Origin of the sequence: Sphingomonas trueperi, from assembly GCF_040545665.1 — a bacterium.
GTDB classification, from domain to species: Bacteria; Pseudomonadota; Alphaproteobacteria; order Sphingomonadales; family Sphingomonadaceae; genus Sphingomonas; species Sphingomonas trueperi_B.
On sequence record NZ_JBEPMH010000005.1, the window covers coordinates 338,657 to 394,618 of the forward strand.

The 55,962-nt window shown below is 67.5% G+C and carries 38 protein-coding genes and 1 pseudogene (1 of these 39 running past the window's edge); 23 read left to right on the forward strand and 16 right to left on the reverse strand.

Annotated elements, in window-relative coordinates; genetic code table 11:
- From ABIC65_RS17340 to ABIC65_RS17365, 6 genes are all read left to right on the forward strand, one after another.
- Nucleotides 1-93: the 3' end of an MFS transporter gene (locus ABIC65_RS17340; RefSeq protein ID WP_354310342.1), read on the forward strand. It extends 1,197 nt beyond the left edge of the window; only the last 93 of its 1,290 coding nucleotides appear in the window; its start codon lies off the left edge, out of view; the stop codon is at nt 91-93.
- Between the two features lie 28 nt (nt 94-121).
- Nucleotides 122-1,543, forward strand: a complete 1,422-nt coding sequence (gene uxaC / locus ABIC65_RS17345; protein ID WP_354310344.1) for a glucuronate isomerase — start codon at nt 122-124, stop codon at nt 1,541-1,543.
- A gap of 41 nt (nt 1,544-1,584) precedes the next feature.
- Nucleotides 1,585-2,427: a 5-dehydro-4-deoxy-D-glucuronate isomerase gene (gene kduI, locus ABIC65_RS17350; RefSeq protein ID WP_354310346.1), complete on the forward strand. Its 843-nt coding sequence runs from the start codon at nt 1,585-1,587 to the stop codon at nt 2,425-2,427.
- Between the two features lie 47 nt (nt 2,428-2,474).
- Complete coding sequence (kduD, locus tag ABIC65_RS17355; protein ID WP_354310348.1) at nt 2,475-3,245, forward strand: 2-dehydro-3-deoxy-D-gluconate 5-dehydrogenase KduD; 771 nt, start codon at nt 2,475-2,477, stop codon at nt 3,243-3,245.
- On the forward strand, nt 3,242-4,246 hold the full coding sequence (locus ABIC65_RS17360; RefSeq protein WP_354310350.1) for a sugar kinase: 1,005 nt from the start codon (nt 3,242-3,244) through the stop codon (nt 4,244-4,246). The genes kduD and ABIC65_RS17360 overlap by 4 nt, the downstream gene beginning before the upstream one ends.
- Before the next feature lie 162 nt (nt 4,247-4,408).
- Nucleotides 4,409-5,446: a LacI family DNA-binding transcriptional regulator gene (locus ABIC65_RS17365; RefSeq protein ID WP_354310351.1), complete on the forward strand. Its 1,038-nt coding sequence runs from the start codon at nt 4,409-4,411 to the stop codon at nt 5,444-5,446.
- Nucleotides 5,447-5,502: 56 nt separating this feature from the next.
- Here ABIC65_RS17365 and ABIC65_RS17370 read toward each other — a convergent pair whose 3' ends face one another.
- Nucleotides 5,503-8,637: a TonB-dependent receptor gene (locus ABIC65_RS17370; RefSeq protein WP_354310353.1), complete on the reverse strand. Its 3,135-nt coding sequence runs from the start codon at nt 8,635-8,637 to the stop codon at nt 5,503-5,505.
- Nucleotides 8,638-9,070: 433 nt separating this feature from the next.
- Here ABIC65_RS17370 and ABIC65_RS17375 point away from each other — a divergent pair, with 433 nt between their 5' ends.
- From ABIC65_RS17375 to ybaL, 3 genes are all read left to right on the forward strand, one after another.
- Nucleotides 9,071-11,110 (forward strand): amidohydrolase family protein, encoded by a 2,040-nt coding sequence (locus ABIC65_RS17375; protein ID WP_354310354.1) that lies wholly within the window; start codon nt 9,071-9,073, stop codon nt 11,108-11,110.
- 66 nt (nt 11,111-11,176) lie between these two features.
- The gene (locus ABIC65_RS17380; RefSeq protein WP_354310355.1) at nt 11,177-11,554 is read left to right on the forward strand and encodes a hypothetical protein; all 378 of its coding nucleotides are present in this window, start codon (nt 11,177-11,179) and stop codon (nt 11,552-11,554) included.
- A gap of 250 nt (nt 11,555-11,804) precedes the next feature.
- Complete coding sequence (gene ybaL, locus ABIC65_RS17385; protein WP_354310356.1) at nt 11,805-13,460, forward strand: YbaL family putative K(+) efflux transporter; 1,656 nt, start codon at nt 11,805-11,807, stop codon at nt 13,458-13,460.
- Here ybaL and ABIC65_RS17390 read toward each other — a convergent pair.
- The 4 genes from ABIC65_RS17390 to ABIC65_RS17405 form a co-directional block, all read right to left on the reverse strand.
- Nucleotides 13,436-15,043, reverse strand: coding sequence for an alpha-glucosidase (locus tag ABIC65_RS17390; RefSeq protein WP_354310419.1), 1,608 nt, complete (start codon nt 15,041-15,043; stop codon nt 13,436-13,438). The two genes, ybaL and ABIC65_RS17390, sit on opposite strands and share 25 nt — an antisense overlap.
- Nucleotides 15,044-15,048: 5 nt before the next feature.
- Nucleotides 15,049-16,842, reverse strand: coding sequence for an alpha-amylase family glycosyl hydrolase (locus tag ABIC65_RS17395; RefSeq protein ID WP_354310358.1), 1,794 nt, complete (start codon nt 16,840-16,842; stop codon nt 15,049-15,051).
- Nucleotides 16,839-18,350 carry a tryptophan halogenase family protein gene (locus ABIC65_RS17400; protein ID WP_354310360.1) on the reverse strand — a complete coding sequence of 504 codons (1,512 nt, stop codon included), beginning with the start codon at nt 18,348-18,350 and terminating at the stop codon, nt 16,839-16,841. The genes ABIC65_RS17395 and ABIC65_RS17400 overlap by 4 nt, the downstream gene beginning before the upstream one ends.
- Before the next feature lie 64 nt (nt 18,351-18,414).
- Nucleotides 18,415-21,231: a TonB-dependent receptor gene (locus tag ABIC65_RS17405; protein ID WP_354310362.1), complete on the reverse strand. Its 2,817-nt coding sequence runs from the start codon at nt 21,229-21,231 to the stop codon at nt 18,415-18,417.
- A 263-nt stretch (nt 21,232-21,494) separates the two neighbouring features.
- Here ABIC65_RS17405 and ABIC65_RS17410 point away from each other — a divergent pair, with 263 nt between their 5' ends.
- A complete protein-coding gene (locus ABIC65_RS17410; protein WP_354310363.1) occupies nt 21,495-22,523 on the forward strand; it encodes a LacI family DNA-binding transcriptional regulator in 1,029 nt (342 codons plus the stop codon).
- The gene (locus tag ABIC65_RS17415; protein WP_354310365.1) at nt 22,520-24,016 is read left to right on the forward strand and encodes an MFS transporter; all 1,497 of its coding nucleotides are present in this window, start codon (nt 22,520-22,522) and stop codon (nt 24,014-24,016) included. The genes ABIC65_RS17410 and ABIC65_RS17415 overlap by 4 nt, the downstream gene beginning before the upstream one ends.
- Before the next feature lie 88 nt (nt 24,017-24,104).
- Here ABIC65_RS17415 and ABIC65_RS17420 read toward each other — a convergent pair whose 3' ends face one another.
- Entirely contained in the window at nt 24,105-25,001 is an 897-nt protein-coding gene (locus ABIC65_RS17420) for a LysR family transcriptional regulator (RefSeq protein ID WP_354310366.1), read from the reverse strand.
- A 178-nt stretch (nt 25,002-25,179) separates the two neighbouring features.
- Here ABIC65_RS17420 and ABIC65_RS17425 point away from each other — a divergent pair, with 178 nt between their 5' ends.
- From ABIC65_RS17425 to ABIC65_RS17435, 3 genes are read left to right on the forward strand one after another with little or no spacing between them, the layout of a single operon-like run.
- Complete coding sequence (locus tag ABIC65_RS17425; RefSeq protein WP_354310368.1) at nt 25,180-28,377, forward strand: efflux RND transporter permease subunit; 3,198 nt, start codon at nt 25,180-25,182, stop codon at nt 28,375-28,377.
- Nucleotides 28,370-29,512 carry an efflux RND transporter periplasmic adaptor subunit gene (locus ABIC65_RS17430; protein ID WP_354310369.1) on the forward strand — a complete coding sequence of 381 codons (1,143 nt, stop codon included), beginning with the start codon at nt 28,370-28,372 and terminating at the stop codon, nt 29,510-29,512. Before ABIC65_RS17425 ends, ABIC65_RS17430 begins: the two co-directional genes overlap by 8 nt.
- The gene (locus tag ABIC65_RS17435; protein WP_354310370.1) at nt 29,499-30,893 is read left to right on the forward strand and encodes an efflux transporter outer membrane subunit; all 1,395 of its coding nucleotides are present in this window, start codon (nt 29,499-29,501) and stop codon (nt 30,891-30,893) included. Before ABIC65_RS17430 ends, ABIC65_RS17435 begins: the two co-directional genes overlap by 14 nt.
- A 179-nt stretch (nt 30,894-31,072) precedes the next feature.
- Here ABIC65_RS17435 and ABIC65_RS17440 read toward each other — a convergent pair whose 3' ends face one another.
- Entirely contained in the window at nt 31,073-31,684 is a 612-nt protein-coding gene (locus tag ABIC65_RS17440; RefSeq protein ID WP_354310372.1) for a hypothetical protein, read from the reverse strand.
- On the opposite strand from ABIC65_RS17440, the gene ABIC65_RS17445 reads away from it, so the two are divergent.
- The 4 genes from ABIC65_RS17445 to ABIC65_RS17460 are packed head-to-tail and all read left to right on the forward strand — an operon-like array spanning nt 31,674 to nt 36,295.
- On the forward strand, nt 31,674-32,180 hold the full coding sequence (locus tag ABIC65_RS17445) for a (2Fe-2S)-binding protein (RefSeq protein WP_354310374.1): 507 nt from the start codon (nt 31,674-31,676) through the stop codon (nt 32,178-32,180). The genes ABIC65_RS17440 and ABIC65_RS17445 overlap by 11 nt on opposite strands.
- Nucleotides 32,177-33,166, forward strand: a complete 990-nt coding sequence (locus ABIC65_RS17450) for an FAD binding domain-containing protein (protein ID WP_354310375.1) — start codon at nt 32,177-32,179, stop codon at nt 33,164-33,166. Before ABIC65_RS17445 ends, ABIC65_RS17450 begins: the two co-directional genes overlap by 4 nt.
- A complete protein-coding gene (locus tag ABIC65_RS17455) occupies nt 33,163-35,502 on the forward strand; it encodes a xanthine dehydrogenase family protein molybdopterin-binding subunit (RefSeq protein ID WP_354310376.1) in 2,340 nt (779 codons plus the stop codon). Before ABIC65_RS17450 ends, ABIC65_RS17455 begins: the two co-directional genes overlap by 4 nt.
- Before the next feature lie 28 nt (nt 35,503-35,530).
- A complete protein-coding gene (locus ABIC65_RS17460; RefSeq protein WP_354310377.1) occupies nt 35,531-36,295 on the forward strand; it encodes an HAD-IIB family hydrolase in 765 nt (254 codons plus the stop codon).
- A gap of 88 nt (nt 36,296-36,383) precedes the next feature.
- Here ABIC65_RS17460 and ABIC65_RS17465 read toward each other — a convergent pair whose 3' ends face one another.
- On the reverse strand, nt 36,384-37,571 hold the full coding sequence (locus ABIC65_RS17465) for an MFS transporter (RefSeq protein ID WP_354310378.1): 1,188 nt from the start codon (nt 37,569-37,571) through the stop codon (nt 36,384-36,386).
- A gap of 151 nt (nt 37,572-37,722) precedes the next feature.
- Here ABIC65_RS17465 and ABIC65_RS17470 point away from each other — a divergent pair.
- Together ABIC65_RS17470 and ABIC65_RS17475 are read left to right on the forward strand one after the other, a co-directional pair.
- A pseudogene (locus ABIC65_RS17470) lies at nt 37,723-37,800 on the forward strand (hypothetical protein); the annotation flags it as partial.
- Entirely contained in the window at nt 37,781-38,359 is a 579-nt protein-coding gene (locus tag ABIC65_RS17475) for a substrate binding domain-containing protein (RefSeq protein WP_354310379.1), read from the forward strand. The pseudogene ABIC65_RS17470 and the gene ABIC65_RS17475, both read left to right, overlap by 20 nt.
- A gap of 195 nt (nt 38,360-38,554) precedes the next feature.
- Here the strand turns inward: ABIC65_RS17475 and ABIC65_RS17480 are convergent, their stop codons facing one another.
- The 4 genes from ABIC65_RS17480 to ABIC65_RS17495 all read right to left on the reverse strand — a co-directional run bounded on the left by ABIC65_RS17480 (nt 38,555) and on the right by ABIC65_RS17495 (nt 42,592).
- Nucleotides 38,555-40,366, reverse strand: coding sequence for a glycoside hydrolase family 15 protein (locus ABIC65_RS17480; RefSeq protein ID WP_354310381.1), 1,812 nt, complete (start codon nt 40,364-40,366; stop codon nt 38,555-38,557).
- Nucleotides 40,359-41,171: a glucose 1-dehydrogenase gene (locus ABIC65_RS17485; RefSeq protein WP_354310383.1), complete on the reverse strand. Its 813-nt coding sequence runs from the start codon at nt 41,169-41,171 to the stop codon at nt 40,359-40,361. Before ABIC65_RS17485 ends, ABIC65_RS17480 begins: the two co-directional genes overlap by 8 nt.
- A 67-nt stretch (nt 41,172-41,238) precedes the next feature.
- Nucleotides 41,239-42,096: an SDR family oxidoreductase gene (locus tag ABIC65_RS17490; protein ID WP_354310384.1), complete on the reverse strand. Its 858-nt coding sequence runs from the start codon at nt 42,094-42,096 to the stop codon at nt 41,239-41,241.
- Nucleotides 42,097-42,109: 13 nt separating this feature from the next.
- The gene (locus tag ABIC65_RS17495; protein ID WP_354310386.1) at nt 42,110-42,592 is read right to left on the reverse strand and encodes a MarR family winged helix-turn-helix transcriptional regulator; all 483 of its coding nucleotides are present in this window, start codon (nt 42,590-42,592) and stop codon (nt 42,110-42,112) included.
- 396 nt (nt 42,593-42,988) lie between these two features.
- On the opposite strand from ABIC65_RS17495, the gene ABIC65_RS17500 reads away from it, so the two are divergent.
- Together ABIC65_RS17500 and ABIC65_RS17505 are read left to right on the forward strand one after the other, a co-directional pair.
- Entirely contained in the window at nt 42,989-46,045 is a 3,057-nt protein-coding gene (locus tag ABIC65_RS17500; protein ID WP_354310388.1) for a TonB-dependent receptor, read from the forward strand.
- A gap of 94 nt (nt 46,046-46,139) precedes the next feature.
- Nucleotides 46,140-47,663 (forward strand): tryptophan halogenase family protein, encoded by a 1,524-nt coding sequence (locus ABIC65_RS17505; RefSeq protein WP_354310390.1) that lies wholly within the window; start codon nt 46,140-46,142, stop codon nt 47,661-47,663.
- Between the two features lie 19 nt (nt 47,664-47,682).
- Here ABIC65_RS17505 and ABIC65_RS17510 read toward each other — a convergent pair whose 3' ends face one another.
- From ABIC65_RS17510 to ABIC65_RS17525, 4 genes are read right to left on the reverse strand one after another with little or no spacing between them, the layout of a single operon-like run.
- On the reverse strand, nt 47,683-48,864 hold the full coding sequence (locus ABIC65_RS17510; protein WP_354310392.1) for a DUF885 family protein: 1,182 nt from the start codon (nt 48,862-48,864) through the stop codon (nt 47,683-47,685).
- Entirely contained in the window at nt 48,861-52,658 is a 3,798-nt protein-coding gene (locus ABIC65_RS17515) for a LamG-like jellyroll fold domain-containing protein (protein WP_354310394.1), read from the reverse strand. The genes ABIC65_RS17510 and ABIC65_RS17515 overlap by 4 nt, the downstream gene beginning before the upstream one ends.
- A gap of 26 nt (nt 52,659-52,684) precedes the next feature.
- Entirely contained in the window at nt 52,685-53,971 is a 1,287-nt protein-coding gene (locus tag ABIC65_RS17520; RefSeq protein ID WP_354310396.1) for an MFS transporter, read from the reverse strand.
- Nucleotides 53,972-54,007: 36 nt separating this feature from the next.
- Nucleotides 54,008-54,787, reverse strand: coding sequence for a 2-keto-4-pentenoate hydratase (locus ABIC65_RS17525; protein ID WP_354310397.1), 780 nt, complete (start codon nt 54,785-54,787; stop codon nt 54,008-54,010).
- Between the two features lie 378 nt (nt 54,788-55,165).
- Between ABIC65_RS17525 and kduI (ABIC65_RS17530) the strand changes: the two genes are divergently transcribed.
- Nucleotides 55,166-55,962 (forward strand): 5-dehydro-4-deoxy-D-glucuronate isomerase (gene kduI, locus ABIC65_RS17530; protein WP_354310399.1); only part of this gene is annotated, 797 nt, incomplete at its 3' end.

Here is a 55,962-nt window from a genome sequence, read left to right on the forward strand (position 1 = left end):
CTCTTCGCGGTGGCCGGCAGCGCCTATTTCGTCGCGCTCGCCTGCGTGCATTTCCTGTCGCCGCGGCTGGCCCGTGTCGACATGGACGCCTGATTTTCCTCTGACCTGTCCGGAGTCTCCGATGGCCAAGCCGCTCAAGCTCGATCCCGACCGGCTGTTGCCGGCCGAGGGGCGCACCCGCGAAATCGCGCGCGAACTCTACCGCGAAGTGGCCGAGCTGCCGATCATCAGCCCGCACGGCCATACCGATGCGAGCTGGTTCTCGACCAATGCCAACTGGTCCAACGCGACCGAGCTGCTGCTCTCGCCGGACCATTATATCTACCGCATGCTCTATTCGCAGGGCGTGTCGCTCGACGCGCTGTGCGTGCCGAGCAAGGCCGGCATGCCCGCCACCGATCCGCGCGCGGCGTGGCGCACCTTTGCCGAGCATCTCTACCTGTTCCGCGGCACGCCCTCGGCGATGTGGCTGGGCCATGTGTTCGGCGAGGTGTTCGGCTTCGACGTGGCGCTCGACGGCGAGACGGCGGATTTCTACTACGACACGATCAACGCCAAGCTGGCCAGCGACGATTTCCGCCCGCGCGCGCTGTTCGATCGCTTCAACATCGAGTTCCTCGCCACCACCGAAGGCCCGCAGGACGATCTGTCGGCGCATCATGCCGTGCAGGCATCGGGCTGGCCGGGCCGCGTCGTCACCACCTATCGTCCCGATGCGGTGATCGACGTCGAGCATGAGCAGTTCCACGGCGCGCTCAAGGTCTTCGCCGAGAAGACCGGCGAGGACGTGTACAGCTGGGACGGCTATCTCGCCGCCCACGCCAAGCGCCGCGCCGACTTCCGCGCCGCCGGCGCCACCGCGACCGACCATGGCCACCCGACCGCGCGCACCGCCAACCTGAGCAAGGCGGAAGCGGCCGCGCTGTTCGGTAAGATCCTCGGCAGCGACTGGACCCCGGCCGATGCCGAGCTGTTCCGCGCCCAGATGCTCACCGAAATGGCGGCGATGAGCGTCGAGGACGGGATGGTGATGCAGATCCACCCGGGCAGCTTCCGCAACCATAATGGCGGCCTGTTCGCCAGCCATGGCCGCGACAAGGGCGCCGACATCCCGATGGCGACCGACTATGTCCACGGCCTCAAGCCGCTGCTCGATCGCTTCGGCACCTCGACCGATCTCTCGATCATCCTCTTCACGCTCGACGAGACGGTGTATTCGCGCGAGCTGGCGCCGCTTGCCGGCCATTATCCGTGCCTCAAGCTGGGCCCGGCCTGGTGGTTCCACGACAGCCCCGAGGGCATGCGCCGCTTCCGCGAGCAGGTGACCGAGACGGCGGGCTTCTACAACACCGTTGGCTTCAACGACGACACCCGCGCCTTCCTCTCGATCCCGGCTCGCCACGACGTTGCGCGGCGGATCGACTGCGGCTTCCTGGCGCAGCTGGTCGCCGAGGGGCGGCTGCTCGACTGGGAAGCGGCGGAACTGGCGTTCGAGCTCACCAACGGGCTTGTCCGCAAGGCCTACAAGCTCGATAGAGCCTGATAGACACCGGTAGCATAAGCGCCGCGCGAGGGAGACAGACGATGTTCGACCGGACCTATTACGCCACGCATCCGGACATGATGGACTGCGTGTCGAACGAGGAGCTGCGCGACCGCTATCTGATCTCCGGGCTGTTCCGGGCGGGCGAATGCGTGCTCAACTATACCCATGCCGATCGCTTCGTGATCGGCGGGGTGGAGGTGGGCAGCGCCCCGGTGAAGCTGCCCGACCAGACCGAGCCGCCCTCGGCGGCCGGCCACCCGTTCCTCGATCGGCGCGAGCTGGCGATCGTCAATGTCGGTGCGGTCGAGGGCACGGTGACGGTCGACGGCGAGGTCTTCACGCTGGGCAACAAGGACTGCCTCTACGTGACGATGGGTGGCCGCGAGGTGACCTTCGCCGGGGAGGGCGCGCGCTACTATCTGGCGTCCTGCCCGGCGCACAAGGCGTTCACCACGCGTAAGCTCGACATCGCCGATGCCAACGCGCTCGAGCGCGGCAGCCTGGCCGAGTCCAACGAGCGGACGATTTACCAGCTCGTCATCCCGGGCGTGTGCGACAGCGCGCAGCTGGTGATGGGGCTCACGGTGCTCAAGCCCGGCAGCGTGTGGAACACCATGCCGCCGCACGTCCATGAGCGCCGCAGCGAGATCTATTTCTACTTCGAGCTCGACGATCTCGAGAAGGATCGCGTGATGCACTTCATGGGCGAGGGCGAGGCGACCCGGCATATCGTGATGGCGAACGAGGAAGCGGTGATCAGCCCGCCCTGGTCGATCCATATGGGCGCGGGCACCAAGGCCTATGCCTTCATCTGGGCGATGGCCGGCGAGAACCAGGATTATACCGACATGCAGGTGCTGGATATCTGCCAGCTGGCGTGAGCACCGAACTCTCCCTCCCGCGGGCGGGAGGGGGGAGAGGAATAGCGATGACCAACCCGTTCGACCTTAGCGGCCAGGTGGCCGTCATCACCGGTGCCAATACCGGCATCGGGCAGGGCATCGCGCTGGCGCTCGCCGCAGCGGGTGCGGACATCGCCGCCGTTGGACGCACCCCTGCCGCGGAAACCGTGCGCGAGGCGCGGGCCTTCGGTCGCCGCGCCGAGATCATTGCCGCCGATCTCTCGACCACCGAGCCTGTGCAAAGGGTTGTGGACGAAGCTGTGGATAAGCTGGGGAAGATCGACATCCTGGTGAACAATGCCGGGATCATCCGCCGCGCCGACAGCCTCGACTTCACCGAGGCGGACTGGGACGCGGTGGTCGATACCAACCTCAAGTCGGTGTTCTTCCTCTGTCAGGCCGCGGGCAAGTTCATGATCCGCCGCTTCGGCGAGACCGGCGAGCGCGGGCGGATCATCAACATCGCCTCGATGCTCAGCTTCCAGGGCGGCATCCGCGTGCCGAGTTACACCGCATCCAAATCGGGCATCGCCGGGCTGACCAAGCTGCTGGCGAACGAGTGGGCGAGCAAGGGCGTGAACGTGAACGCGATCGCGCCGGGCTATATCGCGACCGACAACACCTCGGCGCTGCGGGCCGACGAGACCCGCAACCGCCAGATCCTCGAGCGCATCCCGGCGGGGCGCTGGGGCGATCCGGAGGATCTGGGGGGCGCCGCGGTCTTCCTTGCATCGCGCGCTTCGGACTATGTGCAGGGGCATATTCTCGCCGTTGACGGAGGCTGGCTGGCACGATGACGTTCGCATTCTTCGGGGAAATGATGCTGCGGCTCTCGCCGCCGGGCCGCGAGCTGCTGCTGCAGACGCCCAAGCTCGACGTGGCGATCGCAGGGGCCGAGGCGAATGTCGCGACCGGGCTGGCGTGCCTGGGCCATGACGTGCGGATGATCAGCGCGGTGGCGGACAACCCGCTGGGCGCGGCCGCTGTCGGCGAACTGCGCCGGCGCGGGGTGGACGCTCGCCACGTCGTCGCCGAGCCCGGCCGTATGGGGCTCTATTTCCTCACCCCCGGCGCGGGGCTGCGCGCTTCCGAGATCGTGTACGACCGTGCCGGCTCGGTGTTCGCAACGCGTCCTGCGGAGAGCTGGAACTGGGACGTGCTGCTCCACGGCGCGACCCGGCTGCACCTCTCGGGCATCACCCCGGCGCTGGGGCCGAACACCGCCGCCGCCGCCATCGCTGCGGCCGAGGCGGCGAGCGCGCGCGGCATCGCGGTGTCGTTCGACGGCAACTACCGCGCCAAGCTGTGGGAAGCCTGGGACAGCGATCCGCGCGGCGTGCTGACCCAGTTGATCCGCCATGCCGACGTGCTGTTCGGCAACCACCGCGATATCTCGCTGCTGCTGGGCGAGCACTTTCCGGGCGACGGGGCCGATCGCCGCCGCGAGGCGGCCGAAGCGGCGTTCGCCGCCTTCCCCAAGCTCCAGCTGATCGCCTCGACCGCGCGGCACGTCGACGATGTCGATAGCCACCGCATCGCCGCGCGCGTCGACACCCGCGAGGGCGGGCACCAGACCGAGGAGCTGCGCGTCAGCGGCATCGTCGATCGCATCGGCGGCGGCGACGCCTTCGCGGCCGGCGTGCTCCACGGGTTGCTGGAGGGCGGCGATGCCCGCGCCATGGCCGAGGCCGGGCTGGCGCTGACCGCGCTCAAGCACTCGCTGCCGGGCGACGCCAGCCTGTTCACCCGCGTCGACCTCGCCGCGTTTGCCGAAGGTGGGCTGGACGTGCGACGGTAACCGGACGTCGCGCGGTGTCTGCGGGCGGCTTCGCGCTTGCACGGCACCGCGCGCGGGGCCCGCTTCCTGTGTCGATTTGGGCAGCTGAAAGGTGCTGTCCACCGGTGTCCGGGGCGTCGTTCTTCTATCGCAATCGTTGTCGCCGCCGTATAGCATGGGCGCATGGAGAAGACGGGCAAGCCCACCATCAACGACGTCGCCCGCATCGCCGGCGTGTCGAAGAAGACCGTCAGCCGCGTCATCAATCGCTCGCCATTATTGAACCAGGATACCCGCGCCAAGGTGGAGGCGGTGATCGCTGATCTCGGCTATATCCCCAATGTCCAGGCGCGGGCGCTGGCGTTGCGGCACAATTTCCTGCTCGGCCTGATCCACGACAACCCCAACGCGCAGATGGTGATGAACGTCCAGGCGGGCATTCTGGAAGCGATCCGCGACACCGAGTTCGAGCTGATCGTCCGCCCGATCGACCGCGGTTCGTCGACCATGCTGGCCGACGTTCGTGCCTTCCTCGAGCGGCAGCGGCTGTACGGCGTGCTGATCCTGCCCCCGGTTTCCGAGAACGACATGCTGGCCGAGCTCTGCCAGAGCCTCGGCACCCGCTATGTCCGCATGGGATCGACGACGCTCGACGCCCCCGAGCACATGGTCGCCTCGAACGACTGCGAGGTGGTCGTGGAGGCGGTGCAGCACCTGATCACGCTCGGCCATCGCAGGATCGGGTTGATCGCGGGGCCGCACGGTTTCCGCTCGGCACGCGAGCGGCGCAAGGGCTTCGAGCAGGCGTTGAGCGATGCCGGCATCAAGCTGCCGCGCAGCATGATCGCCGAGGGTACCTATACGTTCGAGAGCGGGCTGGCCGCAGCCGACCGGCTGCTGGACCTCTCGCCGCGTCCTACCGCCATCTTCTCGTGCAATGACGAGATGGCTGCGGCCACACTCCACGCCGCAAGGCGCCGCGGCATGAGCGTGCCCGAGGATCTGTCGATCATCGGCTTCGATGACACCGCGATCGCAGCGCATATCTGGCCGCCGCTGACGACGGTGCACTGGCCGATCGTGTCGATGGGCCGATCGGCGGCGCTCAAGCTGCTGGCCGATTTCTTCGGGGACGAGCAGGGGGTGGAGGAGCCGTCGCTGTTCCCCTCGACGCTCATCCACCGCGCCTCGGTAGCGCCGCCACGGCCCGACCGCGGCTGAAACGCTGCACGTAGTAGGATACGGGGCGACGGCGAACCGCCGCCCCGCAGCGCGCGTCAGAAGCTGCCGCGCAGGCCGACCAGGAACTGGCGGCCGGGCTTGTACGAGGTGAACGTCGCGTTCGGGAACTGAAAGTAGGAACGCAGCGTCGCATTGGTGAAGTTCGACACGTTGACCGTCAGCTGCGGCGCCTTCTTCACGCCGAAGATCTTGTCGAGGTCGAAGGCCGAGGAGAAGTCCCAGCTGGTATAGTCGGAATTGAACAGTGCCGCGGCCGGGATGCCGTTCTGGGTGTTGCCGCTGCTCTGCGACCCCTCGCGCGAGGTGGTCGAGACGCGCAGCATCACGCCGTTGCGCTCGTAATAGCCGGTGATGTTGTAGGTGAACGGCGCGACGCCGAACGCCTGGGCAGGGCCGTCACTGGTCTGATCGACGATCGTGGCGTTGGCGTTGAAGCCGAAGCCGCGGATGCCGAGCTTCTCGGTGAGGAAGTCGAGCGGCTGGACCCACTGGAATTCCAGGCCGTTGATCTTCAGCTTGTTCGGCACGTTGACCTGGCTGGTGATCAGCACGCGTGCTGCATTCGGTCCTCCGCGCGAGTTGAGCGCGATCTGCTGGGTTGGGTTCAGCGTGTCGTAGGTGATGCCATACTGCGCCAATGCCGAGAACGGAGCGTCGATGTTCTGGTTCTGGGTGAAGCCGGTGATCGACTTGCGGAAGGCGTTGAAGCTGACCACGCCGTCGCGGCCGGTATAATATTCGAAGCCGAGGTCGATGTTGGTCGACATGTACGGCTGCAGCGCCGGATTGCCGATCGTCGCCTGGTCGGCCGAGGGCGCGCCGAAGCTCACGCCGGGCAGCTGGGCCGAGGGATCCGGACGAGTCATCGTCTTCGAGGCGGCAAGGCGGACCACGGCGTGCGAGCTCACGTCATAGGCCACCGTCGCGGCCGGCAGCCACTTGGTGTAGTTGTTGCGGGTCGAGACGATGGTGACCAGGTTCGGGTAGCGGCTGCCGTCCGGGATCTGGGTGCCGGCCGCAGTGCTGTTGCGCGGATCGGCGACCGAGACTCGGCCCTGGATCGTCTGGATCGTGTTGACGTAGCGCAGGCCGAGGTTGAAGCGCAGCATGTTGCCGCCGACTTCCTGCTCGCCGTTCAGCGTGGCGAAGGCCGACTTGACGACTTCGCGGATCAGGCCGCCGCTGGCGCCGGTGTTCGAACCGCCGCTTTCCGGTGCGTTGTCGTGGAAATAGTCATAGTTGCTGGCCTTGCGGAACGCGTCCCAGTTGACCGTCACGAAGCCGGCGGGGCCGGGCTGCAGATAGGTCGGGAAGGCCGCGTTCGGAATCAGCGAGCCACCATAGGTGACGCCACCGGTCTGGCCGGCAGTGTAGCCGGTGCCATAGCCCGGATAGGTGGGATAGCCGGCGGGCGCAGCGCCCGGCGCATTGAGACCCTCGCACGGCGGCTGGCCGTTCGGGCTCGGCAGGTTGACGCTCGGGTTGTTGCCGCACACCGCGTTCTGCCAGGCCTGGCTGTTGTCATAGCCGCGGATCCGGCGCGAGACGTCGTCCCAGGCTGCGCCGACCTTGAGGTTCAGCGCGCGATCGCCCCAGGTCAGGTCGCCGCGGACGCCCTTGTTCTTGTTGAGCCGGCGCTCGTCCTGCAGGTTGACGCGAGCGCCGGTGTACCAGCCGAAATTGGCCGGGTTGTTGAGGTCGATGCTGCTTTTGATATCCGGGATGCCGCCATTGTTGGTGTAGGTGACGGTGCCGCCCTGGCCGAGCGGGGTCATGCCGCCGACGGTCGGGCTCTCGCGGTGGAAGGTCGAGCGGGCATAATTGCCCTGCAGCGTCGCCTTCAGCTTGTCGTTGATCTCCCATTCGGCGCCCGGATTGACGCTCCACAGCTCGGTGGTCTCGTAATAGGGACGGAATTCGTCGAAGAACTGGGTGTTGGCGAAGGTGCCGCTCGTGACGGTGCAGCCCGCGCTGCAATCGTCCTTGTCGAACTTGAGGTTGGTCGGGATGGAGGCGCCGTTGCGGCCCACCCACGCCATGTCCTCGCGGATCAGCTCGTTGTGCTTATAGCCGTACAGGCCGTCGATGTAGAAATGCAGCGTGTCCGAGGGGCGATATTCGGCGCTGACGATCGCGTTGATGCGATCGCGCGGGCCACGGATGTCGGAGATGCGGCCGAGGCGCGGGATCAGGCCGTTGTCGATCTGCTGGATCGTCGCGCCTGGATTGTTCGCGAGCAGGAAGTTCCGATCGATCACCGTGCCGGCGACGAGACCCGCTCCGGCACCCGCGGGCACGACCGCCGGGATCGTCCAGTTGCCGCCGCCGGTCACGTTGCAGGTGTTGCCCGCGCCGCACTGGGCGGCGGTCAGCTGCGGGTTGGTGTAACCGATCGTCTCGAAACCCTTGGTGCGGGTATACAGCCGCTGCGCCGAGACGCCGGCAAGGATGCCGATGGTGTCGTTGTGCCAGCTGCCGATCAGCGAGCCGCGGCCGCCGATCTGCTTGGCCGCCTCCTGGTTCGAGCCCTGGATGTTGTACGCGAGGAACGAGTCTGCGCGGTCGAACGGACGTGCCGAGCGCAGGTCGACGTTACCCGCCGCGCCGCCTTCGAGCAGGTCGGCGGTGTAGCTCTTGTTCACCGTCAGCTTGGTGAACAGGTCGGTCGGGAAGAAGCTGAGGTCGACCGAGCGATCGGTGCCCTGCGCGTCGGTGCCGCCCGAGGAGGCGACCGCGATCGGCGCGCCGTTCAGGGTGACGTTGGTGAAGTTCGAGCCGAGGCCGCGGATCGCGACGTTGACGCCTTCGCCGGTCACGTCGCGGGTGATGGTGATGCCCGGGATGCGGTTGAAGGATTCGGCGATGTTGGTGTCGGGGAACTTGCCGATGTCCTCGGCGAAGATCGAGTCCGTGAAGCCAGTCGCATCACGCTTGGCGTTGACCGCCTTGGCGAGCGACGAGCGATAGCCGGTGACGACGATTTCCTGCTCGCCGCCCTGCGCGATCGGCGCTTCGCCGGACTGGGGCGAGACCGAGGGAGCGTCGGGGGCAGTCTCTCCGGCGGACGGCGTGCTCTGCGCCCAGGCGGTGGAGGCGCAGGCTGCACTCAGGATGGTCGCGCACAGCAGGGCGGCGCGGGCAGGGCGGAAGCTGCGGGTAATAGTGGTCATATTCAGGTCCCCTCGAAGTGGTCCGGCGCGTGGCCGGTCCTTTCCTTCAACGTGTCGATCGTCGCGGACGAGATGCTCCGACGGCGGACCAACCGAGTGGCCGCAAGGAGAAGTTCGTTCGCGCTGTTGGTTTAGAGGTGCCGGGTCAGGGTGGATCGGCGCCGCCTGCAACGCCCGCCCTTGCGATCCATTCGCTCGGCATCAAACGCGTTGGTCGGCTCATCCATCCTCTTCCCGGGGTGCGCGCCGACTTATGCTGCCAGCGTCATGTTAGCGGTATCTTTCACGCTTTGGTCTGGCCGTCAATGGGCGAATGGTCAGGCCAAGCGCTTTCCGGGCAAGTGCGTTTCAGCGGCAACACAATGGTCTGTGCGTAACATTTGCTGAACCAAGCCGGGCGTGCAAAGTCGCCTGACAACCTTGAGGACTCGCGATGCGCTCACTTCGTCTCGGCCTGTTGCTGGCCACTGCCGCTATTCTCCCCGCCGCTGCACAGACCCAGAAGGCGGACCTGATGACGCCGCCGACCGAGGCGCGGCACTTCACGATCAGCTCCACCGCGGGAAAGCATGGCGATGTCTGGTCCTGGACGCTGGCCGACGGCCGGATTGCCTATCGCATGTCGATGTCGCTGCGCGGCTGGATCACCGAGACCGATGAGGTCGTGAAGCTGGGGCCGGATCGCCGGCCGATCGACGTCGCCGTGCGCGGATTCACCGACAGCGGCGACGCGACCGAGTCCTTCACCGTCGATGCAGGCGGCGTCGCGCACTGGAAGACCGCAGTGGATGCCGGCGAGAAGCCGTTCGGCAAGGCACGCTACAGCAGCTATGGCGGCCCCTGGCTGGCGTTCGAGAACGATGTCGACGCGCTGGTCGCTGCCGGCACGGCGGGGATCGACCTGCTGCCGAGCGGCCATGCCAGCATCAGCATCGGCAAGGCGGTGGAGATCGACGGGCCGGGCGGCAAGAAGACGGTGAAGCTCGCCTATATCACCGGCACCGGCTTCTCGCCCTCGCCGGTGTGGCTGGACGCGCAGAACCGCTTCTTCGGCGTTTCCGGTGGCATGTTTCTGCTGCCCGAGGGCTATGAAGCGGCCGGCCCGAAGCTGAAGGAAGTGCAGGACAAGGAAGCGGCCGAGATGGTGCGCGGCGTGGCGCACCGCTTCCTCGTGCCTGCGAACCGGACGGCGACGCTGGTCGACCATGTACTGTTGTTCGACTCGGTCGCCGGCAAGTACGTGCCCGATCAGGCCGTGCTGATCTCCGACGGCAAGGTGGCCAAGGTCGGCCCGGCGGGCAGCATCGCGGCGCCGGCGGGCGCGACGGTGCTCGACGGCAAAGGGCGCACGCTGCTGCCCGGCCTGTGGGATTCGCACCAGCATGTCGGCGATGACTGGAACCTGCTCCAGAACGTCGCCACCGGCATGACCAATTATCGCAGTCCGGGCTCGTCGATCGAAGATGCGCAGAGCATCTTCAAGCGCCGCGCCGCGGGCGACCTGCTGGCGCCCGACGGCAAGGTCTCGGTGATCATCGACAAGAAGGATCCGCTGGCGGCGCAGGGCGCGCTGACGGTCTCTTCGGCGGCGGAAGCCGTGGCGGCGGTGGACAAGATCAAGGCCGCCGGCATGTGGGGGGTGAAGTTCTACACCTCGATGGACCCGGCCTGGATCGCCCCCGCCGCAGCCGAGGCGCACAAGCTGGGGCTGCATGTGCACGGCCACGTCCCCGCGCATATGCGCCCGCTCGATGCGGTGCGCGCCGGCTATGACGAGGTCACCCATATCAACTTCATCCTGATGCAGGCGATGCCGCAGGATGTGGTCGACAAGGCCAATACCGCCGCGCGGCTGGAAGGGCCGGCGCAGTACGGCAAGGACCTCAACCTCGACTCGCTCGAGCTGCGCGCCTTCTATGCCGAGCTTGCCAAGCGCAAGACGATCATCGACCCCACGCTGACCGTGTGGGAACCGCTGATGACGTCGGACGGCAGCGCGGTGCCGCCCGAATATGCCGCCTATGTCGATATCGCGCCGCCGGCAGTGGCGCGCGGCTGGAAGATCGGCGGCTATCCGCTGTTCGCCGGCCTTACCCGCGCCGATTTCCGCAAGAGCTTCGGCAAGATGGTCGAAGTGGTCGGACGCCTGCACCAGGCGGGCGTGCCGATCGTCGCGGGCACCGACGGCTATGGCCTCGAACTGGTCCGCGAGCTCGAGCTGTACCAGCAGGCCGGCCTGACCAATGTCGAGGCGCTGCAGACCGCGACGATCGTGCCCGCGCGGATGGTGGGCATGGACGACCGCGTCGGCGCGATCGCGCCGGGCAAGACGGCGGACATCATCCTCGTCGAGGGCGATGTCTCCAAGGACATAGGCAACCTGCGCCATGTCCAGACGGTGTTCCTCGACGGCTATCGTCTCGACGGCGACGCGCTGCGCAAGGCGAGCGGGCTGACCGGCATGCCCAAGTAACACTTCGTTACGGCACCATTGCAGGTGCGGTGCGTTCGTCCTGCAATGGTCCCTTCTTCCACCCCCTTGCCTGATCGTGGCAATCGCCGGCGCGTTGCGCTGCCGATGGCGGTGTGGACCTTCGTGCTGGCGCTGCTGTTCGCCGCAGTCGCGCCGCTCGGCGAACCCGACACGCTGGCGCATGGCCCAGCGTTCAACCCCGCGACGACCAGCGTGGCGATCGCCGCCAAGCGGAGCGATCAAGCCACAGGCCTGTGGCAGAGCGTCCGCGGCGTGCGGCACGACGGCGCCGGCAGCGGCGGGGCCATGTTCGCCCTGGCACCGGCGCTCGCGTCTGTCCTGGTCCTCCTCGTTCTTTCCTACGCCTGCACGCCGGCCAAGCTGCTACGCCCGGTCCGCTGCGGTGCGCGCGGCGCACGGTCGCCACCGGCACGCCGCTGCTGAGGCGCCGAACGCGCCCCAACGCCTGAACTTCGCCTTCGCCGCCGCTGCGGCGGTAGAGGAGGACTGTATGCGTACAAGAAGAGGCAAGCGGCCCCCCAAATGGTTCGCCATCGCTGTCTGGTCCGGCATTGCCGGCACTGCGGCACTATTGGCAGCCGCGATCGGCGTGGCCCAGTCCTGACCTGCATCGACACCGGTCGCCTTCAGGCGCGACCGGTGTCGAACCAGTTATCCATTTCAAGGAGGATCGATGCCGCATCACGCGCCCCTGATCGCCACCATCGTTGCCGGACTTGTCGTAGCCTTCATCTTCGGCGCGATCGCGCACCGGATCAAAGTCTCGCCGATCGCCGGCTATCTGCTCGCGGGCGTCGCGGTGGGGCCGTTCACCCCGGGCTTCGTCGCCAATTCGGGGCTGGCCAACGAACTCGCCGAGATCGGCGTGATCCTGCTGATGTTCGGCGTCGGCCTGCACTTCTCGCTGCGCGACCTGATGTCGGTGCGCCGGATTGCGGTGCCCGGCGCGGTGGTGCAGATTGCCGCGGCGACCGCGATGGGCATCGGCCTCGCTTATGTCGCCGGATGGGGACTGCAGGCGGGCATCGTCTTCGGCCTGGCGCTGTCGGTGGCCAGCACGGTGGTGCTGCTCCGCGCGCTGCAGGGCCACGACATCGTCCAGACCGAGCGTGGGCGGATCGCGGTCGGCTGGCTGATTGTCGAGGATCTGGCGATGGTGGTGGCGCTGGTGCTGCTGCCGGTGCTGGGCGAAGTGATGGGCGGCGAGGGCGGCGGGTCGCTGCTCCAGCCCTTGCTTTCCACCTTCCTCAAGGTTGCCGGGTTCGTCGCGGTGATGCTGCTGATCGGCCGCCGGGTGATCCCGTGGACGCTGCAATGGGTGGTCGGCACCGGATCGCAGGAGCTGTTCCGGCTGGCGGTGCTGGCGATCGCGCTGGGCGTGGCGTTCGGCGCGGCGCTGGCGTTCGACGTGTCGTTCGCGTTGGGGGCGTTCTTCGCCGGCATGATCCTGGGCGAGACCTCGCTCAGCAGGCGTGCGACCGAGGAAACGCTGCCGCTGCGCGACGCCTTCGCGGTGCTGTTCTTCGTCTCGGTGGGGATGCTGTTCAATCCCTCGGTGCTGGTCGAGCAGCCGCTGGTGCTGCTGGCGGCGGTGGCGATCATCCTCGTTGGCAAGTCGCTGGCGGCGTACGGCATCGTCCGGCTGTTCGGCTATTCGAACCATACCGGGCTCACCGTCGCGGTGAGCCTGGCGCAGATCGGCGAATTCTCGTTCATCCTGGCGGGTCTCGGCACCGATCTCGGGCTGATGCCGGCGGCGGCGCGCGACGTGATCCTGGCCGCCGCGATGCTTTCGATCTTCCTCAACCCGTTCCTGTTCGCCTGGGTGGCCAAGCGGTACGAGGCGGCGGAAGCGAGTCGCGAGGCCGTCGCCCCGGTCGATCTGCCCAAGGGGCATGTGATCCTGATCGGCTATGGCCGGGTCGGCAAGATGATCGCCGAGGATCTCCAGCAGCACGGCAAGGCCTTCGCGCTGATCGAGGACCAGAACGACATGGCCGAGCAGGCGCGCAAGGCGGGTATCACCGTGGTGGCGGGCAATGCCGTTGACGTGCGGACGCTGGTTGCCGCGCAGATCGGCCAGGCGAGCAAGCTGCTGATCGCGATCCCCGCCGGGTTCGAGGGCGGGGCGATCCTCCAGCATGCCCGCCAGCTCGCGCCCGGCGTCCCGGTCGTGGTGCGCGCCCATTCGGCCGACGAGGTCGCCCACCTCGAAGGCCTGGGCGCCGACGAAGTGGTGATGGGTGAGCGCGAGATCGCCAACCGGATGATCGAACTCGCCCGGAGCATGCCCGCGGGATCGGATCAGCCGGCGATCAGCCCCGCATAGGCCGGCAGGCGGTGGAGCGTCGCGCCGTTCAGCGCCTCCACCACCGTCAGCCCGTCCACCAGGACGGGCGGCAGGTCGACGGGGGCCGCCGAGAGGTTGAAGGCGCAGACGAGGCGCGCGTCGCCGGCGGTGCGGGCGAAGACCAGCAGCGCTTCGTCGGCGTGGAGTACCGCCATCGCGCCTTCGACCAGCGCCGGGTGCTGCTTGCGCAGGTCGATCAGCCGGCGGGTGAGGCGGAGCAGCGAGGCGGGGTTGGCCTCCTGCACGTCGACCGCGCGTCCGAGATGATCGGGGCCGAGCGGCAGCCAGGGGCGGGCAACCGAGAAGCCGGCATTGGGCGCATCGGCTACCCAGGGCATCGGCGTGCGGGCGCCGTCGCGGCTGAGGGTGAGCGGCCAGTTGGCGATCGCCTCGGGGTCCTGCAGGTCCTCATAGCCGATCTCGACCTGGGTGAGGCCCAGTTCCTCACCATAGTACAAAATCGCATTGCCGCGTAAGGAGAGCAGCAGCAGCATCTTGAGCGCGGCGAAGGCGGCGCGATGCTCGGGTGCGACCCAGCGCGAGATCGCGCGGGGCGCGTCATGGTTCTCGAACGCCCAGCTCGGCCAGCCCACGCCCGGCGCCTCGGGCCACTCGGCGACGGCGTCGCGGACCAGCGCGGGTGTCAGGCGATCGGCGTAGAGGAAGTTGAAGCCATAGGCGCTGTTCAGGCGGGTCTCCCCGGCAGTGAACAGGTGCATCTCGGCTTCCGGAGAGGGGCCGCCGACTTCCGCGACGGTGAAGCGATCCGGATAGCCATCCGCCAGCGCACGCAGCTTCTCGAGCAGCAGCGGAATGTCGGCATGGCTCTGATTGTAGATATGGTGCTGGAAATCGAAGGGGCGGGTGCGTGGGGCGCCCGTGTCCGGCGCGGGCGGGTTATCGCACAGCTGCGGATCGTGCATCGTGAAGTTGATCGCATCGAGCCGGAAGCCGTCGACCCCGCGATCCAGCCAGAACTTGGCGGTGGCGAGGGTGGCGGCCTGCACGTCGGGATTGTGGAAGTTGAGGTCGGGCTGCTCGCGCAGAAAATTGTGGAGGTAGTACTGGCCGCGCCGCGCGTCCCAGGTCCAGGCCGGGCCGCCGAATACCGACTGCCAGTTGTTGGGCGGGCTGCCGTCGGGCTTGGCGTCGGCCCAGACATACCAGTCGGCCTTCGGGTTGGTGCGGCTGGTGCGGCTCTCCTGGAACCAAGGGTGCTGGTCCGAGCTGTGCGAATAGACTTGGTCGATCAGGACCTTGAGGCCCAGCGCATGCGCGCGGGCGACCAGTGCGTCGAAGTCCGCGAGGGTGCCGAAAACGGGATCGACACCGCAGAAATCGGCGATGTCATAGCCGAAGTCCCGCATCGGTGACGTGAAGAAGGGCGAGATCCACACCGCATCGACACCCAGCGCTGCGACATGATCGAGCCGTGCGGTGATGCCGGGCAGGTCGCCCACGCCGTCGCCGTTCGAGTCCGCGAAGCTGCGCGGGTAGATCTGGTAGATCACCGCGCCGCGCCACCAGGGCCGGGTTTCGGTGGAAAGCGCGCGCATCGTCATCAGGTTCACTTGGAGGCTCCGGCCGCGCAGACGGCATAGCCGAACGCGGGAAGGGAAAGGGTGAGGCTGCCGGGGGCGGCAGCGTTGGCGGGGCAGGTGCCTGCCAGGGTGCGGAAGGCGGTGGAGCCGGTCTCGACCTGGATATTGCCGGTCCAGGCCTCGCCGCCGGTGTTGAAGGCGATTACGGTTTCGGCGCCGGTCTTCGGATCGAAGCGCGAGACGGCGAACAGCCCGGGCTTGTCGCTGGCAAAGCGCGTGACCTGGCGACCGCGGGTGAGGGCCGGGTGGCTCGTGCGCAACCGGGCGAGCGTGGCGATCTCGCGGAACAGCGGGTGGCCGGGGTTGAAGCTCGGTGTCGCGGTCGTTGCATCCGTTCCGAGCAGCTTGTTGTCGTTGTAGCTGGCCACCTTGCTGCCGAACATGTCCTCGCGGGCGTCCTGGTCGTTGCCGTCGCTGACGAAGCCCTGTTCATCGCCGGAGTAGATCGTCGGAGCGCCGCGGAGCAGCAGCAGCATCGCCTGGGCGAGCTGGACGCGCTGGAGCAGTTCGGCCTGGCCGATCTTGGGATTGGCCTGCTGGATGAAGGTGGCAGCGCGGCCCGCATCATGGTTGCTGACGAAGGTGGGCAAGCGGTGCGCGGTCTTCTCGCCGCCCTCGTACAGCACGTCCGCCGCGAAGACCTTGGCGAGGCGATCGGTGCCCTTGCCGCCGGCGACGTCGATCACCGCCTGGTTGAACGCGAAGTCGAGCACCGCCGGGAACTTGTCGACGCGGGTGTGCTGGGCCAGCGCGGCGACCTCCGGATCAGCGACCTCGCCGAAGATGTGGAAGTTGGGGATGCCCCTTGCCTTGGCGCGGGCGAGCATCGCGGGGACGAAGGCCTGCCAGAACGCCGGGTTCACATGGCGCGCGGTGTCGATGCGGAAGCCATCGATGCCGAAGCGATCGATCCAGCCGCCGAAGATGTCGATCATGCCCGCGACGACACGCGGATGTTCGGTCATCAGGTCGTCGAGGCCGACGAAATCGCCCATCGTCGAGCTCTCGCCCGCGAAGGTCGAGTTGCCGCGATTGTGGTAGTAGATCGGGTCGTTGAGCCAGGCGGGCACCTTCACGTTGCGCTCCGCCTCGGGGACGACCGGCGTATAGGCATAGTCGGGGCGGGTGAGCCTGGCGAAGTTGGCGGCGCTGTGGTCGCCATCGCCCGCAAAGCCCGGGTTGATCGCGGCGCCCGTGACGCCGCCCTTGCGGCTATACGGATAGTCGGCGCGGCTGCGATAGCTGCAGTCGCCGCACTCGCGATACTGGATCACGTCCGCGGTGTGGTTCACTACGATGTCCATATAGACCTTGATGCCGCGCTTGTGGGCGGCGTCGACCAGCGTCTTGAACTCGGCATTGGTGCCGAAATGCGGATCGACCTGGGTGAAATCGGTGATCCAATAGCCGTGATAACCGGCCGATTCCTGCCCCTTCGGGCCCTGCACGGGCTTGTTCTTGAAGATCGGCCCGACCCAGATCGCGGTGGCGCCCAGCGCCTGGATATAGTCGAGCCGGTTCAGCACGCCCTTCAGGTCGCCGCCATGGTAAAAGCCCTTGGACGCGGGATCGAAGCCGGTCACGAGCCGGTCGCCGTTCAGCCCGCCGCGATCGTTCGCGGTGTCGCCGTTGTCGAACCGATCGGGGAGGAGGAAGTAGAGCACTTCGTCCTCGGGCAGCCGGTCGCGATAGGTCTGCGCCATGGCCGGCGTCGCGGCGAGCGCGGCGGCGAGCAGGGCGAGGGTGGTCGAACGGATCATGCGGCAATCTCCGCGTCCGCAGCGCCGTGCGTGCGGACGAAGTCGCTATGGGGGAGCATCTGCGCGACTTCGCGCGCATTGAGCTTGGCGAGAAGGTCGAGATATTCGGCGATCTGCGCGACGGGCGGCTGATCGGCGAGCGGGTGACGGCCATGCGCGGCGATGCCCTGGCCGACCAGCACCTGCAGCCAGGCGACGTCGCTGAACAGATCGCCGTCCTCGCGGACGATCTCGCCAGCTTCGCGCCACAGCGCGATCTTCCCGGCAAGGCCGGCGGGCGGCGGGGCTTCACGCCGCTCGCGCCAGAAGGGCTCATCGCGGTCGTTCGCCCAATAATGCAGGATCAGGAAGTCGCGGATACGCTCGCTCTCGTGCGCGGCCTGGCGATTGTAGCTGTCGCGCAGCGGCGCGAGCACGCGGCGGCCGGGGAGAAGCTTGAGCACGCGTTCCACGGCGGACTGGATCATGTGGATGCTGGTCGATTCGAGCGGCTCAAGGAAGCCGCTCGCCAGACCCAGTGCGATGACGTTGCCCGCCCAGGCGACTTCTCGCCGCCCGGTGCGGAAGCGGATCGGGCGCGGATCGCCAAGTGCGGGTTCGTCCAGCCCGGCGAGCAGCCGCGCGGCGGCGTCGTCGTCCGAGAGGTGGTTGCTAGAATAGACGATGCCGTTGCCGGTGCGGTGCTGCAGCGGAATCCGCCATTGCCAGCCGGCATCGTGCGCGGTGGCGCGGGTATAGGGGGTGAAGTCGCGGGCACGTGCGCTGGGTACGGCGAGCGCGCGATCGCAGGGCAGCCAGTGCGACCAGTCCTGATAGCCGACGCCCATCGCCTCGCCGATCAGTCGGGCGTGGAAGCCGGTGCAATCGAGGAACAGGTCGCCCTCGATCCGGCGATCGCCGTCGAGGTGGAGCGCAGCCACGTCGCCATCCTCGCCCTTGCGGGTGACGGCTTCGATCCGTCCCTCGTGCCGCACCACGCCGTGCGCCTCGGCATAGGTGCGCAGGAAGCGCGCATAGAGGCCGGCGTCGAAATGGAAGGCGTAGGGCATTTCCGGCAGCACCCGGGCGGTGCGGGCGGGGCCGCGCTGCATCCGGCCGGCAAGCGCTGCGACATTGTTGAGCGCATAGGCCGCCAGCGGCTCGGCGACCCCCTCTGCCATCCCGCGCAGCCACGTGTGCCGGAAGGCGAGCAGGCCATTGTCGCGGCCGACATCGCCGAACGCGTGCATGTAGCGCCCGCCCTTCGTCCAGCCGACGAACTCGATCGCCAGCTTGTAGCTCGCCTGGGTGGCGGCGACGAAGGCGTCCTCGTCGATGCCGAGGCTGGCGTTGAACATCCGGATCTGCGGGATGGTCGCCTCGCCGACGCCCACCGTGCCGATCGCATCGGATTCGACGAGCGTGACGGTGAAACCGGCGCCGAGGAAGCGGACCAGCGCCGCCGCGGCCATCCATCCGGCCGTGCCGCCGCCGGCGACGACGATGCGATATGGTGCTGCGACTGCCATGGCGCTCCCCCTCCGGTGCCGATGGAACGGCCCGATCTCCTGGCGGAGACCGGGCCGCCGTACTTTAGAACTTGTACGTGATGCCGAGATAATAATCGCGGCCGTAGCGCTGATATTCGCGCACCAGCCGGGTATCGCCCGCCTCGGTGGTGATGAACGGCGCATCGGTGAGGTTCTTGGCCTGCGCCAGGATCGCCAGACCCTTCAGCGGACCGGTCTGGAACTCATAGCCGATCTGCGCATCCAGCACGCCTTCGGACTTGCCGGTGCGGAACTCCGGATTTGCCGAGAGGCCGGCCAGCTCCGCGAGGAAGCTGTCACGCCAGCGATAGGTGGCGCGCGCCTGGAAGCCGTTCTTCTCGTAATAGGCGGTGCCGGTGGCGATCCACTTGGACTGGCCGGGCAGGGTGACCGGCGTGTTCGGGTTGCTGCCATAGACGACGCGGCTGTCGACATAGGAGCCGCTGGCGAAGATGCCGAACCCGTCGAGCGCGTTGGCGAACATGCTGAACGGCACCGATGCGGTGGCTTCCACGCCCAGGATGTCGCCGCGGCCGGTATTGTCCGGGGTCTTCACCAGACCGAACTGCGCATTCTGCGCCCGCACGATCGCCTGGGCCGCGGGGGGCAGGGCACTCAGCAGCGCCGAGAAGTCGTACAGCGTGCTGTTGTTCGGATCGACGAAGTCGGTCAGGTGCTTGTAGAAGCCGGCCACCGAGAGATAGCCGCCGCCGCGCAGATACTTTTCCAGCGAGATATCGATGTTGGTCGACTGGTACGGGCGCAGGCGGAAGTTGCCGCCGTCCGAGCTGAACGGGCTGTTCTGCGGCAGGCTGCCAAGGCCGAGCTTCGACAGGTCGACGTTCACCGCCTGGGTGATGCGCTCCTGGTCGAGGCGCGGGCGCACCATCGTCTGCGCCGCGCCCATCTTCACGTAGAAGGTGGGGACGAGTTCGAGGCTGAACGTCGCCGAGGGCAGGAAGTTGGTGTACTTGGTGCTGTCCGCGACCGGCGCCACGGTCACCACGCCGCCGTTCAGCGCCGCGATCGCACCCGCCGAGCCCTGGTCGGTATGCACCACTTGCAGGCCCAGCGTGCCCTTGAGCGACTTGCCGCCGACCGTGCCGTCGATCGTCAGCTTGGCATAGCCGGTATATACCTTCTCGGTGACGGTGTTGTCGCGCACCAGCGAGCCCGGGCGGTTGTCGAACACCGGCCGCAGCAGGCCGTAAACCTTGAGCGGATCATAGGTCAGCATCTTCGGCACGCCGAGATAGGCGAGCGCAACCTGCTCGCCGAGTACCGCGTCCGAGGGGACGGGGAAGCTGGTCGGGGTGCCGCTGGCGATGGTGCAGCCGGTGCCCGCGCCCGGCGGGCAGAGGAAGTAGGAGGTGTAGCGGCTCTGCTTCTCGCGACGGCTGAAGTTGCCGCCGATTTCCCAGCTCTTGATGATGCTGTCGCTGAACTCGCCGTTGAAGCTGGCGCGCAGCGACTTGAGGTCGTCCTCGAAATCCGGGCGGTTGAGGAAGCCGGCCTGCACCACCGACTGGGTGCCGTTATAGCCCCAGCCGCGCGGATCGGTGAGGCTGATCACGCCCGTGTTGGTATAGTCCAGCGTCGGCACGATGCTGTAGGTGCCGTTCGCATTCTGGTTGATCTTGATCGTGTCCTTGACGCCGGACTGATTATAGCCGGTGCCCGAATAGGTCTCGAGCAGGAAGTCGGTGCGGGTGGCGTGGCTCCAGCTGGCATCGACGACGAAGTGAATGCTGTCGCTCAGCTTGAAGTCGTTGTTCCAGCCCAGCGAGATGTTCTCGGCCTTGCGCTTGTTGTAATCGTTGCGCTGCACGGCGACGACGTTGGAGATCGTCGCGCTCGTGACCAGCCCGTTCTGGACGGTGTAACCCGGCTGGATCGTCGCGTTCGAGCCGTAGGCCGGCGCGATCGGGAACTCGATGCCGCGCAGGCGCTGCGTTTCCTCGAAGTGCGAATAGAGGCCGTCGAAGGTCGAATGGAAGTTCTCGCTCGGCTCCCACTCCACCGTCGCCACGCCGCCATAGCGCTTGAGCAGGTTCGACTGCACATAGGGCTTGGCGCCGCCGAGGAAGAGGTTGTTGCCGGCGTTGGACTCGGCCGGGAAGCCCCAGGCGGCGTAGCGCTCGATCTGGGTCGGCGTGTTCTGCGCGGAGACGCCGATCGCGATGCCCAGCGTATCGTTCGCGAATTTGTCGACATAGGTCGCCGACGCGCGATAACCGTAGCGGGTGCCGTCCGGATTGAGCTTCTTTTGCTCGTTCATCTGGCCGCGTGCGGCAACGACGAAGGTGCGCTGCGACTGGGCGAGCGGGCGCAGCATGCGCAGGTCGACCGTGCCCGCGATGCCGGCGGCGATCAGCGACGCGTCCGCCGACTTGTAGACGTTTACGTTCTTGAAGAACTCCGAGGGATACTGGTCGAACTCGACACCGCGATTGTCGCCGACGGTCACCTGCTCGCGTCCGTTGAGCAGCGTGGTGGAGAAGTCGGGGCCGAGGCCGCGGATCGACAGGCGCTGGTCGCGACCTTCGAGGCGCTGGGCGGTGACGCCGGGGATGCGCGCCAGCGAGTCCGCGATCGAGACGTCGGGCAGCTTGCCGATGTCTTCGGACGAAACCGAGTCCACGATCATCGTGTTGTTGCGCTTGATGTTCGCCGAACTGGCGAGCGCGGCGCGGAAGCCGGTGACGACGATCTCGCCGGGGCCGCTATCCTGCGCATCGGCGGCGGGGGTGCCGCTGTCCTGCGCGAAGGCGGCAGTGGTGAAGCTGAAGGCGATCGCGGCGGCGCTGGCGCCGAGGGCGATGCGGGCGGCACGACGGCCGCGGAACGTGCTGAGCAACATGTCTCTCCCCAATCTGTCTCTACCCCGGCTCTTGGGTGGCCGGATGAATGCCCGCCCCATGCGGGATGCGCCGGATCTGCGCAGTGCTGCATTCAATCTTGCAAAAGGGGGTATGGAGGCCAGCCGCTCACATACGTATTCAGGCCCGTTTCGGACCCGCTATGGCCTTTTGGCACCATCCGTAGATTGACGGGGGGTGCCGATCCCGCCCATGCATAATATGCGATGCGGTGAAAACGACCGCACGCCGGGAGAGGACCAGCATGGGCATGCAGCGCAAGCCTACATCATTCGATATCGCGCAGCTGGCAGGCGTCTCGCAGCCAACGGTTTCGCGCGCGCTGCGTGGCGAGTCGGGCGTAAACCCGGCGACCCGCCTGCGTATCGAGTCGATCGCCAAGCAGTTGAACTACCGCGTCGACAAGGCGGCCTCCAATCTCCGTACGCGGCACTCGCAGACGCTGGCGCTATTGTTCTTCGAGGATCCGACCTCGGACGATTCGCTGATCAATCCCTTCTTCCACTCGATGCTGGGATCGATCATCCGAACCTGTGCCGAGCATAATCACGATCTGCTGATCAGCTTCCAGCAGCTCTCCAGCGACTGGCACACCGATTACGAGGATGCGCGCAAGGCCGACGGGCTGATCCTGCTCGGCTATGGCGATTTCGAGCTGTACCGCGCGCGGCTCAAGGCACTGCGGGATGCCGGCACGCATTTCGTTCGCTGGGGATCGGTGCTGGCCGAGGGCGCGGGGCTGACCATCGGCTGCGACAATCGCGGCGGCGGCGGCGAGGCCACGCGGCATCTGCTCGGGCTCGGCCGCAAGCGAATTGCATTTTTGGGTACGGCGTCGAGCCACTATCCCGAGTTTCACGAGCGCTATCGCGGCCATGCCGAAGCGCTGGCCGGGGCGGGGCTCTCTGTCGACCCCGCGCTGCAGATCGATGCGATCACCACGGAGGATTCCGGGGCGGCCGCGGCGCAGGCGCTGCTCGACGGCGGCGCGCACTTCGACGCGATTCTCGCGGCGAGCGACCTGATCGCGATCGGCGCGATGCGGGTGCTCCAGGCCGCGGGCAAGCGCATTCCAGAGGATGTTTCGGTGATCGGTTTCGACGATATTCCCGCGGCCAGCTCAGCGAGCCCGCCGCTCACCACCGTCATGCAGGACGCCCGGCTTGCCGGCCGCACGCTGGTGGAGACGTTGATCGGACGGATACGCGAAAAGCCCGTCGGCCCGGCACTGCTGCCCACCAAGCTGATCGTCCGCAAATCGTGCGGGGCATGAGCGTGGAGAAACCCCGCCAGTCCTTCGTCGGCCTGTGGAACATCAGTTTTGGTTTCTTCGGGATCCAGATCGGCTTCGCGCTGCAGAATGCCAACATGAGCCGGATCTTCCAGTCGCTCGGCACGCGGCTGGACGACCTGCCCGCGTTGTGGGTGGCGGCCCCGCTGACCGGCCTGCTGGTCCAGCCGGTCATCGGGCACCTCAGCGACAAGACCTGGCTGGGGCGGCTCGGGCGGAGACGTCCGTACTTCCTCGGCGGCGCGATCCTCGCCGCGCTCGCGCTACTGTTGATGCCGGAAAGTCCGGCGCTGTGGTTCGCGGCAGGGCTGCTCTGGATACTCGACGCCTCGCTCAACATCTCGATGGAGCCGTTCCGCGCCTTTGTCGGCGACATGCTGCGCAAGGACCAGCACAGCGCCGGCTATGCGGTGCAGACCGCGTTCATCGGGATGGGCGCGGTGCTGGGGTCGATCTTCCCCTGGGCGCTCGAGCATCTCGGCGTCTCCAATGCCGCGGTTGCGCACGGCGTGCCGGACACGGTCAAATACGCCTTCTGGTTCGGCGGCGCGGCGCTGTTCTGCTCGGTACTGTGGACCGTGCTGACCACACGCGAATACAGCCCGGCGGAAATGGCGGCGTTCGACGGCCCCGCGGCCTCTGACGAAGCAGCGTCGGTGCGACTGCTCGCGGCGCGGCATCCGGCGGCGGGCCTGCCCTGGATCGTCGCGGGTGCGCTGGTCGTGCTGGCCGTAGCGCAGCTCCGGCTGGAGAAGGAAGTCTATCTGCTGGGCGGCTTGCTTGCTGCCTATGGTCTCGCGCAGATCGTCGCGATTCTGCGGGCGCGGGCAGGGCGGGCCAGCATGCTCGGCCATATCGTCGGCGACTTCGCCGGCATGCCGGTGCTGATGAAGCGCCTGGCGGTGGCGCAGTTCTTCAGCTGGTCCGCACTGTTCATCATGTGGATCAACACCACGCCGATCGTCGCGGGCGCCTTCTATGGCTCGCCCGATCCGAAGAGCGCGGGCTATCAGGAAGGCGCCAATTGGGTGGACGTGCTTTTCGCCACCTATAACGGCGTGGCAGCGGTGGCGGCGCTGACGTTGCTGCCCTTGCTCTCCGCACGCTTCGGCAAGGCGCGCACGCACATCTTCGGGCTGCTGTGCGGGGCGGCGGGCTATGCGAGCTTCTTCCTGGTGCGCGATCCGGCGTGGCTGATCGCCAGCGAGATCGGCATCGGCATCGCCTGGGCGTCGATCCTGGCCATGCCGTATGCGATCCTCGCCTCCAGCCTGCCCCAGGCCAAGCTCGGCATCTATATGGGGTTGTTCAACGTTTTCGTGGTGGTGCCGCAGCTGCTGGTCGCCACGGTCATGGGCTCGATCATGAACCGCTTCTTCCCCGGTGAGCTGATCTGGACCATGGCGTTCGCGAGCGGGACGCTGCTGCTCGCGGCGCTGGCGATGCTGCGGGTGGCGGCGCTGTCGCGGGAGTAGGCTATTTCCCGTCGCCGTGCTTGATCTCCGAGCAAGTCGAGGAGCGGATGGGCGAACTCTGCGACACGATGATGATGCCGATTGAAAATCAAAGCGTCAGAGATTCCTTGGTCACGATATCGAGAAAGTTTCGGCACGGAAGGCTGGCGCCTTCGGAAAGGTGAACAAGCCAAATCGACGTTATGGATTCCGGATCACCTAGGGGCCGGTAGGCCAGCCTGGCCGATTGCAGCGCACAGAGCGATTCGGCGACGACGGCAATACCCACGCCCGCTGCCGCCATACCGAGCAGCGTGGAGACTTCCCGAACCCGATGCTCGATGCGCGGCTCGACGCCGACGCCGCGCAGCATGCCCAGCAGCTCGTCGGTAAAGGTGGCACCGTGCTCGCGCGCATAGACGATCATCGGCTCGCCGGCGAGATCGCGCAGCGTGACCTCCTTGTCGGCGAGCGGGTGATCGGGGCGCAGCGCCACGAACAGGCGTTCGCGCAGAATCGGCGTCACCGCAACGCCGTCGCCCATCTCCGGCCTGCACTTGCTGCGGACGAAGCAGGCGTCGAGCGCATGGTCGGCCAGCGCGGTCAGCTGCGCCGAGCCGGCGACCTCGGTGAGGTTCAGCTTCACGTCGGGGAAGGCCTGCCGGAACGCGAAGATCGACCGCGCGATCATCGGCACGAACGGGGCGGAGGCATTGAAGCCGAGATTGAGCTCACCCAGTTCGCCCCGGGCCGCCCGGTGCGCGATATTGATCGCCCGTTCGGCCTGCTCCAGCGTCGCCCGCGCAGCGGGCAGGAAGGCGAGCCCGGCGCTGGTCAGCTGCACGCTGCGGCTGGTCCGCTCGAACAGGCGGACGCCCAATTCCGCCTCGAGCTGGCCGATCTGCTGGCTGAGCGGCGGCTGCGAAATGCCGAGCCGTGCGGCGGCACGGGCGAAGTGCAGTTCCTCGGCAACGCCGACGAAGTAACGCAGATGGCGTAGTTCCATGCATCGATACATAAGCGATATCGATCATGCCGCAAACAATATTGGACCCGGAAGGTTGGCCAGGCGCAGGGAAATGCTGCGACTGCGAACCGGAAGCAGCGCCGCACTGTCAATCCGGAGTTTCCCTGATGCGCCTGGCCGCTCACCTTTCTGCCCATTCCGTCGCGCGGGGCCGCGCTTGATCGGGATCGTCCGAGTCGCGCTCACGCGGCCGCTGACCTTCATCGTCATGGCCATCCTGATCCTGATCCTCGGCGTGCTCGCCGCCATCCGGACCCCGGTGGACATCTTCCCGGACATCCGCGTGCCGGTGATCGCAGTGGCCTGGCAGTATAGCGGCCTGTCACCGGACGAGATGTCGGGGCGGATCGTCACGCCGTTCGAGCGCGTGCTGACCACGACGGTGAACGACATCGACCATGTCGAAAGCCAGTCGATGCAGGGCATCGGCGTGGTGAAGATCTATTTCCAGCCCGGCGCCGACATCCGCACCGCCACCGCGCAGGTGACGTCGATCTCGCAGACCGTGCTGCGCCAGCTGCCGCCGGGCATCACCCCGCCGCTGATCCTCAACTACAACGCCTCGACCGTGCCGATCCTGCAGCTCGCGTTGTCGGGCAAGGGCATGTCCGAGGGTCAGCTGTTCGATACCGCGCAGAACCAGGTGCGGCCGCCGCTCGTCACCGTGCCGGGCGCCGCCATTCCCTATCCCTCGGGCGGGCGCCAGCGCCAGATCCAGATCGATCTCGATCCGCAGGCGCTGCAGTCCAAGGGGTTGTCCGCGCAGGACGTCGGCAACGCGATCGCCGCGCAGAACCAGATCAATCCTGCCGGCTTCGCCAAGATCGGCGGCTATCAGTACAGCATCAAGCTCAACAACGCGCCGGGATCGATCGAGGAGCTGAACGCGCTGCCGGTCAAGGTGGTCAACGGCGCGACCATCTACATGCGCGACGTCGCCCATGTCCGCGACGGCTCCGCGCCGCAGACCAATGTCGTCCATGTCGACGGCGCGCGCTCGGTGCTGATGACCGTGCTCAAGAGCGGCGCGACCTCGACGCTGGCGATCGTCCAGGGCATCAAGGACGCGCTGCCCAAGGCCACCGCGACGCTGCCCGGCCTGAAGGTTGCGCCGATCGGTGACCAGTCGCTGTTCGTGAAGGCGGCGGTGGAAGGCGTGATCAAGGAAGGCGTGATCGCCGCCGGGCTCACCTCGCTGATGATCCTGCTGTTCCTCGGCTCGTGGCGCTCGACCGTGATCATCGCGATCTCTATCCCGCTGGCGATCCTGGCGGCGATCATCGCGCTGTCGGCGACCGGCAACACGCTCAACATCATGACGCTGGGCGGGCTCAGCCTCGCCGTCGGCATCCTGGTCGACGACGCGACGGTGACGATCGAGAACATCAACTGGCACCTCGAACAGGGCAAGTCGGTGCGGGACGCGATCCTCGACGGCGCGGCGCAGATCGTCACGCCGGCCTTCGTCTCGCTGCTCTGCATCTGCATCGTGTTCGTGCCGATGTTCTTCCTGCCCGGCATCGCCGGCTTCCTGTTCGTGCCGCTGGCGCTCTCCGTGGTGTTCGCGATGATCGCGTCGTTCCTGCTGTCGCGCACGCTGGTGCCGACCATGGCGATGTTCCTGCTCAAGCCGCATGCGCCGGGGCATGGCCATGAAGCGGGCACGCCCGGCTCGCGCAACCCGCTGGTGCGTTTCCAGCGCGGGTTCGAGCATCGCTTCGAGAAGATCCGCACCGGCTATGGCGGGCTGCTGGAAAAGGCGCTCGCCACGCCGCGGCCGTTCATCCTCGCCTTCATCCTCGTGATTGCGGTGACCTTGTTCCTGGTGCCGCTGCTCGGGCAGAATTTCTTCCCGAACGTCGATGCCGGCGCGATGGCGATCCACGTCCGCGCACCGGTCGGCTCGCGCATCGAGGATACGTCCGCACAGTTCGACCGGATCGAGCGCACCATCCGCGGCGTGATCCCGGCCGACGAGCTGGTCTCGCTGGTCGACAATATCGGCCTGCCGGTCAGCGCGATCAACACAACCTATAACAACTCCGGCACCGTCGGCCCGCAGGACGGCGACATCCTGATCCAGCTGACCAAAGACCACGCCCCCACCGCCGACTATGTGAAGAAGCTGCGCGAGCTGCTCCCCAAGGCCTATCCGGGCACCCAGTTCGCCTTCCTGCCGGCGGACATCACCAGCCAGATCCTCAATTTCGGCGCGCCCGCGCCGATCGACATCCAGGTCTCGGGCCGCGATGCCGATGCCAATGCCGCCTATGCCCGCAAGATCCTCCGCCGGATCAGCACGATCGGCGGCGTGGCGGACGCGCGCATCCAGCAATCGTCGCGCTATCCGCAGCTCGACGTGAACGTCGATCGTAGCCGCATCGGCCAGTTCGGCCTGACCGAGCGCGACGTGACCACCAGCGTCGCCAGCTCGCTCGCCGGCACCTCGCAGACCGCGCCGGTCTTCTACCTGAACCCGGAGAACGGCGTGTCCTATGCGGTGGTCGCGCAGACGCCGGAATATCGCGTCGGCTCGATCAGCGATCTCGCCAACCTGCCCGTCACGGGCGCGAGCGGCGGGGGCAGCCAGGTGCTCGGCGGCATCGGCGCTATCGAGCGCAGCAACGGCGCCGCGGTGATCTCGCACTACAACATCAATCCCGTGGTCGACATCTTCGCGACGCCGAACGGGCGCGATCTGGGCGCGGTCTCGGCCGATATCGGCAAGGTGCTCGAGGGACTGAAGGGCGAGGCGCCCAAGGGCGTCACCGTCACCATGCGCGGCCAATATGCGACGATGAACAGCGCCTTTTACGGCCTGGGCTTCGGGCTGATCGGCGCGGTGGTGCTGATCTACCTGCTCACCGTGGTGAACTTCCAGAGCTGGCTCGATCCGTTCGTGATCATCACCGCGCTGCCGGGCGCGATCGCGGGCATCATCTGGATGCTGTTCACCACCGGCACCACCCTGTCGGTGCCGGCGCTGACCGGCGCGATCATGTGCATGGGCGTGGCGACCGCCAACTCGATCCTGGTGGTCAGCTTCGCCCGCGAGCGGCTGGCGGAACTGGGTGATGCCACCGCCGCCGCACTGGAGGCCGGCCTGGTCCGCTTCCGCCCGGTGCTGATGACCGCGCTGGCGATGATCATCGGCATGCTGCCCATGGCGATCGGCTTCGGCGAGGGCGGCGAGCAGAATGCCCCGCTGGGCCGCGCGGTGATCGGCGGCCTGATCGTCGCCACCTTCGCGACGCTGATGTTCGTCCCCGTCATCTTCAGCCTCGTCCACAAGCGCAAGGCAGGCGCTGCCCCCGCCGATCGCGGCCCCATTCCACTGGAGGAATCCCATGTCTGAGAACGGCAACAGCCGGCTCAAAATCACCGCGGCCGTCGCGGGGTTCGTCGCGATCGGTGCGGTCGCCACCGGCATCGTGACGCGGGCCAATTCGGAGCGCAACCTCGCCGCCTGGACCGCCGAGCAGGCGGTGCCGAGCGTCAGCGTGATCCACCCCACGCTCGCCGCGACGAGCGACGCGCTGCGCCTGCCGGCGAACCTGCAGGCGCTCAACAGCGCGCCGATCTATGCGCGCACCACCGGCTATGTTCGCCGCTGGCTTGTCGATCTGGGCGATCCGGTGCGACGCGGCCAGGTGCTGGCGATCCTCGACGCCCCCGATGTCGAGCAGCAGCTCGCCGCCGCCCGCGCCGACCTGCAGACCGCCCGCGCCAACCAGCAGCTCGCCCAGACGACGGCGACGCGGTGGAGCGCGATGCTCGCCAAGGACGCGGTGTCGAAGCAGGAAGCCGACGAGAAGCAGGGCGATCTCGCCGCCAAGTCCGCGCTCACCAACGCCGCGCGCGCGAATGTCGCGCGGCTGCAGGCTTTGACCGGCTTCACCCGGCTGGTCGCGCCGTTCGACGGCGTCGTCACCAGCCGCTCGACCCAGATCGGTGCACTGGTCGTGGCGGGCAATGCCAGTTCCACGCCGCTGTTCACCGTTGCCGATGTCAGCCGGATCCGCGCCTATGTTAAGGTGCCGCAGGCCTATTCGCAGCAGATCCACCCGGGCATGGAAGTCGACCTTTCGCTCCCGGAATTCCCCGACCGAAGCTTCAAGGCGACGCTGACCCGCACCGCCGATGCCATCGATCCCGCATCGGGCACGGTGCTGGTCGAGGTGCAGGCGCCCAATGGCGACCGCGCGCTGAAACCGGGTTCCTATGCGCAGGCGAGCTTCCCGCTCAAGGGCGGCGGCAACGCCGTCACCCTGCCGCCGAGCGCGCTGATCATCGGGTCCAAGGGCACCCAGGTCGCGGTGCTGGGCAGCGACGGCAAGGCACAGCTCCGCACCGTCACGCTCGGCCGCGACGAGGGCAAGGTGGTGGAGGTGATCGCCGGCCTGTCGCCCAACGACCGCGTGATCGACAACCCGCCCGACTCGCTACAGACCGGCGACCCGGTCAAGGTGCTCGCCAATGCGCATCGCTAAGGGCGCGCTGGTCGCGGCCACGGCGCTCGGCCTTTCCGCCTGCTCGATGGCGCCCGACTATCATCGGCCCGAGGTCGTGGCCGCGCCCGCCTACAAGGAAGGCGGCGCGTGGCAGACCGCCGGGACCAACGTGCCGGCCGCGGGCAACTGGTGGGAGATTTTCGGCGACCAGACGCTCAACGCGCTGGAGCGGCGGATCGAAGCCGGCAGCCCCAACCTTGCCGCTGCCGTCGCGCGCTATGACCAGGCCCAGGCGCTGGTGCGGCGAAGCCGGTCGGAGCTGATGCCGGAAATCGGTGTCGGCGCCGATCTCGAGCGCGACCGCGTCTCCGCCGCGCGCCCCGCCTCGCAAGGGCGGGCTGCGACCTACACCAACACGCAGATCGGCGCCTCGCTCAGCTACGAGCTCGACCTATTCGGCCGCATCCGCAACACGGTGAAGGCAAACCAGGCCAATGCTGAGGCGAGCGCTTCGGACGTCGCGGGCGTGCGGCTGGGACTTCAGGCGCGGCTCGCCAGCCTCTATTTCGACCTGCGCGGGCTCGATGCGCGGGTCGTGCTGCTGCGGGAGACGGTGACGGCGTTCCAGCGCGCCTATGACCTGACCGATACCCGCCACGACGGCGGTATCGCCTCGGGCATCGACGTCAGCCGGGCGCGGAGCCAGCTGGCCGGCGCCAAGGCCGAACTCGACGCGGTCGCGGCCGATCGTGCCGCCGACGAGCACGCCATCGCGGTGCTGATCGGCGAGAGCCCGTCGACCTTCTCCTTGCCCGTGGTCGACACGCTGGTCGCCCCGCCGGCCATCCCGGCGACGCTGCCCTCGACCCTGCTCGAACGGCGCCCCGACATCGCCGCCGCCGAGCGCCGCGTCGCCGCCGCCAACGCGCAGATCGGCGTCGCGCGCGCGGCGCTGTTCCCAACGGTGACGCTGGGCGGCGCTGGCGGCTTCGAGGCGGCGAGCGGCAGCCTGTTGCGCAGCGACAACAGCTTCTGGGCGCTCGGCCCGCTCTCGGCTGCGCTGTCGATCTTCGACGGCGGCGCTCGGCGCGCCAATATCCGCATCTCGCGCGCCCAATATGACGAGGCCGCCGCCACCTATCGCGAGACCGTGCTGACCGCCTTCCGCGAGGTGGAGGACGACCTCGCCGCCGGCCGCCACCTGATCGACCAGGAACGCAACCAGCGCGACGCGGCGGCGGCTGCCGAGCGCACGCGGGACCTGGCGATGACGCGCTATCGGGATGGCGCCGCCGATTTCCTCGAGGTGACGATCGCCCAGACGGCCGCGCTCGATGCGGAGCGCGCGTTGCTGGTGATACGTGCCAGGCAACTGGCGGTGGCGACCGACACGGTCCGCGCCCTGGGTGGGCTTTACTAGGTCGCCGGGGCTTGTCCTTCCAGCTACGCTTGTAAATAGATTGGTGGCTGGCCACCCGCACCTCCAACGCATTGCGGGCGTGGGCGGCGGCTCCGCGCTGCAACGCGCAAGGTGATCAGACCGGCAAGGAACGCGACGTCAAGAGTGGGCGCCTTTTGTTGCGTCGCCGCTGAGCCTCTTCAATCACACATATTGGTTCGCCGCGCGTCATGCGGGTGTGACAGGGTAGACAATTCCGCCGGCCGGACCTCGTGGACAAGTTGCTTCATCCGGCACTGTGCCGGCGCCTTGCCGGTAAAGCCCGGCGGCGCGACCAGCGGTTCCAACTTGCGCAGGAGCGCCCGCCGCTCGGCCGCAGCGATAGCCGACGTGAAGCCGACATGGTGGAGCAGCCCCGTATCGTCATAGAGGCCCGGCAACAGCGATGCGATGCCGTTCTCCCCCTTGGTGCGACGGAAGCCGCCGACCACACAATCGGCGGTGCGGTGCTGCTTCACCTTCAGCATCGCACGATCGCCCGGGCGATAGGGTTCGTCGCGCAGGATGAAGCGGGCGCGATTGAAGCCACCAGCGATATCGGGACCTGCAGCTTCGGTCGGCGGGCGTATACTGATGGTGCTCCCCGAGCTCGGGAACCCGCTGCTCCGGGTGCCAACCGAGGCGCAAGTCGCGCGCCCTTGCGCCGACGTTCTTCTTCTCGACGCGTTGGCGAATTGCTTCATGGCACCAATCGTCGCGCTTGTCGTTACCGCTCTGTAAGTGCTCCACCGGAGGATCGGGATGTCGCTCATCGTCAACGGAGCGAAGGTGTCGGCACCCGCCGATCCTCGCACGTCTTTACTCGACCTGCTGCGCGAGGACCTGCACCTCACCGGCACCAAGAAAGGTTGCAACCAGGGGGCGTGCGGCGCCTGCACGGTGCTGGTGGATGGCGAGCGCGTTCTCGCCTGCCTGACGCTGGCGGTGCAGGTGGACGGGCGGGAGGTTACCACGATTGAGGGACTGGCGGGCGCGGACGCCCTCCATCCGCTGCAGGTCGCGTTCATCGAGCATGACGGGTTCCAGTGCGGCTATTGCACGCCGGGGCAGATCTGCTCGGCGCTGGGCATGGCCGCGGAGGCGGCGCGCGGCGTCCCCAGCAATGTGTCGGCCGACCTTGCCGCCGAGGTGACGCTGTCTCGCGAGGAGATCCAGGAACGCATGAGCGGCAACCTGTGCCGCTGCGGTGCGCATAATGGGATCATCGATGCGATCCGGGCGACGCTCGCGGCGGAGGTCCCGGCATGACGCCCTTCACCTATCTGCGCGCAACCGATGCGTCCGAGGCCGTACGCCTGGGCGCGGGCGCCGGCGCCGCCTTCCTGGGCGGCGGCACAAACTTGGTGGACCTCCTACGCGAAACGGTCGCTTGTCCCGAAACGCTGGTCGATGTGAGCACGCTTCCCGCGACGATCGAGGAAACCGAAGGCGGCGGCCTGCTGATCGGCGCAGCGGTTCGCAATACCGCGCTTGCCGAGCATCGCGCGGTGCGGACGCGTTACCCGATGCTGGCGCGAGCGATTCTCGCCGGCGCATCGGCGCAGATCCGCAATATGGCGACCGTGGGCGGCAATCTGCTGCAGCGAACCCGCTGTACCTATTTCTACGACACCGACGGATCCCGCTGCAACAAGCGGCTGCCCGGATCGGGCTGCGACGCACGCGAGGGGTTCAACCGGATTCATGCGGTGCTGGGCGCGTCGGAAGCATGCGTGGCGACACACCCGTCAGACATGTGTGTGGCTCTGGCCGCGCTGGACGCCCTCGTGCACGTGACGGGCCCCGCGGGGTCGCGCAGCATCGCATTCGGTGATCTGCATCGTCTTCCCGGCGACGCACCCGATCGGGATACGAGCTTGGCGCACGGCGAATTGATCCAGGCTGTCGAACTTCCGCCGCTCGCCTTTGCGGCGACCTCGACCTATCGAAAGGTTCGGGACCGGGCGAGCTATGCCTTCGCCCTGATCTCGGTCGCAGCGGCGCTGAAGCTGGAGGGGGATCGCGTATCGGACGTACGGATCGCCTTCGGCGGCGTGGCCCACAAGCCTTGGCGCGCGATCAAAGCAGAAGCGGCGCTGCGCGGAGCACGCGCAACGCCTCAGGCCTTTTTGGACGCTGCGGCGCTGGAATTCCAGGACGCCGAGCCGCTCCGCGACAACGCGTTCAAGCCGGCACTCGCCGGACGCACGCTGGCGGCCGTGCTGCAGGCACTCGCAACGGGAGAAGCGGCGTGAGCATCGTCGAGAATGCCAAGCAGGCCGCGCAGGGCCTGGTTCAGGGCGCGTTGGAGCGGCTGGTGCCGCTTGCGCCCGACAGCTGGATTCCCGGCGGCGTGCCCGATCCGCTGATCGCCCGCAAGCACGGCGCTATCGGCACGCCGGTATCGCGGCTGGACGGCGCGCTCAAGGTGACGGGAACCGCGGCATTTTCGGCAGAGCATCGCTTCGAGAACATGGTCTACGCCGCGCTCGCCTACGCCACGATCGCGCGCGGCCGCATCGCCGCGATCGACAGCGCTGCGGCAGAGGCGGCGCCCGGCGTGGTGCTGGTTATGACGCACCGGAACGCACCGCGCATGGCGACGCCGCCCGCCTTCGGCTCGTCTCCCATGGGCGTCGGCCCCGCGGACCTGCCGGTGCTGCAGGACGACCGCATCCATTGGAACGGCCAGCCGATCGCCTGTGTGCTCGCCGAAACCCAGGAGCAGGCCGATCACGCCGTTACCTTGCTGCAGATCACCTATGAGACCGAAGCAGCGACGACCTCGCTTGCCGACGCCAAGGCCAAGGGAATCGAGCAGGCGGTCTTCATGGGCCATCCGCTGCTGAACGAAGTCGGGGACGCGGAAGCGGCCTTCGCGGCGGCGCCGCACAAGGTCGACCAGATCTATCGCACGCCCCGGCACAACCATAATCCGATCGAGCCGCACGCAGCCACCATGGCCTGGAACGGCGACACGCTGACCATCCACGATGCCAGCCAGATGGTGACCCAGCAGGCGCAGACGCTGGCGGACGTGTTCGGGCTCGAGACCGAGCAGGTGCGGCTCACCTCGCCCTATGTCGGCGGCGGATTCGGCAGCAAGGGACTGTGGGACCACCAGATCATCGGTGCCGCGGCGGCGCGGCTGGCCGGGCGGCCGGTCCGAATCGCGCTTTCCCGCGAGGGCGTCTACCGCGTGGTCGGCGGCCGGTCCCTGACCGAGCAGCGGGTGGCGCTGGGCGCCCGTGCCGACGGAACGCTGGAGGCGCTGATCCACACCGGCCTGTCGGTGATGACGCCGCACAACAACATGCCCGAGCCGTTCATCCTCGGCAGCCAGGCCGCTTATGCGTCGCCCAACATCCTGCTGAAGGTGGAGGTCACGCGGATGCACACGCTCGCCAACACCTTCATGCGCGCACCGGGCGAGGCGGTGGGCACCTTCGCGCTCGAATCGGCGATCGACGAGCTCGCCGAGCAGCTCGGCATCGACCCGGTCGAGCTGCGCCTCCGCAACGAGCCGGAGAAGGACCCGGTCAACGGCCGGCCCTTTTCCTCGCGCCACATCGCCGAGGCATGGCGGAGCGGTGCCGAGCGCTTCGGCTGGGCGGATCGTCCCGCGCCGGGTACGCGCCGGGAGGGCGAGTGGCGCATCGGCCAGGGCTGCGCGACCGGCACCTATCCCTATTACCGAATGCCGGGCGCCGAGGCCCGGATCACCCTGTCGCGCGACGGCGAGGACGTGCGCGCCAAGGTGGAGGTCGCCGCCGCCGAGATGGGCATGGGGACGGCCACCACCACCGCGCTGGTCACGGCCGAACGGTTCGGCCTCGGCATCGAGCAGGTCGAAGTGGTCTATGGCGATTCCGCCATTCCCGGCGCGATCATGGCGGGCGGATCGCAGCAGACCGCAGCGATCGGCGCGGCGGTGATTGCGGCGCATAGCGAACTGATCGGCGAACTGCTCAAGCTGGCCGGCAATGACTCGCCGCTTGCCGGCCTGTCGGCGCAGGAAGTTGGTTGCGACGACGGCGGTCTTGCCGCGCTGGCCGATCCTGCCCGGCGCGAGCGCTACGCCTCCATCCTCGCACGGGCGCAGCGGGATGCCATTACCGTCACCAAGGCGGGATCGATGCCGCTGGAGACGATGCATTGGTCCATGCATTCGCACAGCGCGCTGTTCTGTGAGGTCGCCGTCAACACCGTCACCGGCGAGACCCGCGTGCGGCGCTTCCTGGGCTCGTTCGACTGCGGCCGCATCCTCAATCCAAAGACGGCGGCCAGCCAGTTCCGCGGCGGCATCATCATGGGGCTCGGCATGGCGCTGATGGAGGAGACCCAGTTCGACGAGCGGAGCGGCCGCATCATGAATCCCAGCCTGGCCGAGTATCATGTGCCGGTGCATCTCGACGTGCCGGAGATAGACGTGATCTGGACGGACATCCCCGACCCCCACACCCCAATGGGTGCGCACGGCGTCGGCGAGATCGGCATCACCGGGGTGGCGGCCGCGGTGGCGAACGCGATCTATAACGCGACGGGCAGGCGCGTGCGCGACCTGCCGATCACCCTGGACAAGCTGCTTTGAAACCGGCTTCTTCGCAGAGGGGCACGGCGTGAAGCAGTTGGTTGCTTTCGATCTCGACGGGACGCTTGCCGAGAGCAAGCAGCCGCTCGAGGCGCCCATGGCCGCGTGCCTGAAGGCCTTGCTCGACATCGCGATGGTGGCCGTGATCTCCGGCGGGGACTGGAAACAGTTCCAGGTGCAGGTCGTCGCGCGCTTGCCGCAGGGTACAAGGCTGGAACGGCTGTTCATCATGCCGACCACCGGCGCCAAGCTGTACCGCTTTGCCGACGGCGGTTGGCGGCAGCTCTACGCTGAAACCTTCACCCCTGCCGAGCGCACCCGGATCCTAACGGCGTTGGAGCGCGCCGTCGCCGATGCGGGACTGCAACCGGAGCGGCTTTGGGGTCCCCAGATAGAGGATCGCGGTACCCAGATTACCTTCTCGGCGCTGGGGCAGGAGGCGCCTGTCGACGCGAAGAAGCGCTGGGACCCCGATCAGGCCAGACGATCTGCGCTCCAGGGCAGGCTCGCGGCGCAATTGCCGGGTTTCTCCATCCGGATCGGCGGAACGACCTCGCTCGACATCACGCGCGAAGGGATCGACAAGGCATACGCCATCGATCGCCTCGTCGATCATGCTGCAGTCCCGAGGGACGCGATCCTGTTCTTCGGCGATGCGATCTATCCGGGCGGCAATGACGATCCGGTGCGGGCCGCGGGCATCGACAGCGTGCGCGTGCGAGACCCGGCGGAAACCGCGACGATCTTGCAGGCGCTGATCGCCTGGAGCCGCAAGGATGGCGACGCGAGGTAGGTAGAAGGTGGTGGTCGGCGCCAGTGTGGCCACGCAGCGGCTTGCCCACGCCGCTCCCGAAGGGGCAATCGGCGCGGGCGTGCAGCGCTCAGCCAGCCTTGCGGCGGCCGGCGAGCTGCAGGGCGGAGGCGAGAAGGGCGAGGCCGATGCCGAGCGCCGAGACAGCGGTCCAGCCGCCGGCGTTCCAGGCCGCGGTGGAGGCAGCCGCACCGCCGGCCCCGCCCAGGAACATCGATCCCATGAAGATCGTGTTCAGCCGGGAGCGGGCCTCGGGGCGAAGCGCGTAGACGATGTGCTGGTTGGAGACGAGCACGCTCTGCACCGCGAAGTCAAGCAGGACGCAGCCGATCACCAGCCCGGCCACCGCATGCCACACGCCGAACACGATCCACGAGACCACGGTGAGCAGCGTGCCGGCGAGGATCACCTGGTGCGGCCCGCGCTTGTCCGCATAGCGGCCGGCGACAGGCGCGGCGAGGATGCCGATCGCACCGACGATGCCGAACAGCCCGGCAATCTCTGAGCCCAGGCCGAAGCGGGGCGTCTGCAGGTAGAGCGCGAGGATCGACCAGAAGGCGGTGAACGCACCGAACAACAGCGCCTGGGTCATGGCGGCTAGGCGCAGCGCGCCGAACTCGCCCCACAGGTGCACCAGCGAGCGGAGCAGGCTGGCATAGCTATGGTCGCTCGCCGGCTTGCTGTGCGGCAGCGTCACCGCCATCAGCAGCGCAGCACCCAGCGCCAGCGGCACGCCCAGCCAGAACATCGCGCGCCAGCCTTCGTGCGCGGCGACGAAGCCCGCCAGCGTGCGGCTGAGCAGGATGCCGCAGAGCACCCCCGACATTACCGTGCCGACGGTCGCGCCGCGTTTCTCGGGCGAGGAGAGCTGCGCCGCGAAGGGCACGATCTGCTGCGCCACGGTCGCCGAGGCGCCGAGCAGCAGCGAGGCGACCAGCAGCATCGCGGAGGAGGGAGCGAGCGCGGCGCCGACCAGTCCGGCGGCGAGTACCAGGAACTGGATCACGATCAGCCGCCGCCGTTCGACCAGGTCGCCCAGCGGCACCAGCGCGAACAGGCCCAGCGCATAGCCGAGCTGGGTGGCGGTGGGGACGAGGCCGGTCAGCGCGCCGGGCATCTCGCCTTCGAGGATCCCGAGCATCGGCTGGTTGTAATAGATGTTGGCGACGGCGAGGCCCGCCGCCACCGCCATGGCGAAGTTCAGCCCGCGGCCGAGTACGGGCGCGATCGGGCCGGCAGGATGCGTCGTGGCATGCATGCGATGGTCCTCACAAAATGCTTGCCGGCGCTGGCGCGATGTCGGTGTTCGGGCTGCCATGTCGGCGGTTTCGATGCGGCGGATATGGCATTGCAACGGATATGGCGGTACTCATCTGATCGGTTAGGGCAGTGTAACTGAAAGCGATATAATGGACCTCGCAGCGCTGGCGATCTTCGTGGAGGCGGTGCAGGCCGGGAGCATCGCCGGTGCAGCGCGGCGGCTTGGGATCGGCGCGATGGCGGCGTCGCGCGGGCTGGCGGCGCTGGAGCAGGAGGTCGGCGCGCGACAACCATCTCGTCGCCCGCAAGCTGGCCGACAATCCCCGCCGCCTGGTGGCGTCGCCTGCCTATCTGGCGGAGCGGGGAACGCCGCAGCGCATCGAGGAACTGTCGGCGCATCAATGCCTGCTGCCGACCAACATGACGCACTGGGAATTCGCGCAGGGCGGCAAGCGGGTCCGGCAGCGGGTGGGCGGTGCGTTCAGCGCCAACTCGATCGAGGCGATCCATCAGGCGTGCCTGGGTGGGCTCGGGATCGCCAATCTGTCGAGCTGGGACGTGGATCCGGCGATCCGCAGCGGCGCGCTGGTCGAGGTCGAACTGGCGGACGGCGTGCCCGATCCGCTCGCCATCTGGGCGGTCTACCCGACCGCGCAGCTGGTGCCCGCCAAGGTGCGTGCATTCATCGATGCACTCGACCAGGCACTGCGCGAGATGCTGGCCGCCGACGGAGTGCGGCGTCTCAACCTGCCAGCCCGATTGCGGCCTTCACCCCCGCCGGCGTGAGCGGCATGTCGCGCAGCCGCGCGCCGGTTGCGTTGGTGATCGCGTCGCCCAGTTCAGCGACTGGAGGATGCCGCCCTCCAGCTGGTTAAGGATGTCGTCGGGCGAGACAGGTTGGCCGGCATCGATCTCCATCGCAATCGTGCATTCTCCCAAGAGGATCGCTCGAGCCGGCCACGACCTGCTCCGTACCGGTGGTCAGGGCTGCCACGTCGGTCGGTAGGACGGATCGAGTTGCCGATCGAGAAAGTAGGCGGCGCTGATAAAGGCGAGGTGGGTCAGCGCCTGGGGGAAATTGCCGAGCGGCAAGCCGCGCGCGTCGGTTTCTTCGGCGAACAGGCCGAGATGGTTGGCATAGGCGATCCCCTTCGCCAGGACCAGCTGCGCATCGTCGAGCCGACCCGCGCGGGCGAGGCACTCCGCATACCAGAAGGTGCAGGTGGTGAAGGCGCCTTCGTTGCCTTTCAGACCGTCGCCGCCGCGATACCGATAGACCAGCCCGTCGTCGCAGAGCTGCGCGCCGATGGCGTCGAGCGTCTTGAGCCAGACCGGATCGGTCGAGGACACGAAGCGCACCAGCGGCAGCATCAGCAGCGCCGCGTCGAGCGTGGTGCCGCCGCGTTCCTGGACGAAATAGCCATGCTCGGGGTGGCGGAAGTTCTTCCAGACGTCGTCGACGATCGCGTCGCGGGCCTCCGTCCAGGCGACGAGCGGGGCGGGCAGCGAGCGCTTCCTGGCAAGGCGGATGGCGCGGTCGAGGGCGACCCAGCACATGACGCGCGAATGGAGGAAGTGGCGGGGTTCGGACCGCATCTCCCAAATGCCGGCATCCGGCTCCTGCCAGTGTTCGATCACCTGGTCGACGAGCCCGCAGACATGCCGCCAGCCTTCGTGCGGGATCGCGGGCCCATATTTGTTGGCGAGATAGGCGCTGTCGAGGAGCTCGCCGAAGATGTCGAGCTGCGTCTGTTCGCTCGCGGCGTTGCCGATCCGCACCGGGCGGCTGTCCGCATAGCCGGCCAGATGCGCCAGTTCGCGTTCCTCGTCGGGAGCGCTCCCGTCCAGCGCGTAGAGTATCTGCAGCGGGTTCTGGCCGCCAGCGGACATGATGCGCTCGCCGACCCACCGATAGAAATGCTCGGCCTCTTCGGTGAAGCCCAGCCGGAGGAAGGCGTAGACGGTGAAGGACGCATCGCGGATCCAGGTCGCGCGATAGTCCCAGTTGCGTTCGCCGCCTTTCGCCTCGGGCAGCGAGAAGGTCGCGGCGGCGGCGATAGAGCCATGGCGGGCGGAGGTCAGCAGCTTCAGCGTCATGGCCGAGCGCAGCACCTGTTCCCGCCACCGACCGTTGTAGGTCGATTTGCCCAGCCAGGAACGCCATTCCTGGGTGCTCGCCTCGATCTGCGCGCGGACGGCATCGTCGTCGGGCCGCGGCATCCCGTCGTCGCCGAGGACGAACCAGGCGCTTTCGCCCTTGGACAGGGTGAACCGCGCGCCCGCCTCGCCGTGCCGCCGGTCGAGCGGCACGGAGGCGAAGAGGCAGAGCGAGAGATCCTGCCCCGAAAAGCGGACCCCGCCGTCCATGTCGGCGACGTTCGGTACCTCGCGCGCATAATCGAAGCGCGGCGTGCAGCGCGTGGCGAAGGTCACGGTGCCGCTGGTCATCGTCACCCGGCGGATCAGGGAGCGCGTTTCGCGCCCGGCGCGGCGGCGCGCCTCGGGCTGGGGCATCAGGTCGACGACTTCGGCGCTGCCCTGCTCCGTCATCCAGCGCGTCAGCAGCACATTGGTGTCGGGCAGGTAGAGCTGGAGGTAGCGCGGCTGGTCCAGCAGGGGCGCAATCCGGAACGCGCCGCCGCGCTCGCGGTCGAGCAAGTCGGCGAAGATCGTCGGGCTGTCGAGCGACGGCCAGCACAGATAATCGATCGTGCCGTCGCACGCGACCAGCGCCGCCGTCTCCAGGTCGCCGATGATGCCATGCTCGCCGATCGTCCAGCGAGGCTCAGCCATTGTCGCGGAATTCCGGGTAGAGCGACATGCCGCCATCGACGAACAACGTGGTCCCCGTCACATAATCGGCCTCGTCCGAGGCCAGCCACACGACCGCACGTGCGACATCCTTGGGCTCGCCGATGCGGCCATAGGGGATCAGCCGAAGGAGCTTTTCCAGCGCTTCCTCGCTGTCCCAGGCTTCCTTGTTGATCGGTGTGCGGATGGCGCCCGGTGCGACGGCGTTCACCCGGATGCCGTCGGCGGCGACCTCCTGCGCGAGCGAGCGCGTCAGCATCCGCACGCCGCCCTTGGCGGAGGCATAGTTGATATGCCCCGCCCAGGGGATGATCTCGTGCACCGAACTCATCGCGACGATGACGCCGGCGCTGCGGGCGGGACGCCCTTGCTCGGGTTGCGTCCGGAAGCGCTTCACCGCCTCCCGCGCGCAGAGGAACTGGCCGGTCAGGTTGATGCCGATGACGGTGTTCCAGTCCTCCAGCGTCATCTCGGCGACGGCGGCGTCCTTCTGCACGCCGGAGTTGGAGACGAGCAGGTCGATGCGGCCGAAGGCGGCGGCGGCTTCGTCGAACAGGCGGATCACCTCCGCCTCTTTCGACACATCGGCCTGCACTGCGATCGCGCGCCCGCCCTGGCCGGTGATCCGCTGGACCAATTCCTCCGCGGGCTCGGCCTGGGCGTGGTAGTTCACCGCCACAGCCGCACCGGCCGCCGCCACCGCCTCGGCAACCGCGAGGCCGATGCCCGAACTCGCACCGGTGACGATCGCGGCATGACCCGCGAGGGAGGCGTTGGTCGACGGCATGAGCGTGTCTCCAGAATTGCACAGAGTGGCAGGACGTCGCGCGACAACGCACGATCGGGCGGGGCGGCTACCGAGAAAACTGCGCCCGGTGGTGCAGCAGGAAATCGGTGAAGTCGTGCGGCGGCTTGCCCGTTAGGCGCTCGATCTCGAAGGTAGGGTCGATGTCATGATGCCCGGCGACGACGTCGGCGAACTGCACGACCAACCCCTTGGCCATCCAGCCCGAGTTGCCCGTCAGGCGCAGCAGACCCCAGAAGAGCGAGGAGGGTAGGTCGAGATAGCGGACCTTGCGCCCCAGCACTTTCGACAGGCGGGCCGCCGCCTCCTTCATGTCCAGCGTCTCCGGCCCGGTGAGAAAATAGGTCGCGCCTTCATGGCCGTCCTCTGTCAGAACGGCGGCGGCCACACCCGCGACGTCGCGGGTATCGGCCCAGGAGACCGATCCCTTGCCGGCCACCTGGGGCAGGAACCCCTTGGCGATCGGATCCTTGAACCACAGGAAGTTCTGCATGAACGCGGTGGGCTTGAGGATCGTCCAGCCGATCCCCGATGCGCGGAGGTGATGATCGATCAGCGCATGCGCCTTCGCCCAGGGCACGGGCGAGCGGACATTGCCGTCGGAGGCGGAGATCTTGACGATCCGGCGCACACCCGCCTCCTTGGCGGCATCGATCGCGGCGGTCTCCTGCGCCACCTGCTGCTGGGTGGGAGGCGTGATCAGGAACATCGTGTCGATGCCCTGCATCGCCGCCGCGAGCGTTTCCGGCTGATCGAAATCGCCGCGAACGGCATTGATGCCCTTCTTTGCCAGGCTCTCGACCTGCTCCTGCTTGCGGCACAGGGCGCGGAACGGCGTTCCGGCGTTCTTGAGCAGGCGGCACACTTCACCACCGATGCCACCAGTGGCACCTGATACCAGGATCATGACGAGTTTCCTTTTACGCGTGGGGGTCGGGAAGCGCGGCGGGGGCGGCGCGATCAAGCCATTCCGAGAGGATGACGTTCATTGCGTCGAGCGTCTGAATCGCGTCCCGGATACGGGCGCGACCAACCCGATCGGCGATTTCCTTGTCGAGCGGGGCGACCGCCTGCTCGGCGCGGGTCACCGCCGCCAACCCGGCTTCGGTGAGCACGACGAGCTTGGCGCGGCGGTGCTGCGGATTGTCCTGGAACGTGACCATGCCGCGCTCGGCCAGCAGGTCGACGACACGCTGCACCGCCTGCCGGGTGAGCCCCATATTGCGGGCGATCGACACGGTGGGGAGTGGCACGGGCGAGTAGCGCAGGGCGCCCAGGACTTGCCACCAGGCACTGGTCAGCCCGAGAGGGGCGACCAGTTCATTCCCGGTCGCGATCAGCCTGCCGCTGGTTGCAAAGACGGCCAGCGCAAGCTCTCGAACATCCGTTTCCTCGTTTGGCATCCAACCAGAACCCAATTTGACAGCATATTGTCAAACTAGGCATAGAAGTGTTGGTTCCCTCGAAACGACCAACATCGATGTGCAGGCGGCAATCGCGGGATATCTCAGATGTTCGCGTGCGCAGTCGGGTTCTCGCCGGCCGTATCGGGATAGGCGACCGTGCACTACAACTCCGCTGCAGCCTCTGGCCGGTTTCTCGCGAAAACAGACGCTCTTGCAGGACATTTCATCTTCAACGCATCAAAAAGAAAAGTTGATATATTTAAGTTGACGATATGGGCGCTTTGATCTCTACATGCTCCCCGGACGACAAAAGTCGCTAGTGCGGGAGGGAGAGGATGCGCACCTGGACAAGGCGCAACCAAGGCTGCCTCCCCTTGTATGGGAGTTTGAGACATGGTGAAGTCCTTCCATCTCCGCCGCAGCAATCTGCTTTGCGCAGTCTCCATTCTCTGCATGGCCACCAGTGGTGTTGCCTTTGCGCAGGAAAGCGCGCCGGCTGCTGACAGCGCTGCCGGACAGGACAACGAGATTGTCGTCACCGGCATCCGCGCGTCTCAGGCCCGTGCCATCGAAGTAAAGCGCGACGCCGCGTCGGTGGTCGACGCGATTTCGGCAGAGGACATCGGCAAGCTGCCCGACGTGACCATCTCCGATTCGCTTCAGCGCATCACCGGCGTGCAGATCCGCCGCGACGCGGGCGAGGGCGCTGCAATCAACATTCGCGGGCTGCCCCAGGTCACCACGCTGCTCAACGGCGAAGCCTATCTCGGCGCCAATTCGATCACCACGATTCAGCCCAATTTCAACGACATCCCGTCTCAGCTCTTCTCCGGCGCGGACGTGATCAAGTCGACCACGGCGGACCTGCTCAATGCCGGCATCACCGGCACGGTGAATCTGCGCACCCGCCGCCCGTTCGACCTGAAGCGCGGCCTCACCCTCGCCGCGACGGCCGAAGGCTCGTACGGCGACAAGACCAAAAGCTGGGACCCGAACGTCAACGGCCTGGTCGGCTGGCAGAATGATCGCGTCGGCTTCATCGTCTCCGCCGCCTATTCGGACCTCAACCTGTCCAATTCGCACAACGGCATCCAGGAAGGCTATGGTGCCGCGCTCCACAACGAGGGGCTGGCGGATGCCACCAGCTGCGGCGGCTTCTCGCCCCAGGCCCCGGGCTGCACCGCAACGACGCGCCCGCGCGGTACGCCGGTAGCCGGCGGCATCGACGTCAACGGCGACGGCGATGCCAACGACACGTTCATCGTGCCGCAGGGCTTCACCGCCTGGAACCGCATCACCCAGCGCCAGCGGCTGGGCGTGAACGGCTCGTTCCAGGCCAAGCTCAACGACGCGCTCAGCTTCACCGCCGACGGCTTCTACACCCAGCAGACCCAGTATAACCGCACCGCCGGCATCCAGATGCAGAACGTCAACTGGCAGGCGGCGGAGTTCGTGCCCCTCAAGTCGCAGGATACGGGCGCGACCTCGGGCGGTTACCACGTCAACACCACCCAGGTGTACCAGTACGACCTCGGCAACTTCGATTCCTACTCGGAAACCTACAAGTGGAAATCGGAATCGCAGAACTACAATGCCGAGCTGAAGTTCGACAACGGTGGCAAGTTCCGGGCGACGCTGCGCGGCCTCTACGGCAAGGCGACGCAGAACCAGGACCAGAGCTACCTCCAGTTCAGCGTGAGCAACGGCATCCAGTGGCAGCCGGGTGGCATCGGCCATTATCCGGCGGCGCTGGGCGGGGACCGCGCCTTCAATCCTGGCGGCTATACGGTCAACACGCTGGCCGGCCTCAACTCGCTGCGCGCGACGGTCGACTATACCAGCGACGAGCCCAGCTTCACCCTGCCGACCCAGCTGACCTCGCTGCTCGGCAATGCGGCCAATTACGCGCTGAAGACGATGTCGTCCGAGGACAATTACCGGCGCCGGGCGGACCTGAAGGTCGGTCGCTTCGATGCCGAATATGACATCGGCGACACGTTCAACGTCACCGGCGGCATCCGCTACAGCGATCGTTCGGTCGACAATTACCAGTTCGAGCGCGTCGCGCCGGTCTATGCCGGCCAGGGCGCGAGCAATGCCGCCGGCTGTCTGGTCAAGTGGAAGGCGTTCGACGTGTCCGTGAAGGACTCCACCTGTTCGGCGGGTGACGGCGCGGGCTTCTACACCGCGGGGCTGACCCGCAAGGCGACCGATCCGGTGTTCAACGGGCAGGTGAAGCCGTACAACCTGCCGGGCAGCGGCCTGCCGGCGGTCTATGTGCTCGACCCGCACACGATGGACAATGCCGCGGCGTTCCAGAACGGCTTCTACCCGAACGAGCAGGAGCATCTGAACCCGGGCGCTTCCTACGATGTCGGCATCAAGCAGTGGTCCGGCTATTTCCAGCTCAACTTCAAGGAGCTGGAACTGGGCGGCATCACCGTGCGCGGCAATGGCGGTCTGCGGGTGATCAACACCAAGCTCGACATTCGCCAGAATGTCGTGGGCGGCCCGCTGCCCTACGGCCTGTCCAACCAAGACGGCGGCGACCTGCGCACCCAGCGCGAGTTCACCGACTTCCTGCCCGCGTTCAACCTGGCCTTCGACTTCACGCCCAAGCTGCGCCTCCGCCTCGCCTATGCACGGACGATGACGCTGCTCAACCTCGACCAGTGGGGTGGCGGCCTGACCCCTGGCTATGCGATCGATACCTCGACCGGCCTGTTCCGCGTCACCGGCGGCAGCCAGGCGGGCAATCCGCAGCTCGATCCGTGGCGCGCGGACAATCTCGATGCCTCGGTCGAATATTATATCGGCCGCGCCTCGATGCTCAGCCTCGCGGCCTTCTACATCGACGTGCAGAGCTTCATCCAGAACGGCATCATCTACCGCAGCGACCTGCCCGACAATGACGGCGTGGTCCGCAACCGCACCGTGCCGATCAACACGCTGGTGCAGGGCGGCGGCGGCACGCTGAAGGGCATCGAGGCGTCGTGGAAGCAGTCGCTGGGCGACATCGGCTTCATGCCGACCTTCGCGCGCGATTTCGGCTACGACCTGAACTTCACCTATTCGCCCTCCAGCACGGGCGACAAGGATCTGGCAGGGCAGGACATCCCGTTCCAGGATAACTCCAAATATCAGGCCAATGCCGCGCTCTATTACCAGGCGCACGGCATCCAGGCGCGCGTTGCGTGGAACTATCGCTCCAAGCGCGCCGTCCAGTCCAACTTCGTCAACGGCCTGACGGGGTCGGAACTGTACCAGGCGCCGACCAACTATGTCGACGCGTCGATCAGCTACGACATCACGCCCAATGTGACGATCTACGGTCAGGGCCAGAACCTGACCGGCGAATATGAGAAATACTATATCGTCTATCCGGACGAGCGCGCGTACAACAACATCTACGAGCGCCGCTTCATGGCCGGCGTGCGCGCGAAGTTCTGATCCTGCTCTCTGAGGCGCCTCGGTCCTGTGCGGACCGGGGCGTCGCTCGTTCCGAGTGCTTCCGCCGCTCGCGGCTTGGCCCTAGGAAAAGAAGATGCGCGCAGCCGGACAACCCATTCGCTCCATCCTGATCGTCGGCGGCGGCACCGCCGGCTGGATGGCGGCCGCCCTGCTCGAGCGGCTGCTCGATCGCCAGCCGGTGACCATCACGCTGCTGGAGAGCCCCGATATCCGCACCGTCGGCGTGGGCGAGGCGACGGTGCCGGCGATCCGCGACTATTTTCGCGCGATCGGGGTGAGCGAGGCGGAGGTGCTGCGCGAGGCCAAGGGCACGGCGAAGCTCGGCATCGAATTCCGTGATTGGGCGCGGCCCGGCAACAGTTTCTTCCACCCCTTCGGGCTGTACGGGATCGCGTCGCGCGGCGTGGGGTTCCACCATTACTGGCTGAAGCGCCGCGCCGGCGGTGACCAGACGCCGCTCGCAGACTACTCCCTCGCGACCCAGATGGCGCTGCGCGGGCTGGTGATGCCGCCGGCGGAGAATCCGCCCAACGACCTCGGCATCTTCGACTGGGCGGTGCATTTCGACGCGGGGCTGTTCGCCCGCTTTCTCGCGCGCCTCGCGACGGGGCGGGGCGTACGGCATGTCGAGGGCACCGTCGCGACCGTCGAGCAGGACGGCGAGAGCGGTTTCCTCACCGGTGTGACGCTGCAGAACGGCAGCCGTATCGAGGTGGATCTGTTCCTCGACTGCACCGGCTTCCGCAGCCTGCTGCTCGGCGGCACGCTCGGTGTACCCTATGTCGACTGGAGCCATTTGCTGCCGTGCGACCGCGCGGTGGCGATGCCCTGCACGCATGGCGACGCCTTCACGCCCTATACGCGCAGCACGGCGCTGTCGGCCGGATGGCAGTGGCGCATTCCGCTCCAGCACCGCGTGGGCAACGGCTATGTCTATGCCAGCGCCCATCTCTCCGACGACGAGGCGCAGGCGGTGCTGCGCGGCGGGCTGGAAGGGGAGGCGCTCGCGGAGCCGAACTTCCTGCGCTTCATCACCGGCCACCGCGCGCGCGTCTGGGAGAAGAACGTCGTCGCGCTCGGGCTGTCGGCAGGCTTCCTTGAACCGCTGGAGTCGACAAGCCTCACCCTCATCCAGTCGGGGGTGGAGCGGCTCGGCAACCTGATGCCCGATCGCGGCTTCGCGCCCGAGCTGGCGGACGAGTTCAACCGCATTACCAGGTTGGAATATGCGCGGGTCCGCGATTTCCTGCTGCTCCATTATTGGGCGAACGGCCGGGTAGGCGAGCCGCTATGGGACGCCTGCCGCAGCCTCGCACTGCCCGAGGAACTTGCCCACAAGGTAGCGCTGTTCCGCAGTCGCGGCGTGTTTGCGCGCTACGAATGGGAATCCTTCCGCGATCCCAGCTGGCTGTCCATGTATGCGGGGTTCGAGCTGCTGCCGGACCGATATGATCCCCTCGCCGATCACTTCACCGATGGCGAACTGGAGGGTGCCTTCGCCCGCATGCGGGAGGCGATCGGCCGCGCGATGTCGCTGGCGCAGCCGCACCGTGACTATCTCCGGGCCATCGGCGGCCTGGCGGGAGCGGGCGTCTAGGGCAGCAAGCGCTCGCCGTTCAGCGACATTGCTCGGTTCTGCGGCGGCCCGTTCGGAGCAGCGCGCCGTGGAAACGCGGCCAGTCGCGTCGATCGCGCGGGCGCAGGGTGCGCAGGCGGAGCGGCAGCCAAGCCTCGGCGGCACGGATGGCGGGCTCCTGCGCGATCCGGGCCATGTCCGTCGCGAAGGGGGCGAAATAGACCGACTCCCCCATCGAGCCCCGCATCTCGGCCAGCGCCTGATCGATGCTCGCACCGTGCACATGTAGCGCGATGTCGGCGAGGCCGCGGCAGATGCGGAAGAGCATCCAGTGGAGATGGCCGAGCAAGGCGTGCGGCTGGGCGAACAGCCCGTCCTCGGCCATCAGCATCTCGGCATAGCTTCCCCAGCCTTCCGGGAAGGCGGCGGCATAGCGTAGCCGCAGCGGATGCGGCTGGGCACGGGCTTCTTGCGGCAGCTGCGCCATATGGCCCGGCAGCAGCTCGTGCGCGACGACGCTCGGGAGCGAGAAGCTTGGACGTCGACGGATGTCCTTCAGGTCCACGACATAGGCACCGGGCACCCCCGCGCCGGGGAGGACGCGGTACCCGCCCTTGCCGGCAGCGATCTCTTCGGCGCTTAGGGCGCGGATCTCGACCGCGCGGCATTCCGGCGGCAGGGTGCCGACGAGCCGTGACAGGCGGGGCTGGATGGCGACGAGCGTCGCGCGCATCGCGTCCACGGCGGCGGCGCGGCCGTCGCCATCGTCCGGGAAGAGGTAGCGCGGATCGCGCCAGAGTCGCTCGAAGCGCGCGCCGACCGAGGTCCCGGGGAGGCCGAGGCGGTCGAAGGCAGCGGTTGCGCGCGCCACCAGCGCGCCATGGGCGGCATGCAGGTCCCGCTCCACCCGCATGAGCTCGGCATCGTTTCCGGTGATCCGTTGCACGTGCAGTTCGAAGCGTCGCGATCTGCTCGAGGGTGCATGCGCCAGCGCCAGGTCGATGCGCAGGCCCGCGCGTGCGGCGTGCAGGTCGAGGTAGCTGCCCAGCGACGCGCGCCGTGCCGCGAGGGGGGCTAGCAGGGCCAGGGTGCGATCCGGCGGGAGCGTTGCCGCTTCGTCCAGCGCGTGGCGGATGTCGGCGTCGATGGACGCACTCGCCTCCACGGGAGCGAGTGCAAGCGCGCCGGCGCCCGCGAGCAAATGGCGCCGCGTGACCCTCATCGGGCGGGCCGTAGCGCGACACGGTTGTTGCGGCGCGTGACCTCCGGCGCGTTCCCCGAGAGCGCGACCTCGACACTCGCCGCCTGCTGCGTCGGCGCAGCGATCCGCACCACCGCGGTACGCGGCCGCAGGTCGGCGGGCGCATCGAGGGGCGGAATCGCGGCCGTTGCCAGCACGGCGCCGTCCGCTGCGCGCACCGTGAGGGTCCCGCCCGGGGCTCGCTGGGCCCCAAGGCTGTGGACCGTTACCGCGAACCCGTTTGGCGTGCGCACCACATCGTCGCTGCCGATGCCGAGATCCGGCCGCTGCTCCAGCGGCATGGTCGGCGTGGCAAGCGCGAAATCGTAGATCGTCGTGCTATGCGGCGCAAAGACGACATCGGTTCCCGAGCTGCGTTCCAGCGACAGCGTAACGGGCCCGCCGTCCGCGGCCAGGGTCGCGCCGCCGTCGTCGCTCGTCGACCGCCGCATCGTCCAGCTGCCCGCGGTGACGTTCCAGGCCGTCATGGTCGCCCGCTGCGGGCGATCGGTGCGGTTATAGGCGAGGACCCGGAAGCGATCGGGCGTCGCGCCGGGGACCAGGATGGCGACCTGCTCGCCGGCACCATCTTCAGTGAAGCGCCAGGAGACGCTGTTGCCCGGCCAGGTCTGGTTGCGGCGGAGTGCGATGCCGCCCAGCCGCTCGCGCTGCAGGATCTCGTTGGGCTGCTCGACCCGGTCCGACCACCAATGGCCTTCGGTGTAGAGATATTCGTGTTGCGCCTTGTCCGCGATCGCCTCGGCATGGAGCCGCTCAAGCGCCCCGATATCGCCGGTCGCGTCCCAGCGGGCGTAGAGCGAGAAGGGATCGGCCTTGGCCGCGGCGACGATGTCGGCGCGCAGCTTCGCGCCGCCGGGGAGCGCGGTGAAGGCGTTCTCGTTGAATTCGGCGAGGGCCGCTGCGCCGCCCTTGGCGATCCGCGCCTCGATCGGGCGGAGATATTTCGCGTCGCCGGTGAAGCGCCACGCGCTCCAGGCACTCTGCAGCGGCGTGGTGACGCCGCCGCCGTCCCCGGCGCGCTCGGCATCGGTGCCCCAGTTGATCTCGTTGGGGAAGCTCCAGCCGCCGCTCGCATCCTGCCGGCCATGCGCCAGCCACCCGTCCATCACGCCGGTGACCAGCCCTCGGGCCTCCGCATTGCCGTTGTACAGCCCGATCAGGATCGGCGCGTGCATCACGGTGAAGCTGTACGGCTTCTGCCAGGCCCAGGCCGCATCGCGGTACATCTTGCGCCCGCCATACCAGTTGGAGGCGAAGTGCAGGTGCCCGGCCGGATTCTTGAGGATCACCCCCTGGAGCGCCCGCGTGGTCTCCATCAGCCGCTCGACCGCCTTGGGCTCACCCCAGTTGAGGTACAGCCGCTCGGCATCCGAGTTCAGCCCTTCCTCATAGGCGTGCAACTCGTCGGTGGTGATGGTGCCTAGCCCATTCGTGCGCATGCCGTTGGCGAAGACCGCGTCGGACAGCGCGCGCAGCGAGGCGTTGATCTTGTCCGGCTCGATGCCCATCAGCGCGAGCCCCGGCCATTGCTGGATCAGGTCGGTATCGTCGGAGATGCCGCCGCCGAAATCGCCATAGGGCACCTGGCGCTCGTCGATCCACCAGTCGACGAAGCGGCGGACATAGCGCAAATCCTCCAGCTGCCGGAACGCCCAGAGCGGCTCGCCCGCCTGCGGGACCGGCTGGGTGAAGGCGGGCATGTTCTCCGGACGATAGTTGATGTCGGCCCAATAGGTGCGCGCAAGCTTGTTGTCCGGGTCGACGCGCAGCAGGTCGGTCATGTCGGCGAACAGGCGGCGGTAGAGCGCCATCCGCTTCGAAGCGGTATGCTCCTCGACCAGGAAGGCCCAATTGTCCTTCACCTGGTTGAGCCGGTCCGCGACATGCTCCGCCAGCGCCTCGGCGCGGGGCTTGAACACCAGCCGGATCCGCGCGCCGTCCAGGCTCGCCGCCGAGAAGGCGGGATCGGAGGCGGCGATCGAAAGATACAGGCTGTCCGGCGACAGGATGCGATCGCGCAGGTCCAGCCAGAGCGTGCGCTTCTCGCCGGGGCGCACGGTGACCGACAGGTCGATCATGTCGCGCTCGGGCCAGATCGGGTCCTTCACGCGGATGTCCAGCGCGACTGGCTGGCTGCCGGGCAGCGCGGGCAGGTCGAGCGCGATCCCGTCCAGGCCGTCATGGAGATTCTGCCAGCCATAGTCGAAGGCGCGGGCGACGGGCTGGTCGGGCGGCGCGTCGCCGAGGCTGGCGGGCAGGAGGATGTGGACGATCGGCGCCATACCCGCCGGACGTGCAACCTTGCCGCCGCCGCCTGCAGCACCGGCACCCACGGCGGCTTTCACGCCCGCCGTCGGCATCGCAACCACGGTCGCGCGTTCGTCGGTGGCGTAGCGGCCCGCGATGAAGGCGTTGAGCGGCGCCAGCGCCGCAAGCGTCGGCGCCACCTCCGCGCGGATGGTGTAGTCGAGCTTGAAGCTGCCTGCCGGCTCCGCGCCCGGCCCGATATCATAGGCCCAGAGCTCCTGGATCGGCTGTTCCTGCATCACATTGGTGAAGCGCAGGATGCCGCCGGTGCGCGGCGCGAACTGGTCGACGCTGCGCACCACGCCTTGCGGGCGCCTGGCCAGCACTTGGTCCTTGCCGTCGCCGCTCCAGCTGAGTGTGCCATAGGCGGCCCCGCGCAGCTCGACCCGGTTGAAGCGCTCGCCTGCCGGCACCGTCAGGTCGTAGCGCTTGCCGCCCTCGACATAGGTGTTCCAGTCGGGGAGCTCGAAATAATCGTCGCGGCCTGGCAGGCGCGAGCGGTTGTAGACGCCGGGCCAGGTCGTCTCGGCGATGCCGTCGACGCCCTTCCACATCCATTCCTTCAAGTCCTTGGCGTCGGCGAACTCCACCTTGCGCACGCGCGTCACGGGCGCGTCGAGCACCGGCGGCAGCGCCTTGTCCCAGCCATAGCGGTGGAGCCAGGCGGCGCGTTCGGCGGTCCGATCGGGTACGGGAAGCGGACCGGGCTCTGCCTTGACCGCGAGGTTCGCGACATTGGTGGGGGACAGCATTCGGTCGTAGACGCGGATCTCGTCCACGTCCGATCCGCGCATGAAGCTGTAGCGGCTCTGCACCTGATGCGGGGCGATGACGCGGCCGGCGAGCCCGAACTGGTCGAGCCCGGAATCGAGATCGGCGCGCTGGTCCTTCCGCGCGACCTCGCGGCCGTCGACATAGAGGCGGACGCCCTGCGTCTCGTCCCAGGCGAAGGCGATGTGCTTCCACGCGGCAGGATCGGGCAGCGGATCGATCCGCCACGAGACGCGGATCCGCGAGAGATTGGCGTCGGTGACGAAGGCGTCGAAGCCATGGCCGTTCCAGTCGATCCGCAGGAAGGCCATGTCCCAGCTGGTGTGGTCGGCAAAGCCGGCGCGGAAGATCACGAACGGCACTTCGCCCAGCGGCTCGCGGGCGCGCCAGAAGAAGGCGAGCGTGCCGCGCGCCGCGCGCATGTTGCCCGGTGCCTTCCACGCGACATAGCCGTCGTCCGCCCAGCGCGCCGCGCCACCGATCGCGCCGTCGTGCACGATGTCGACATGGGCGCGGAAGTTCGGCGCTGGATCGCCCCCCGCGATATCGGCATCGAGCGACGTGTCGGCCGAGGCGCGGAATAGCAGGCCGGGAGCGGCATCGGTCTGCGCCTGTGCGGGCAGCGACAGGCACCCGATCGCGAGGGCGAGCGCGGAGGTGAGGGGGCGGGTGGGCATGACGGCGATCCTCTCCTGCAACCGGCTCAGATGCTGTCGACGCGCGCTAGGCGCGGGCTCAGCAGATGGACCACGGCCACGGCGAGCAGATAGACGCTGCCGGCCACGGCGAAGATAATGGTGTAGCTGCCCGTCACCTCGAGGATATAGCCGGTGAACTTGGCCATCATCATCCCCCCGATCGCACCCACCGTCCCGCCGATCCCGACCACCGAGCCCACCGCCGCCCGCGGGAACATGTCCGACGGGATGGTATAGAGATTGGCCGAGAAGGCCTGATGCGCGGCAGTCGCCAGCCCGACGATGGCGACGGCGAGCCAGAGATGGTCGACATATTGCGCGAAGAAGATCGGCGTCACCAGGATGGCGCAGGCCAGCATCGTCCATTTGCGCGCGGCATTGGCGGTGAACCCGCGCTGCATCAGCCGCGACGAGGACCAGCCGCCGGCGACGCTCCCCAGATCGGAGATCAGGTAAATCACGATCAGCGGCGGGCCGAAGCTCACCAGATCGAGATGATAGGTCTTGGCGAGGAAATCGGGGGTCCAGAACAGGAACAGCCACCAGATCGGGTCGATCAGAAACTTGCCCAGCGCATAGGCCCAGGTCTCGCGATAGCCGAGCAGCTTCAGCCAGCCGATCTTGCGCACCGGATCGGGCATGTCGCTTTCGATATAGGCCAGCTCGGCAGCGGAGAGCTTGCTGCTCTCCCTCGGCCGGCGATACAACGCCACCCATGCGACCAGCCAGACCAGGCTGGCGACGCCGGTGACGATGAATGCCATGCGCCAGCCGAAAGCGATGGTGATCGCGGGCACGATCAGCGGCGTCACCACCGCGCCGACATTGGCGCCGGCGTTGAAGATTCCGGTGGCCAGCGCGCGCTCGCGGGCCGGGAACCACTCGGTCACCGCCTTGAGGCCGGCGGGGAAATTGCCGCTCTCGCCGATGCCGAGGATGAACCGGGCGACGGAGAACTGGAAGGCGGAGCCGACAAAGCCGCACAGCGTATGGCCGAGCGTCCAGATGACGAAGGCGATCGAATAGCCGATCCGCGCGCCCACCCAGTCGACCAGCTTGCCGAAGGTCAGATAGCCGATCGCATAGGCGGCCTGGAACCAGAAGATGACGTCGGCATAGGTGGTTTCCGACCAGCCGAGCTCGCCCGAGATGGTCGACTTCAGCACGCCGATCATCTGGCGATCGACATAGTTGATCGCGGTCGCCGCGAACAGCAGCGCGCAGATCACCCAGCGATACCGCCCGACCTTGTCCGCCGCGGCCGTGACCGCCGGCGCCTCCCTGCTAGCCATCGGTCCTCTCTCCTGTGTGCGGCCTCGTCGCGGGCCTTATTGTTCTTTGATCGTGCAGCGTACCGAAAGCCGGTCGTCGAACCGCGCTTCCACCCGGTCGCCGATCGCGACGGGGTGGACGCCGGTGACCGCACCGGTGGAAATCCATTGGCCCGGCGTGATCGCGATGCCGCGCGCCGCCAGATGCTCGAACAGAAAGCGCGCCGCGCCGAAGGGGCCGTCGAGCATGTCCGCGGCGATGCCGGTGCCGATCTCCGCGCCGTTGATGTGCAGTGCGACGGGCCATCGGTTCAGATCGATCTCGCGCCAGTCGTCGATGGCGGCACCGACGACGAGGCCGTTATTGTTGCCGAAGTCCGAGATGGTGACCATCGGGCCGTGATCGTTGATGCCGGCAAAGGGCGAGCTGGCGATCTCGATCCCGACATGCACCGCGTCGATCAACGCGCGCGCCTCGGCCATGCTGAAACGGCGCTGCGCCGGATCGGGTGCCCCGCCGACACGCAACAGGAACTCCGCTTCGGCCGCGCCGAATCCGCCCGCGAAGATCGGCATCGCAATGCCGTCTTCTTTCTCGACCTGATCGGCGAAAATGGGGCCCGCCAGCCGGTCGACACCGTCCACGGGCGGGTTGATTCGCCCGACTTTCCAGCCTGCCACTGGCTTCGGCACCAGCGCCAAGGCTGAGTCCTGCACGGCATAGGCTGCAGGCAGGTCCGCTGGAATGGTGCCGGGGAAGGCGGTCAGCGAGGAGGCGGTTCGGCGTGCTTCCACGAACGCGCGCGCTATCTGCGAAATATCGCTATTCGGCTCCACTGCCGCCCCTCTCGCTAGGATTGTCCTTTTCCCGATCGGTATGGGAAACCGGTGTCAATGGCAAGCTGTTGCGTGCGTCGCGGATGTAAAATCCGATCAAGGGAGTGGATCGAGCGAGTCGATCCCGGGTGTCGCATGCATGCAAGACACGGAAGTCGAAGCGGATCTCTACGTATGGACCCAGCAGGTGGACCAGAAGGGTTGCACGCATGACTGACACCGGTTACCAGTTGAGCCAACCGCTGACGAGGGCGGATGGAGAGGATCGTCATGATCGGCGTTTCACGATGTGGTGCGAGCTGCCTGCCGGTGTCGGCCGGTCTTGCCATGATCGGCGCATCGACTCTCCGTCCCGCATGATTTTGCAAGGAGTGCCGCATGTTCGACCGTACCTATTACGCCACCCATCCGGACATGATGGAATGCGTGAGCAATGAGGAACTGCGCGATCGCTATCTGATTTCCGGCCTGTTCCGGGAAGGCGAATGCGTGCTCAACTATACCCATGCCGATCGCTTCGTGATCGGCGGGGTGCAGGTGGCGGGCGGGGAGGTCCGGCTTCCGGCACAGGCCGAGCCGAAATCGGCCGAAGGGCATCCCTTCCTCGAGCGGCGCGAGCTGGCGATCGTCAATGTGGGTGCGGTCGAGGGTACCGTGACCGTCGACGGCGAGGTCTTCCCGCTGGGCAACAAGGACTGCCTGTACGTGACGATGGGCGCGAAGGACGTGGTCTTCTCCGGCGAGGGCGCGCGTTTCTATCTGGCGTCCTGCCCGGCGCACCAGGCGTTCACCTCCCGCAAGCTCGGCATCGCCGACGCCAATGCGCTCGAGCGGGGCAGCCTGGCGGAATCGAACGAGCGGACGATCTACCAATTCGTCATCCCCGGCGTGTGCGACAGCGCGCAGCTGGTGATGGGGCTCACGGTGCTCAAGCCCGGCAGCGTGTGGAACACCATGCCGCCGCACGTCCATGAGCGCCGCAGCGAGATCTATTTCTACTTCGAGCTCGACGACCTGGAGAAGGATCGCGTAATGCACTTCATGGGCGAGGGCGAGGCCACCCGCCACATCGTCATGGCCAACGAGGAAGCGGTGATCAGCCCGCCCTGGTCGATCCATATGGGCGCGGGCACCAAGGCCTATGCCTTCATCTGGGCGATGGCCGGCGAGAACCA

Coding starts and splice junctions, on each gene's coding strand:
- ABIC65_RS17450 (WP_354310375.1), top strand. CDS start 32,177: ATGACGCCCTTCACCTATCTGCGCGCAACCGATGCGTCCGAGGCCGTA.
- ABIC65_RS17405 (WP_354310362.1), bottom strand. CDS start 21,231: ATGTTGCTCAGCACGTTCCGCGGCCGTCGTGCCGCCCGCATCGCCCTC.
- uxaC (WP_354310344.1), top strand. CDS start 122: ATGGCCAAGCCGCTCAAGCTCGATCCCGACCGGCTGTTGCCGGCCGAG.
- ABIC65_RS17430 (WP_354310369.1), top strand. CDS start 28,370: ATGTCTGAGAACGGCAACAGCCGGCTCAAAATCACCGCGGCCGTCGCG.
- ABIC65_RS17365 (WP_354310351.1), top strand. CDS start 4,409: ATGGAGAAGACGGGCAAGCCCACCATCAACGACGTCGCCCGCATCGCC.
- ABIC65_RS17415 (WP_354310365.1), top strand. CDS start 22,520: ATGAGCGTGGAGAAACCCCGCCAGTCCTTCGTCGGCCTGTGGAACATC.
- ABIC65_RS17495 (WP_354310386.1), bottom strand. CDS start 42,592: ATGCCAAACGAGGAAACGGATGTTCGAGAGCTTGCGCTGGCCGTCTTT.
- ABIC65_RS17400 (WP_354310360.1), bottom strand. CDS start 18,350: ATGGCAGTCGCAGCACCATATCGCATCGTCGTCGCCGGCGGCGGCACG.
- ABIC65_RS17440 (WP_354310372.1), bottom strand. CDS start 31,684: ATGAGCGACATCCCGATCCTCCGGTGGAGCACTTACAGAGCGGTAACG.
- ABIC65_RS17465 (WP_354310378.1), bottom strand. CDS start 37,571: ATGCATGCCACGACGCATCCTGCCGGCCCGATCGCGCCCGTACTCGGC.
- ABIC65_RS17445 (WP_354310374.1), top strand. CDS start 31,674: ATGTCGCTCATCGTCAACGGAGCGAAGGTGTCGGCACCCGCCGATCCT.
- ABIC65_RS17410 (WP_354310363.1), top strand. CDS start 21,495: ATGGGCATGCAGCGCAAGCCTACATCATTCGATATCGCGCAGCTGGCA.
- ABIC65_RS17500 (WP_354310388.1), top strand. CDS start 42,989: ATGGTGAAGTCCTTCCATCTCCGCCGCAGCAATCTGCTTTGCGCAGTC.
- ABIC65_RS17515 (WP_354310394.1), bottom strand. CDS start 52,658: ATGCCCACCCGCCCCCTCACCTCCGCGCTCGCCCTCGCGATCGGGTGC.
- ABIC65_RS17435 (WP_354310370.1), top strand. CDS start 29,499: ATGCGCATCGCTAAGGGCGCGCTGGTCGCGGCCACGGCGCTCGGCCTT.
- ABIC65_RS17360 (WP_354310350.1), top strand. CDS start 3,242: ATGACGTTCGCATTCTTCGGGGAAATGATGCTGCGGCTCTCGCCGCCG.
- ABIC65_RS17395 (WP_354310358.1), bottom strand. CDS start 16,842: ATGATCCGTTCGACCACCCTCGCCCTGCTCGCCGCCGCGCTCGCCGCG.
- kduD (WP_354310348.1), top strand. CDS start 2,475: ATGACCAACCCGTTCGACCTTAGCGGCCAGGTGGCCGTCATCACCGGT.
- ABIC65_RS17390 (WP_354310419.1), bottom strand. CDS start 15,043: ATGACGATGCGCGCGCTTTCCACCGAAACCCGGCCCTGGTGGCGCGGC.
- ybaL (WP_354310356.1), top strand. CDS start 11,805: ATGCCGCATCACGCGCCCCTGATCGCCACCATCGTTGCCGGACTTGTC.
- ABIC65_RS17420 (WP_354310366.1), bottom strand. CDS start 25,001: ATGGAACTACGCCATCTGCGTTACTTCGTCGGCGTTGCCGAGGAACTG.
- ABIC65_RS17485 (WP_354310383.1), bottom strand. CDS start 41,171: ATGCCGTCGACCAACGCCTCCCTCGCGGGTCATGCCGCGATCGTCACC.
- ABIC65_RS17490 (WP_354310384.1), bottom strand. CDS start 42,096: ATGATCCTGGTATCAGGTGCCACTGGTGGCATCGGTGGTGAAGTGTGC.
- ABIC65_RS17510 (WP_354310392.1), bottom strand. CDS start 48,864: ATGAGGGTCACGCGGCGCCATTTGCTCGCGGGCGCCGGCGCGCTTGCA.
- kduI (WP_354310346.1), top strand. CDS start 1,585: ATGTTCGACCGGACCTATTACGCCACGCATCCGGACATGATGGACTGC.
- ABIC65_RS17375 (WP_354310354.1), top strand. CDS start 9,071: ATGCGCTCACTTCGTCTCGGCCTGTTGCTGGCCACTGCCGCTATTCTC.
- ABIC65_RS17370 (WP_354310353.1), bottom strand. CDS start 8,637: ATGACCACTATTACCCGCAGCTTCCGCCCTGCCCGCGCCGCCCTGCTG.
- ABIC65_RS17480 (WP_354310381.1), bottom strand. CDS start 40,366: ATGGCTGAGCCTCGCTGGACGATCGGCGAGCATGGCATCATCGGCGAC.
- ABIC65_RS17520 (WP_354310396.1), bottom strand. CDS start 53,971: ATGGCTAGCAGGGAGGCGCCGGCGGTCACGGCCGCGGCGGACAAGGTC.
- ABIC65_RS17505 (WP_354310390.1), top strand. CDS start 46,140: ATGCGCGCAGCCGGACAACCCATTCGCTCCATCCTGATCGTCGGCGGC.